Origin of the sequence: Bradyrhizobium betae (genome assembly GCF_050632175.1) — a bacterium.
Classification (GTDB): Bacteria; Pseudomonadota; Alphaproteobacteria; order Rhizobiales; family Xanthobacteraceae; genus Bradyrhizobium; species Bradyrhizobium betae_B.
This window is the reverse complement of the sequence record NZ_CP192576.1, coordinates 2,886,945-2,943,572: the sequence shown is the minus strand read 5'-3', so window position 1 is coordinate 2,943,572 and position 56,628 is coordinate 2,886,945. Positions and strand designations below refer to the sequence as shown.

51 protein-coding genes, 2 tRNA genes and 5 pseudogenes (2 of these 58 running past the window's edge) are annotated in these 56,628 nt (G+C 64.8%); 29 read left to right on the top strand and 29 right to left on the bottom strand.

Going from position 1 to position 56,628, the window contains the following annotated elements:
• The 6 genes from tsaE to trxA form a co-directional block, all read left to right on the top strand.
• Positions 1-401, top strand: the final stretch of a protein-coding gene (gene tsaE / locus ACQ86E_RS14270; RefSeq protein WP_431205905.1) for a tRNA (adenosine(37)-N6)-threonylcarbamoyltransferase complex ATPase subunit type 1 TsaE. Its footprint begins 1,126 nt before the window's first position; only the last 401 of its 1,527 coding nucleotides appear in the window; its start codon lies off the left edge, out of view; it ends in the stop codon at positions 399-401.
• Between the two features lie 76 nt (positions 402-477).
• Positions 478-795, top strand: a complete 318-nt coding sequence (locus ACQ86E_RS14265) for a PilZ domain-containing protein (RefSeq protein ID WP_431205904.1) — start codon at positions 478-480, stop codon at positions 793-795.
• Positions 796-1,008: 213 nt separating this feature from the next.
• Complete coding sequence (locus tag ACQ86E_RS14260; protein ID WP_431205903.1) at positions 1,009-1,731, top strand: nucleotidyltransferase family protein; 723 nt, start codon at positions 1,009-1,011, stop codon at positions 1,729-1,731.
• Between the two features lie 101 nt (positions 1,732-1,832).
• The gene (gene addB, locus ACQ86E_RS14255) at positions 1,833-4,979 is read left to right on the top strand and encodes a double-strand break repair protein AddB (RefSeq protein ID WP_431205902.1); all 3,147 of its coding nucleotides are present in this window, start codon (positions 1,833-1,835) and stop codon (positions 4,977-4,979) included.
• Positions 4,973-8,482, top strand: a complete 3,510-nt coding sequence (addA, locus tag ACQ86E_RS14250) for a double-strand break repair helicase AddA (protein ID WP_431205901.1) — start codon at positions 4,973-4,975, stop codon at positions 8,480-8,482. Before addB ends, addA begins: the two co-directional genes overlap by 7 nt.
• A gap of 67 nt (positions 8,483-8,549) precedes the next feature.
• On the top strand, positions 8,550-8,870 hold the full coding sequence (gene trxA, locus ACQ86E_RS14245) for a thioredoxin (protein WP_092027458.1): 321 nt from the start codon (positions 8,550-8,552) through the stop codon (positions 8,868-8,870).
• 143 nt (positions 8,871-9,013) lie between these two features.
• Here the strand turns inward: trxA and ACQ86E_RS14240 are convergent.
• From ACQ86E_RS14240 to aroA, 12 genes and pseudogenes are all read right to left on the bottom strand, one after another.
• Positions 9,014-9,767: pseudogene (locus ACQ86E_RS14240) on the bottom strand (metallophosphoesterase family protein).
• Between the two features lie 51 nt (positions 9,768-9,818).
• Positions 9,819-11,162: a bifunctional folylpolyglutamate synthase/dihydrofolate synthase gene (locus ACQ86E_RS14235; RefSeq protein WP_431205900.1), complete on the bottom strand. Its 1,344-nt coding sequence runs from the start codon at positions 11,160-11,162 to the stop codon at positions 9,819-9,821.
• A complete protein-coding gene (gene accD / locus ACQ86E_RS14230; protein WP_431205899.1) occupies positions 11,159-12,100 on the bottom strand; it encodes an acetyl-CoA carboxylase, carboxyltransferase subunit beta in 942 nt (313 codons plus the stop codon). Before accD ends, ACQ86E_RS14235 begins: the two co-directional genes overlap by 4 nt.
• Before the next feature lie 172 nt (positions 12,101-12,272).
• The gene (gene trpA, locus ACQ86E_RS14225; RefSeq protein ID WP_431205898.1) at positions 12,273-13,109 is read right to left on the bottom strand and encodes a tryptophan synthase subunit alpha; all 837 of its coding nucleotides are present in this window, start codon (positions 13,107-13,109) and stop codon (positions 12,273-12,275) included.
• Entirely contained in the window at positions 13,106-14,323 is a 1,218-nt protein-coding gene (gene trpB, locus ACQ86E_RS14220) for a tryptophan synthase subunit beta (protein ID WP_431205897.1), read from the bottom strand. Before trpB ends, trpA begins: the two co-directional genes overlap by 4 nt.
• Positions 14,320-14,979 carry a phosphoribosylanthranilate isomerase gene (locus ACQ86E_RS14215; RefSeq protein WP_431205896.1) on the bottom strand — a complete coding sequence of 220 codons (660 nt, stop codon included), beginning with the start codon at positions 14,977-14,979 and terminating at the stop codon, positions 14,320-14,322. The genes trpB and ACQ86E_RS14215 overlap by 4 nt, the downstream gene beginning before the upstream one ends.
• A 66-nt stretch (positions 14,980-15,045) precedes the next feature.
• A complete protein-coding gene (locus ACQ86E_RS14210) occupies positions 15,046-15,438 on the bottom strand; it encodes a DUF1049 domain-containing protein (RefSeq protein ID WP_431205895.1) in 393 nt (130 codons plus the stop codon).
• Between the two features lie 81 nt (positions 15,439-15,519).
• Entirely contained in the window at positions 15,520-15,825 is a 306-nt protein-coding gene (locus tag ACQ86E_RS14205) for an integration host factor subunit beta (protein ID WP_007598410.1), read from the bottom strand.
• Between the two features lie 171 nt (positions 15,826-15,996).
• Positions 15,997-16,977: a signal peptide peptidase SppA gene (gene sppA, locus ACQ86E_RS14200; RefSeq protein WP_431205894.1), complete on the bottom strand. Its 981-nt coding sequence runs from the start codon at positions 16,975-16,977 to the stop codon at positions 15,997-15,999.
• 187 nt (positions 16,978-17,164) lie between these two features.
• Positions 17,165-18,868, bottom strand: a complete 1,704-nt coding sequence (gene rpsA / locus ACQ86E_RS14195) for a 30S ribosomal protein S1 (RefSeq protein WP_431205893.1) — start codon at positions 18,866-18,868, stop codon at positions 17,165-17,167.
• A gap of 262 nt (positions 18,869-19,130) precedes the next feature.
• Positions 19,131-19,769 carry a (d)CMP kinase gene (gene cmk, locus ACQ86E_RS14190; protein ID WP_431205892.1) on the bottom strand — a complete coding sequence of 213 codons (639 nt, stop codon included), beginning with the start codon at positions 19,767-19,769 and terminating at the stop codon, positions 19,131-19,133.
• Positions 19,766-21,103 (bottom strand): 3-phosphoshikimate 1-carboxyvinyltransferase, encoded by a 1,338-nt coding sequence (gene aroA, locus ACQ86E_RS14185; RefSeq protein WP_431205891.1) that lies wholly within the window; start codon positions 21,101-21,103, stop codon positions 19,766-19,768. The genes cmk and aroA overlap by 4 nt, the downstream gene beginning before the upstream one ends.
• 172 nt (positions 21,104-21,275) lie before the next feature.
• Here aroA and ACQ86E_RS14180 point away from each other — a divergent pair, with 172 nt between their 5' ends.
• Positions 21,276-21,680, top strand: a complete 405-nt coding sequence (locus ACQ86E_RS14180) for a TIGR02300 family protein (RefSeq protein ID WP_143842650.1) — start codon at positions 21,276-21,278, stop codon at positions 21,678-21,680.
• A gap of 66 nt (positions 21,681-21,746) precedes the next feature.
• A tRNA-Ala gene (locus tag ACQ86E_RS14175) sits at positions 21,747-21,822 on the top strand.
• Between the two features lie 66 nt (positions 21,823-21,888).
• Here ACQ86E_RS14175 and ACQ86E_RS14170 read toward each other — a convergent pair.
• A complete protein-coding gene (locus ACQ86E_RS14170) occupies positions 21,889-22,347 on the bottom strand; it encodes a MarR family winged helix-turn-helix transcriptional regulator (protein WP_431205890.1) in 459 nt (152 codons plus the stop codon).
• Positions 22,348-22,501: 154 nt separating this feature from the next.
• Between ACQ86E_RS14170 and ACQ86E_RS14165 the strand changes: the two genes are divergently transcribed.
• The 8 genes and pseudogenes from ACQ86E_RS14165 to ACQ86E_RS14130 all read left to right on the top strand — a co-directional run bounded on the left by ACQ86E_RS14165 (position 22,502) and on the right by ACQ86E_RS14130 (position 29,976).
• Complete coding sequence (locus ACQ86E_RS14165; protein WP_061023501.1) at positions 22,502-22,927, top strand: organic hydroperoxide resistance protein; 426 nt, start codon at positions 22,502-22,504, stop codon at positions 22,925-22,927.
• Between the two features lie 177 nt (positions 22,928-23,104).
• The gene (locus tag ACQ86E_RS14160; protein ID WP_431205889.1) at positions 23,105-24,307 is read left to right on the top strand and encodes a CaiB/BaiF CoA transferase family protein; all 1,203 of its coding nucleotides are present in this window, start codon (positions 23,105-23,107) and stop codon (positions 24,305-24,307) included.
• A 394-nt stretch (positions 24,308-24,701) separates the two neighbouring features.
• Positions 24,702-26,018 (top strand): sn-glycerol-3-phosphate ABC transporter substrate-binding protein UgpB, encoded by a 1,317-nt coding sequence (gene ugpB, locus ACQ86E_RS14155; protein WP_431205888.1) that lies wholly within the window; start codon positions 24,702-24,704, stop codon positions 26,016-26,018.
• Between the two features lie 45 nt (positions 26,019-26,063).
• Complete coding sequence (ugpA, locus tag ACQ86E_RS14150) at positions 26,064-26,945, top strand: sn-glycerol-3-phosphate ABC transporter permease UgpA (protein WP_431205887.1); 882 nt, start codon at positions 26,064-26,066, stop codon at positions 26,943-26,945.
• A complete protein-coding gene (gene ugpE, locus ACQ86E_RS14145) occupies positions 26,945-27,793 on the top strand; it encodes a sn-glycerol-3-phosphate ABC transporter permease UgpE (protein WP_014438747.1) in 849 nt (282 codons plus the stop codon). Before ugpA ends, ugpE begins: the two co-directional genes overlap by 1 nt.
• 10 nt (positions 27,794-27,803) lie before the next feature.
• A pseudogene (locus tag ACQ86E_RS14140) lies at positions 27,804-28,890 on the top strand (sn-glycerol-3-phosphate import ATP-binding protein UgpC).
• 336 nt (positions 28,891-29,226) lie between these two features.
• A complete protein-coding gene (locus ACQ86E_RS14135) occupies positions 29,227-29,652 on the top strand; it encodes an Hsp20 family protein (protein ID WP_431205886.1) in 426 nt (141 codons plus the stop codon).
• Positions 29,653-29,703: 51 nt separating this feature from the next.
• Positions 29,704-29,976 carry a DUF1150 family protein gene (locus ACQ86E_RS14130; RefSeq protein WP_431205885.1) on the top strand — a complete coding sequence of 91 codons (273 nt, stop codon included), beginning with the start codon at positions 29,704-29,706 and terminating at the stop codon, positions 29,974-29,976.
• A gap of 269 nt (positions 29,977-30,245) precedes the next feature.
• Here the strand turns inward: ACQ86E_RS14130 and ptsN are convergent, their stop codons facing one another.
• From ptsN to ACQ86E_RS14090, 8 genes and pseudogenes are all read right to left on the bottom strand, one after another.
• Positions 30,246-30,707: a PTS IIA-like nitrogen regulatory protein PtsN gene (gene ptsN / locus ACQ86E_RS14125; RefSeq protein ID WP_431205884.1), complete on the bottom strand. Its 462-nt coding sequence runs from the start codon at positions 30,705-30,707 to the stop codon at positions 30,246-30,248.
• Positions 30,708-30,936: 229 nt separating this feature from the next.
• Positions 30,937-31,549: pseudogene (hpf, locus tag ACQ86E_RS14120) on the bottom strand (ribosome hibernation-promoting factor, HPF/YfiA family).
• A gap of 84 nt (positions 31,550-31,633) precedes the next feature.
• A complete protein-coding gene (gene rpoN / locus ACQ86E_RS14115; protein ID WP_431205883.1) occupies positions 31,634-33,256 on the bottom strand; it encodes an RNA polymerase factor sigma-54 in 1,623 nt (540 codons plus the stop codon).
• Positions 33,257-33,346: 90 nt separating this feature from the next.
• The gene (lptB, locus tag ACQ86E_RS14110) at positions 33,347-34,339 is read right to left on the bottom strand and encodes an LPS export ABC transporter ATP-binding protein (RefSeq protein WP_431205882.1); all 993 of its coding nucleotides are present in this window, start codon (positions 34,337-34,339) and stop codon (positions 33,347-33,349) included.
• Between the two features lie 221 nt (positions 34,340-34,560).
• Positions 34,561-35,263 (bottom strand): annotated as a pseudogene (locus tag ACQ86E_RS14105) (LptA/OstA family protein).
• A gap of 5 nt (positions 35,264-35,268) precedes the next feature.
• Entirely contained in the window at positions 35,269-35,988 is a 720-nt protein-coding gene (lptC, locus tag ACQ86E_RS14100) for an LPS export ABC transporter periplasmic protein LptC (protein WP_431205881.1), read from the bottom strand.
• Positions 35,989-36,130: 142 nt separating this feature from the next.
• The gene (locus ACQ86E_RS14095; protein WP_431205880.1) at positions 36,131-36,745 is read right to left on the bottom strand and encodes a ribonuclease D; all 615 of its coding nucleotides are present in this window, start codon (positions 36,743-36,745) and stop codon (positions 36,131-36,133) included.
• 118 nt (positions 36,746-36,863) lie between these two features.
• On the bottom strand, positions 36,864-38,189 hold the full coding sequence (locus ACQ86E_RS14090) for a UbiA family prenyltransferase (protein ID WP_431205879.1): 1,326 nt from the start codon (positions 38,187-38,189) through the stop codon (positions 36,864-36,866).
• A 308-nt stretch (positions 38,190-38,497) separates the two neighbouring features.
• Between ACQ86E_RS14090 and ACQ86E_RS14085 the strand changes: the two genes are divergently transcribed.
• Both ACQ86E_RS14085 and ACQ86E_RS14080 read left to right on the top strand, forming a co-directional pair.
• Positions 38,498-39,769, top strand: a complete 1,272-nt coding sequence (locus tag ACQ86E_RS14085) for an MFS transporter (RefSeq protein ID WP_431205878.1) — start codon at positions 38,498-38,500, stop codon at positions 39,767-39,769.
• Positions 39,770-39,970: 201 nt separating this feature from the next.
• Positions 39,971-40,432: a lysozyme inhibitor LprI family protein gene (locus ACQ86E_RS14080; protein WP_431205877.1), complete on the top strand. Its 462-nt coding sequence runs from the start codon at positions 39,971-39,973 to the stop codon at positions 40,430-40,432.
• Between the two features lie 81 nt (positions 40,433-40,513).
• Here ACQ86E_RS14080 and ACQ86E_RS14075 read toward each other — a convergent pair.
• Positions 40,514-40,600, bottom strand: a tRNA-Leu gene (locus ACQ86E_RS14075).
• Positions 40,601-40,750: 150 nt separating this feature from the next.
• Between ACQ86E_RS14075 and ACQ86E_RS14070 the strand changes: the two genes are divergently transcribed.
• A complete protein-coding gene (locus tag ACQ86E_RS14070; protein ID WP_431205876.1) occupies positions 40,751-41,716 on the top strand; it encodes a complex I NDUFA9 subunit family protein in 966 nt (321 codons plus the stop codon).
• A gap of 129 nt (positions 41,717-41,845) precedes the next feature.
• Here ACQ86E_RS14070 and ACQ86E_RS14065 read toward each other — a convergent pair whose 3' ends face one another.
• From ACQ86E_RS14065 to ACQ86E_RS14055, 3 genes are all read right to left on the bottom strand, one after another.
• Entirely contained in the window at positions 41,846-42,586 is a 741-nt protein-coding gene (locus tag ACQ86E_RS14065; protein WP_431205875.1) for an SDR family oxidoreductase, read from the bottom strand.
• 3 nt (positions 42,587-42,589) lie between these two features.
• Positions 42,590-43,915: an FAD-binding protein gene (locus tag ACQ86E_RS14060; RefSeq protein ID WP_431205874.1), complete on the bottom strand. Its 1,326-nt coding sequence runs from the start codon at positions 43,913-43,915 to the stop codon at positions 42,590-42,592.
• A gap of 186 nt (positions 43,916-44,101) precedes the next feature.
• Positions 44,102-44,908, bottom strand: a complete 807-nt coding sequence (locus ACQ86E_RS14055; protein ID WP_431205873.1) for an undecaprenyl-diphosphate phosphatase — start codon at positions 44,906-44,908, stop codon at positions 44,102-44,104.
• Positions 44,909-45,076: 168 nt separating this feature from the next.
• On the opposite strand from ACQ86E_RS14055, the gene ACQ86E_RS14050 reads away from it, so the two are divergent.
• The 3 genes from ACQ86E_RS14050 (at position 45,077) to ACQ86E_RS14040 (ending at position 47,819) form a co-directional block, all read left to right on the top strand.
• Positions 45,077-45,769 (top strand): glutathione S-transferase family protein, encoded by a 693-nt coding sequence (locus tag ACQ86E_RS14050; protein ID WP_431205872.1) that lies wholly within the window; start codon positions 45,077-45,079, stop codon positions 45,767-45,769.
• Complete coding sequence (gene queG / locus ACQ86E_RS14045; RefSeq protein ID WP_431205871.1) at positions 45,718-46,908, top strand: tRNA epoxyqueuosine(34) reductase QueG; 1,191 nt, start codon at positions 45,718-45,720, stop codon at positions 46,906-46,908. The genes ACQ86E_RS14050 and queG overlap by 52 nt, the downstream gene beginning before the upstream one ends.
• 110 nt (positions 46,909-47,018) lie before the next feature.
• A complete protein-coding gene (locus tag ACQ86E_RS14040) occupies positions 47,019-47,819 on the top strand; it encodes an acyl-CoA thioesterase domain-containing protein (protein ID WP_431205870.1) in 801 nt (266 codons plus the stop codon).
• A gap of 9 nt (positions 47,820-47,828) precedes the next feature.
• On the opposite strand, the gene ACQ86E_RS14035 is transcribed toward ACQ86E_RS14040, so the two are convergent.
• Positions 47,829-48,296: a nuclear transport factor 2 family protein gene (locus tag ACQ86E_RS14035; protein ID WP_431205869.1), complete on the bottom strand. Its 468-nt coding sequence runs from the start codon at positions 48,294-48,296 to the stop codon at positions 47,829-47,831.
• Positions 48,297-48,478: 182 nt separating this feature from the next.
• Positions 48,479-49,279 (bottom strand): alpha/beta hydrolase, encoded by an 801-nt coding sequence (locus tag ACQ86E_RS14030; protein WP_431206474.1) that lies wholly within the window; start codon positions 49,277-49,279, stop codon positions 48,479-48,481.
• Positions 49,280-49,524: 245 nt separating this feature from the next.
• Here ACQ86E_RS14030 and infC point away from each other — a divergent pair, with 245 nt between their 5' ends.
• The gene (gene infC, locus ACQ86E_RS14025) at positions 49,525-50,064 is read left to right on the top strand and encodes a translation initiation factor IF-3 (RefSeq protein WP_143846126.1); all 540 of its coding nucleotides are present in this window, start codon (positions 49,525-49,527) and stop codon (positions 50,062-50,064) included.
• A 63-nt stretch (positions 50,065-50,127) separates the two neighbouring features.
• On the opposite strand, the gene ACQ86E_RS14020 is transcribed toward infC, so the two are convergent.
• The gene (locus ACQ86E_RS14020; RefSeq protein WP_431205868.1) at positions 50,128-50,532 is read right to left on the bottom strand and encodes a hypothetical protein; all 405 of its coding nucleotides are present in this window, start codon (positions 50,530-50,532) and stop codon (positions 50,128-50,130) included.
• Between the two features lie 274 nt (positions 50,533-50,806).
• Here ACQ86E_RS14020 and rpmI point away from each other — a divergent pair, with 274 nt between their 5' ends.
• Entirely contained in the window at positions 50,807-51,007 is a 201-nt protein-coding gene (gene rpmI / locus ACQ86E_RS14015; RefSeq protein ID WP_008143958.1) for a 50S ribosomal protein L35, read from the top strand.
• 89 nt (positions 51,008-51,096) lie between these two features.
• Positions 51,097-51,456: a 50S ribosomal protein L20 gene (gene rplT / locus ACQ86E_RS14010; protein ID WP_431205867.1), complete on the top strand. Its 360-nt coding sequence runs from the start codon at positions 51,097-51,099 to the stop codon at positions 51,454-51,456.
• 14 nt (positions 51,457-51,470) lie between these two features.
• Here rplT and ACQ86E_RS14005 read toward each other — a convergent pair whose 3' ends face one another.
• Positions 51,471-51,785 (bottom strand): hypothetical protein, encoded by a 315-nt coding sequence (locus ACQ86E_RS14005; protein WP_431205866.1) that lies wholly within the window; start codon positions 51,783-51,785, stop codon positions 51,471-51,473.
• Between the two features lie 227 nt (positions 51,786-52,012).
• Between ACQ86E_RS14005 and pheS the strand changes: the two genes are divergently transcribed.
• The 4 genes and pseudogenes from pheS to ACQ86E_RS13985 all read left to right on the top strand — a co-directional run.
• The gene (gene pheS / locus ACQ86E_RS14000; RefSeq protein ID WP_431205865.1) at positions 52,013-53,095 is read left to right on the top strand and encodes a phenylalanine--tRNA ligase subunit alpha; all 1,083 of its coding nucleotides are present in this window, start codon (positions 52,013-52,015) and stop codon (positions 53,093-53,095) included.
• Positions 53,095-53,601: pseudogene (locus tag ACQ86E_RS13995) on the top strand (endonuclease domain-containing protein); the annotation flags it as partial. The gene pheS and the pseudogene ACQ86E_RS13995, both read left to right, overlap by 1 nt.
• Positions 53,602-53,736: 135 nt before the next feature.
• Positions 53,737-56,145, top strand: a complete 2,409-nt coding sequence (pheT, locus tag ACQ86E_RS13990) for a phenylalanine--tRNA ligase subunit beta (RefSeq protein WP_431206473.1) — start codon at positions 53,737-53,739, stop codon at positions 56,143-56,145.
• Positions 56,142-56,628: the 5' portion of a sulfite exporter TauE/SafE family protein gene (locus tag ACQ86E_RS13985; RefSeq protein ID WP_431205864.1), read on the top strand. Its footprint extends 284 nt past the window's final position; only the first 487 of its 771 coding nucleotides appear in the window; it begins with the start codon at positions 56,142-56,144; its stop codon lies off the right edge, out of view. The genes pheT and ACQ86E_RS13985 overlap by 4 nt, the downstream gene beginning before the upstream one ends.

The window sequence follows — 56,628 nt, the reverse complement described above, 5'->3', positions numbered from 1 at the left end:
ATCGTACCGGCATCGAACGCGTCGGCGTGATCGACTTCCAGGACACTGTGCTCGGGCCGAAATCCTACGACGTCGTCTCGCTGCTCCAGGACGCGCGGATCGACGTGCCCGAAAACATCGAGCTGACGCTGCTGTCGCGCTACATCAAGGCGCGGCGCGCGGATGATGCGAGCTTCGATCCGGCCGGCTTCGCCGAGCTCTACGCCATCATGTCGGCGCAGCGGAACACCCGCCTGCTCGGCACCTTCGCCCGGCTCAACCGCCGCGACGGTAAGCCGCATTATTTGCGCCACCAGCCGCGGATCTGGACCTACCTCCAGCGCTCGCTGGCGCATCCTGCGCTCGCCCATCTGCGCGACTGGTATCTCGCCAACGTCCCGCCGCCCCGGTCCGGAACCTGATTTACCGGCTGTTAGCCATCCCATCGGTATCATCGCCCGAACGCAGCCGGATAAATACGGGGCTGGAGCAAGGCAGATGGCGGTCAAGACGGACCAGCGCGGAACCGGCAGGGTTGTTTTCGAACGCGGGATTCCGGCCCAGATGATGGGGATCGACGGCACCTGGCGGCGCGACTGCACCGTGGAGGACGTCTCCGAGACCGGCGCCAAGCTGACGATCGACGGCTCCGTCGAAGGCCTGCATCTGAAGGAATTCTTTCTCCTGCTGTCGTCCACGGGGCTCGCGTATCGTCGCTGCGAACTGGCCTGGGTCAATGGCGACCAGATCGGCGTCAATTTTCTGAAGGTCGGCGACAAGAAGAAAAAGGCGCGCTCCACAGCGGTCGGCGCGTGACGGCAACCGGCGTCGTACAACCGTCACGGCGGGTGGTTAAGGCGGTTAAGACGCAGTGCGGCCAATTGCGGTCCGTGCTAAAAATTGCTGCGAACGCGAAATCCAGGAGTTAGAGTCGAGGAGTTCGAGTTCAAGAGTTCGAGTCCAGGCGTCCTGAGTCCAAGCGTCCTGAGTCCACGACGCCCAAGAAAGACGAATCCGAGAAGGCAAACGATGTCCGTCAAACCGACCAAAGCCATGGTGCTCGCCGCGGGGTTCGGCCTGCGTATGCGTCCATTGACGGAGAAGATGCCGAAGCCGCTGGTGCCCGTGGCCGGCCAGCCGCTGCTCGACCATGTGCTCGACAAGCTCGGCGAAGCCGGCGTGACCGAGGCCGTCGTCAACGTGCACTATTTGCCGGACCAGATCATCAATCACGTCGCATCCCGCCAGCATCCGCGCGTCACCATCTCCGACGAGCGCGACCAGGTGCTCGGCACCGGCGGCGGCGTGGTCAAGGCATTGCCGCTGCTCGGCGACGCGCCGTTCTTCCACGTCAATTCCGACACGCTGTGGATCGACGGCGTGCGTTCCAATCTGGCGCGGCTTGCGGAAAACTTCGACCCCGCGCGGATGGACATCCTGCTCCTGATGGCGCCGACCGCGACCAGCATCGGCTACAGCGGCCGCGGCGATTACGGCATGCTGCCCGACGGCGCCTTGCGCAAGCGCAAGGAAAAAGAGGTCGTTCCGTTCGTCTATGCCGGCGCGGCGATCCTGTCGCCTTCGATCTTCGAAGGTGCGCCGCAGGGCGAATTCTCGCTGACGAAGATGTTCGACCGCGCGAACGAGCAGGACCGGCTGTTCGGCCTGCGCCTCGACGGCGTCTGGATGCATGTCGGCACGCCCGACGCGGTGCATGCGGCGGAAGAGGCGTTTCTGGAGAGCGTGGCTTAGGGGCTGTGAGGCCGCGAACAGCGGGGACTATCTCCCCTCCACCCATATCCATTTGAGTCCGCCTCCCTATATTGGCGCCTGATCCCTCGAATCAGGCAGCCATGCGCGTTTTCAGCGTTCCCCTCTCGGTTCCGTTCCTGCGCACCGTCGTCACGGCCCTGCTCGACGGCCGGCTGGTCGACGGCTTCGAGGCGCGCAAGGAGCCGGCGCGGCTGGCCGATGCCACGCTGTACCTGCCGACGCGGCGCGCCATGCGGGTCGTCCGCGAGATCTTCCTCGACGAGATGAAGGCCGATGCCGTGGTGCTGCCGCGCATCGTCGCGCTCGGCGACATCGACGAGGACGAGCTCGCTTTCGCCGACGAGGGCGAGCAGTTTTCGGGCGCAACCCCGCTCGACATTCCCCCGCGACTCGGCGAGCTCGACCGGCGGCTGACGCTGGCGCAACTCGTCGCTGCCTGGGCCAGGGGTCCCGTGCTGTCGCCCCTGGTGGTCGGCGGCCCGGCCTCGACGCTGGCGCTAGCCGGCGACCTCGCACGGCTGATCGACGACATGGTCACGCGCGGCGTCGACTGGAGCGCGCTCGACGGCCTCGTGCCTGATATGCTCGATCGCTACTGGCAGCATTCGCTCGAATTTCTGCGCATCGCGCGCATCGCCTGGCCCGGCCACCTCGCCGAGATCAACCGGATCGAGCCTGCGGCGCGGCGCGATCTCCTGATCGCGGCGGAGGCCAGCCGGCTGACCACGCATCCCCACGGTCCCGTGATCGCGGCCGGGTCGACCGGCTCGATGCCGGCCACCGCAAAATTCCTGCATGCGGTCGCTTCGCTGCCGCACGGTGCCGTGGTGCTGCCGGGCCTTGACACCGATCTCGACGACGACGCCTGGCGGACCATCGGCGGCGTACGAGACTCCCTCGGAAAATTCGTGGAGCATCCGGCCTCGAACCATCCGCAATATGCCTTGCACGCACTGCTGGATCGCTTTGGCATCAAGCGCGGCGACGTCGAGATCCTCCAGCCGCCCGCGGACGGCGGCCGCGATCTGCTGGCGTCGGAATCGATGCGGCCGTCCGCGAGGACGGAAGTCTGGTACGACCGGCTCAAGCAGCCTGATGTCGCCGCCAGGATCGCCGGCGGCATGGCAAACCTTGCCGTGGTGGAAGCCCCCAATCCTGAAATGGAAGCACTCGCGATCGCCATTGCGATGCGCGAAGCGCGGCATCTGGACAAATCAGCGGCGCTGGTGACGCCGGACCGCGCACTGGCGCGGCGGGTGATGGCTGCGCTGACCCGATGGGATCTCGCATTCGACGATTCCGGCGGCGACGTGCTGATGGAGACCTCCGCCGGAGTCTTCGCGCGCCTTGCGGCGGAGGCTGCGACCAAGGGCCTGGAGCCGCCGACGCTGCTGGCGTTGCTGAAGCATCCGCTATGCCGGCTCGGCCGCGCGCCCGGCGCGTGGAAGAGCGCGGTCGAAGGGCTGGAGCTAGCGCTCCTGCGCGGGACGCGGCCACCTGCCGGCACGGCCGGCCTGCTGCGGGAGTTCAACCGCTTCCGCGAGGAGCTTGCGAAGCTGGAGCGCAAGGAGGTTTCCGCACTTCATCACGCCGAGCCGCGCGCGCGTCTCAAGGCGCCCGATATCGAGCGCATCCAGGCGCTAATCGACATCCTGCAAAAGGTGCTGGCGCCGATCGAAAGCCTGGCAGCATCAAAACCGCATGACTTCGCCGAGCTCGCGCATCGCCATCGCGAGATCCTGATCGGGCTGTCGCGCGACGAGCAGGGGATTCCGCTCGCCTTCGAGGAGCGCGAAGGACTCGCGCTCGCCAGCGCCTTCGACGATCTCCTGCGCGGCGGCACGACCAGCGGCCTGATGGTGCAGCTGGCCGACTATGCCGACGTCTTTCAAACGGCGTTTGCCGACCGCGCGGTGCGGCGGCGCGACAAGCCGGGTGCGCGGCTGCAGATCTACGGCCCGCTGGAATCGCGCTTGATGCAGGCCGATCGCATCATCGTCGGCGGCCTGATCGAAGGCGTCTGGCCGCCGGCGCCACGCATCGATCCCTGGCTCAGCCGTCCGATGCGGCACGAGCTCGGCCTCGATCTGCCGGAGCGCCGGATCGGCCTCTCCGCGCACGACTTCGCGCAGCTGCTCGGCGGCGGCGAAGTCATTCTCACCCACTCCGCCAAGGCCGGCGGCGCGCCCGCGGTGGCCTCGCGCTTCCTGCATCGGCTTGAGGCCGTCGCAGGTGATGAGCACTGGAAAGCGGCGATTCGTGCCGGCGAAACATACGTGACCTTCGCCGAAGTGCTCGACCAGCCCGACGAGGTCAAGCCGGTCAAGCAGCCTGAGCCGCGGCCACCACGCGCGACACGGCCGATGAGAATGTCGGTTACCGAAATAGAAGACTGGTTGCGTGACCCCTACACGATCTACGCCAAACGCATCCTGAAGCTCGCCGCGCTCGATCCCGTCGACATGCCGCTGTCGGCCGCCGACCGCGGCTCGGCGATCCACGATTCGCTCGGCGAGTTCACGGAAAAATATGCGACGCGTTTGCCCGACGATCCCGCCCGTGTGCTGCGCGCGATCGGCGAGAAGCATTTTGCGCCGCTGATGGAGCGGCCCGAGGCGCGCGCGCTATGGTGGCCCCGCTTCCAGCGCATCGCGCGCTGGTTCGGCGAATGGGAGACGGTGCGGCGCGAGGCGATCGAGGCGATCACGGCGGAGACCCGCGGCGAGATCTCGATCCTGCTCGATCCCGACCGCAGCTTCACCCTGTCCGCCCGCGCCGACCGCATCGAGCGGCGCCAGGGCGGCGGCTACGCCATCCTCGACTACAAGACCGGACAGCCGCCGACCGGCAAGCAGGTCCGCATGGGCCTGTCACCGCAGCTCACGCTGGAGGCCGCGATCCTGCGCGAGGGCGGGTTTCCCGATATCGATGCCGGCTCCTCGGTGAGTCAGCTCGTCTATGTCCGTCTGAGCGGCAACAATCCGCCGGGCGAAGAACGCATCTTGGAGCTGAAGTTCAAGCAAAGCGACGAGCCGCAGCCACCAGACACGGCGGCCGCGGAGGCGCGCGCCAAGCTCGAGGCGCTGATCCGCGCCTTCGACGACGAGAACCAGGCCTACACCTCGCTGAACCTGCCGATGTGGACCAACCGCTACGGCACCTATGACGATCTTGCCCGGATCAAAGAATGGTCCGCGGCCGGCGGCCTGGGGATCGAGGAATGGTGAAGGCGCCCCGTCCCATCCCGGATGAAGTGCGCGCGCGGCAGGCGCGCGCGTCCGATCCGACCGCGTCGGCCTTCGTGTCGGCCAATGCCGGCTCGGGCAAGACGCATGTGCTGGTGCAGCGCGTGATCCGCCTGCTGCTGTCGGGCGTGCCGCCGGAAAAGATCCTCTGCATCACCTTCACCAAAGCTGCCGCGGCCAACATGGCCGAACGTGTGTTCACCACGCTTGGCCATTGGGTGACGCTGAACGACGATGCGCTCACCAGGGCCATCGTTGCGGTCGGGATCCCGTTTCCCACCGCAAAGCTGCGGCGCGAAGCACGAAAGCTGTTCGCCTGCGCGCTGGAGACGCCGGGCGGACTGAAGGTGCAGACCATCCACGCGCTGTGCACCCGCCTGCTCCAGCAATTCCCGTTCGAGGCCAACGTTCCCGCGCGCTTCGCGGTGATCGACGAGCGCGACCAGACCGACATGATGGAGCGCGCCAATCTGAAGGTGCTGCTGGAGGCCGCGCGCGATGCGGAGAGCGTCACCGGCCGCGCGCTGCTGACCGCGATGGCGAGCGCCGCCGACGTCACCTTCAAGGAGGTCGTGCGCGAGGCCTGTCTGAGCCGTGACCATTTCATGGCCTGGACCGACGAGGCCGGCAATGCGGAAGCAGCGGCCGCGCAGATGGCCGCCGCGCTGGGCGTCGATGCCGGCGACCGCATCGAAGACGTCGAGACGGAGATTCTCGACGGCCCGTTCCTGCCGCGATCGCGCTGGGACGACATCGCGTTCGCGCTGGAGGACGGCAGCAAGTCCGACAACGACCAGGCCAGCCGGCTCCGCGAGGCCAAGGTGTTTTCGGGCGCGGCGCAGGTCGATGCCTATCTCGGCGTCTTCCTCACCGACGACAAGGCGCCGCGCAAGGCGGTGCTGACCAAGAAGTTTGGCGAGCAGAGCCCATCCGTCGCGCGTCTGTTCGAGAACGAGGCACAGCGCCTCAGTGGCTTGATCGAGAAGCGCCGTGCGGTGACCATGCGCGACCGCACTGCCGCCCTACTGCATATCGCAACCGCCGCTGCCGCAAACTACCGTCGCGAGAAGCAGGAACGCGGCCTGCTCGACTATGATGACCTCATCGACAAGACGCTGGCGATGCTGGACCGCGTCGCTTCGGGCTGGGTCCACTACAAGCTCGACCGAGGCGTCGATCACGTCTTGATCGACGAGGCCCAGGACACCAGCCCGCGGCAATGGGACATCGTCGCGCACATCATCTCCGAGTTCACGGCCGGCGCAGGCGCGCGCGAGGGGCTGAACCGCACCGTCTTCGCAGTCGGCGACGAGAAGCAGTCGATCTTCTCGTTCCAGGGCGCGGCTCCGCGCGAGTTCGATGCGCGGCGGCGCGAGCTGCACCGCAAATTCACCGCGGCCGGACTGAAATTCGATCCCGTCGCCTTTACCTATTCGTTCCGCTCGGGCGCGGCGATCCTGCACTCGGTCGACCACGTCTTCCGCGAGCCCGCGATCTACAAGAGCATCCATTCAGTCGAGATCGGCCATCCCCTGCATAACGCACTCGCCGATGCAGGCCCGAGCGTGATCGAGCTGTGGGACCTGGCAGAAGCGGACGAGAGGCAGGACATCGAGGGCTGGCGCGCGCCGTTCGATGGCGTCGCCGTCACCAGTCCCGAGGTCAAGCTCGCGCGCCGCATCCAGGCCGAGATCAAGCGGCTGGTCGAGAGCGGCACGCTGACCGGGCACGAAGGCGAGCGGCGTCCGCTGCGCTATGGCGACGTGCTGATCCTGGTGCGCCGGCGCGGCAATGCGTTCGATGCGGTGATCCAGGCGCTGAAGCACGCGGGCGTCCCGGTCGCCGGCGCCGACCGGCTCAAGCTGACCGAGCACATCGGCATCATCGATCTGATGAACCTCGCGGACGCGCTGCTGCTGCCGCAGGACGATCTCGCGCTTGCGGTGGCGCTGAAGAGCCCGTTGTTCGGGCTCGATGACGACGATCTGTTTCAGCTCGCCCATGATCGCAAGGGATCGCTGCGCCGCGCGCTGGGCGAGCATGCGGTTGGAAGCGAGAAGTTCACGACCGCGCTGCGGCGCCTCGAAGCCTGCGAGGCGCGCGCGCGCGATGAGACGCCATTCGCCTTCTATGGCTGGCTGCTCGGCGGCGACGGCGGACGCGCGCGCATGCTGCGACGGCTCGGCCATGAGGCCAACGACGCGCTCGACGAGTTCCTGGAGCTCGCGCTGAACTACGAGCGCAAAGCGCCCGCCTCGCTGCAGGGCTTCATGGCCTGGCTGCGCTCGGCCGACACCGAGGTGAAGCGCGACATGGAGATCTCGCGCGACGAGGTGCGCGTGATGACGGTTCACGGCGCCAAGGGCCTCGAGGCGTCCGTCGTGTTCATGGTCGACACCACGTCATCGCCGGCGGACTCACAGCGGGTCCGGCTGATCCACGTGCCGCGCGGCAATGGCGGAAAGGTCGTGGTCTGGGCGGGGCGCAAGGCGGATGATCCGAAGCCCGTCGCAGACGCACGCAAGGCGATGATCGAGGAGACCGAGGACGAATATCGCCGCCTGCTCTATGTCGCGATGACGCGCGCGGCCGACCGGCTGATCGTCGGCGGCTGCCTGCCCGGCAACATGAAGACGGTGCGCAAGCTGAGCTGGTACGACCTGATCGACACCGGGCTCAAAGGCTCAGGCCTCGACAAGCAGACGATCGAGACGCCGCTCGGCAAGGTAACAAGGTTCGCCCGGCCCGAGGATGTCGTGGCGCTGGGCACGCCCGCCATATCGATGGATCAGGCGGTCACGTTGCCCGGCTGGCTGCGGACGCCGGCGCCGCGCGAGATGCTCGACGACGATCCGGTGCGTCCCTCCGGCCAGTCGGCCGACGAAGGCCGCAGCGTGCGATCAGGCGAATCGGTGCAGTCCCGCGCGCTGGCCCTGCAACGCGGCACGCTGGTGCACCGGCTGCTGCAATCCCTCCCCGACATCGCAGCCGAGCGCCGGCGCGAGGCCGCGCTCGGCTTCATGGCGCGCAACGCCTCGGACTGGCCGGAGGCCGACCGCACAGCGCTGGCCGACAAGGTGCTCGCCCTGATCGCCGAGCCGCGCTTCGCAGCCGTCTTTGCAGCGGGCAGCCGGGCGGAGGTCGCCATCGTCGGCCGGCTGGAGCGACCGGGCCGTGCCCCGGCGCTGGTGTCAGGGCAGATCGACCGGCTCGTCGTTCGTCCGGATGAGGTTTTGATCGTCGATTTCAAGACCAACCAGGCGGCGCCCAAAAGCGCAGCCGAGGCGCCAGCGGCCTATGTCCGGCAGCTCGCGCTGTACCGGGCGGTGCTTGCGCGGCTTTATCCCCAAAAGCCGATCAGGGCCGTCCTGCTCTGGACCGAGGCCCTTGAATATATGGAGATTTCAGCCCCCGCGCTGGACGCGGCGCTGGCATCCCTTCATGTCGGCGTGAGCGTCCTTGACCCGGCAAGGGGCCGTTCATAGGTTGACGGCATGATCCCGGGCGCGATTCCCATGCGCGCCGATTCTTTCAACCGAACGAGGTACTCCCATGGCCGTTGGCAAGGTTTCTGACACCGATTTCGAAGCCGAAGTGCTCAAGGCGGACGGTCCCGTGGTCGTCGATTTCTGGGCCGAGTGGTGCGGCCCCTGCCGCATGATCGCCCCCGCGCTCGACGAAATCGCCGGCGCGATGGGCGACAAGGTCAAGATCGTGAAGCTCAACGTCGACGAGAGCCCAAAGACAGCGTCCAAGTACGGCGTGATGTCGATCCCGACCCTGATGATCTTCAAGGGCGGCGAGATGGCCTCCCGCCAGGTCGGCGCTGCGCCGAAGGCGAAGCTGCAGCAGTGGATCACGTCGGCGGTCTGATCCGCGGCGCGAACGACTGAGATTTCTGCAACGGCCGGCGAAAGCCGGCCGTTTGTTTTGCGTAGCCTGGATGGAGCGAAGCGTAATCCGGGGCCGCTGTCGCTTGTGGCACGATTCCCGGATTGCGCTACGCTCCATCCAGGCTACGACGACGTCGACTTGATCCATCCCGTCGCGAGCGCGTTCGCCAGTTCCGGCTGGTTGTTGCGGCGTGCCAGCGCGGCCATCGTCTCGTGATCATAAGCGACGTTGCGGAACGTCACCTGCCAGGCACCATTGATCAACTCGAGGATCGCATAGCGCGCGTGCGGCGTGCCGGCCTCGACGACATGCGGGAACGGATGCACGTCGCGATAGCCGGGGCTGCCGACGCTGCCGGGATTGACGATCAGCCGGCCGTCGCGCAAGCGCACGGCGCGGGCGAGATGGGTGTGGGCGCAGAGGATCAACGACTGTGTAATGCCTTGCGCGAACTGCTCGATCCGGTCGAGCGGCGATAGCGCCACCGTACCATCAGGATGCACGGTATCGAGCCAATAGACTTCGTCGTTTTCGGGCGTCGCGTGACAGAGAAAGACCTGGTCACGAAACACGCGCGTCGCTCGGCTGCGCGCGCAGCCAGTCGAGCTGCACGGCATCGAGCGCTTCGTAGGCTGGGCGATCCCATGACCCCATCTTCTCTGGGGGACGGTCGAGCAGATAGCGGTCGTGATTGCCGAGCACGTGCACGGCGTCGAGCGTCATCAGTATCTCGATGGTTCGCCGCGCATCGAGCGGGCCGCTCAGCATGTCGCCGAGATTGACGATGTCGGAGATGCCTTGCGCCCGGATATCGGCAAGCACCGCCTCCAGCGCGAGATGGTTTCCATGAACGTCGGCAATCGCGGCAAAACGCATTGGCATTCCCGTAGCTCGAATGGAGCGAAGCGTAATCCGGGCTACGCAACCTTATGCAGGAGGCGTGCCGTTGAGACCCAGCACATGGCCCGCGAGATAGAGCGAGCCTGATATCAGGATGCGCGGCGGCACTTCGTAGGCGAGATTCGACAGTTTGCGCAGCGCGGCCTCGATGCCGGGTGCGATCTCGACGCGCATGCCGAGACTGCGTGCGGCGTCGGCGAGGCGGTCGACCGGCATCGCGCCTTCGATGTCGGGAATCGGCACCGCGATGATGTGCCGGGTGAGGCCGGCGAAATTGGCAAGGAAAGCCTGCGCATCCTTGTTGGCCATCATGCCCGCAATCACCACCAGCGGCCGCGACACCCGCTCTTCGAGGTCGCCCAGCGCCGCCGCGGCGACGCGACCGCCCTCGGCATTGTGCCCGCCGTCGAGCCAGAGCTCCGACCCCTGCGGTCCGAAGGCGAGCAGTTCGCCCGAGGTGACGCGCTGCATCCGCGCCGGCCATTCGGCGCCGACGATGCCGGCCTCGAACGCCGCTTGATCGACTTTGAATGTCGCAATCGCGCGCAGCGTCGCGATCGCGAGGCCGGCATTGTCGAACTGATGGCGGCCGAACAGGCGTGGCGCCGCAAGATCCATCAGGCCGCGCTCGTCGGAATAGACCAGGCGGCCGTGCTCGACATTCACGTGCCAGCTCTCGTTCGCGGCAAACAGCGGCGCGCGCATGACCTTGGCTTGCGCCTCGATCACCGCCATCGCTTCGGCTGTCTGCTCGGCGCAAATCACGGGCACGCCGCGCTTGATGATCGCGGCTTTTTCGCCGGCGATGGAGATCAGCGTCGGCCCAAGGAAGTCCATGTGATCCATGCTGACAGGCGTGATCACACAGGCCGCGGGAACATCAACCACGTTGGTCGAATCGAGCCGGCCGCCGAGGCCGACTTCGAGCAGCACCACGTCGGCCGGGTTCTGCGCGAACAGGTGAAAGGCAGCCGCGGTCTTCAGCTCGAACACGGTCGCGGGCTCGCCGGCATTGACGCGCTCGACCTCTTCCAGCGCCGCGCGCAATTCGTCGTCGCCGACGAGCACGCCGCCGCCGACGCGGCCGAGGCGAAAACATTCATTGATGCGGACGAGATAGGGCGAGGTGTAGGCGTGGACGCGCAGGCCTGCCGCCTCCAGCGTCGCGCGCAGATAAGCGAGCGTCGAGCCCTTGCCGTTGGTGCCGGCGATATGGATCACCGGCGGCAGCTTGCGTTCGGGATGGCCGAGCCGCTCAAGCAGGCGGTGCATCCGCTCGAGCCCGAGATCGATGCGCTTCTGATGCAGGGCCGACAGCCGCCCGATCAATTCGCCGAGCGGCGGCTTTGCGTTGTCCGCGGAAGCGTTCACGCGTGCGGCGCGGCCGGCGCCACGTCGGGTGCCGATACGATCTGTGCCGGGCTGACGACCGGCTGCGCCGATTTGGACGCACTTTCCAGCGCGGGCGCCCTGGTCAGCAGACGGCAGAGCCGCGCCAGGGTCGGGCGCAAATCGTGGCGATGCACGACCATGTCCACCATGCCGTGCTCCTTCAGGTACTCGGCACGCTGGAATCCCTCGGGAAGCTTTTCGCGGATGGTCTGCTCGATCACGCGCGCGCCGGCAAAGCCGATCAGCGCGCCGGGTTCTGCGATCTGGACGTCGCCCAGCATCGCATAGGACGCGGTGACGCCGCCGGTGGTCGGGTTGGTCAGCACGACGATGTAGGGCAGCTTGGCCTCGCGCAGCATCTGCACGCCGACCGTGGTGCGCGGCATCTGCATCAGCGACAGGATGCCCTCCTGCATCCGCGCGCCGCCGGACGCGGCGAAGACGATGAACGGCGACTTCTTCTCGACCGCGAGCTCGAGCCCGCGGACGAGGGCCTCGCCCGCGGCCATGCCGAGCGATCCACCCATGAAATCGAAATCCTGCACGGCGATGACGACGGCCGCGCCTTCGAGCTTGCCGTAACCGACCTTGACCGCGTCGTTCAAATTGGTCCGCGCACGTGCATCCTTGATGCGGTCGGCGTATTTTTTCTCGTCGCGGAACTTGAGCGGATCGGGCGTGACGTCAGGCAAGGCCACGTCGAACCAGGTCTCGTTGTCGAAGATCGACTTCAGACGCGCCACTGCGCCCATGCGCATGTGGTAGTTCGAGCCGGGAATGACGAACTGGTTGGCCTCGACGTCCTTGTAGAACACGAGCTGTCCGGAATCCGGGCACTTGATCCACAGATTCTCCGGCGTCTCCCGCCGCAGCATGTTGCGGATTTTCGGCCGGACCACATTGGTAAGCCAGTTCATGGTTTGCTCCGATCAGAGCGTTTTCGAGCGAAGTGGATACCGGTTCGCGGCAAGAAAACGCGTCAAAACAAGAATGGCGAGCCCGCCCGGGGATCGCCTGAAGGGATATATGGCGGCCGGGCCACCGCCCGGCAAGCCGCCGTGTCGCCCGCCCTGGGAGCGGAATTATGGCCTATTCCGCCGCCTGTTGCGCAGCCCTGACGCCCTTGGCCAGGGCGGCAGTCAGCTCGGCCACGGCGTTAACGGTTTTGGCGGTCGCCCGGCCTTCCGCATCCAGGCTGTTCTTGAGCGCGTCGACCAGCGCGGTGCCGACCACCGAACCATCGGCCTTCTCGGCAATCGCGCGTGCCGCCTCCGGCGTACGAATGCCAAAGCCCACGCAGATCGGCAGCTTGGTATGCCGCTTGATACGCGCGACGGCTTCACCGACGACAGTCGCGTCCGCCGCTGCTGCACCGGTGATGCCGGCGATCGAGACGTAATAGACGAAGCCTGACGTATTCGAGAGCACGGCGGGCAGACGCTTGTCGTCGGTGGTCGGGGTCGCCAGGCGAATGAAGTTCAGGCCTGCCTTCAATGCGGGAATGCAGAGCTCGTCGTCTTCCTCCGGCGGCAAATCGACGATGATCAGGCCGTCAACGCCTGATGTCTTGGCATCAGCCAAGAACTTGTCGACGCCGTAAATGTAGATCGGATTGTAATAGCCCATCAGCACCAGCGGCGTGACATTGTCGTCCTTGCGGAAGCCGCGCACCAGCTCGAGCGTCTTCTTCAAGGTCGTGCCGTTCTTGAGCGCGCGCAGACCTGCTGCCTGAATCGAGGGGCCATCCGCCATCGGATCGGTGAAGGGAATGCCGAGTTCGATGACGTCGGAGCCTGCCTTGGGCAGCGCCTTGACGATCTCCAGCGATGTCGTGAGATCGGGATCGCCGGCCATCACATAGGTGACGAAGGCCGAGCGGCCCTGCTTCTTCAGCTCGGCAAAACGGGTGTCGATACGCGTGGTCACTTGCTCTTGCCCTTCAGGATGTCGCCGACCTGCGGGACGTCCTTGTCGCCGCGGCCGGAGAGATTGACGACCATCAGGTGGTCCTTCGGGCGCTTCGGTGCGAGCTCCATCACCTTGGCGATGGCGTGCGCCGGCTCGAGCGCGGGGATGATGCCTTCCAGCTTCGACAGCAGCTGGAATGCGGCGAGCGCCTCGTCGTCGGTCGCGGAAAGATAATTCACGCGACCGATTTCGTGCAGCCAGGAATGCTCGGGACCGATGCCGGGATAATCGAGGCCGGCCGAGATCGAATGCGCGTCCTGGATCTGGCCATCCGCGTCCATCAGAAGATAAGTGCGGTTACCGTGCAGCACGCCGGGACGGCCACCGGCGATCGAGGCGGCATGCAGCTGCGTGAGCCCATGGCCCGCGGCTTCGACGCCGAAGATCTCGACGGTGGAATCGTCGAGGAACGGATGGAACAGACCCATCGCATTCGAGCCGCCGCCGATGCAGGCGACCAGCGAATCCGGCAGCCGGCCTTCGATCTCCTGCATCTGCGCCTTGGTCTCGTTGCCGATGATCGACTGGAAATCGCGCACCAGCGTCGGATAGGGGTGCGGGCCCGCCACCGTGCCGATGCAGTAGAAGGTGTTGTGCACGTTGGTAACCCAGTCGCGCAGCGCCTCGTTCATGGCGTCCTTCAGCGTGCGCGTGCCCGACTGCACCGGCATCACCGTGGCGCCCAGCATCTCCATGCGGATGACGTTGGGTTGTTGCCGCTCGACATCGACCGCGCCCATGTAGACGATGCATTCGAGCCCAAACCGCGCGCACAGCGTCGCGGTGGCGACGCCGTGCTGGCCGGCGCCGGTCTCGGCGATAATGCGTTTCTTGCCCATGCGCCGCGCCAGCATGATCTGGCCGAGCACGTTGTTCACCTTATGCGAGCCGGTATGATTGAGCTCTTCGCGCTTCAGGTAGATCTTGGCGCCGCCGAGATACTCGGTCAGGCGTTCGGCGAAATACAGCGGCGAGGGCCGACCGACATAATTCTTGAGATAGCCGTTCATTTCGGTCTGAAAGGCCGGATCGGCCTTGGCCTCGGTGTAGGCCTTTTCCAGATCGAGAATCAGCGGCATCAGGGTTTCGGCGACGAAGCGTCCGCCGAAAATGCCGAAATGGCCGCGCTCGTCGGGGCCGCTGCGGTAGGAGTTTGGTTTGGCGATGTTCATCGGACGCTCAATTCTTGCGTGGCGCGGCTGGCGCGAATGAAGGCTTTGATCATCTCCGGATCCTTGACACCGGGAGCGCTCTCGACACCGGAGGAGACATCGACGCCGCCGGCGCGGGTGACGCGAACGGCTTCGGCGACGTTCCCTGCATGCAGGCCGCCCGAAACCATATACGGCAGCACGAGCTCCAGGTTTTGGAGAAGATGCCAATCGAAGGGCGCGCCGAGCCCGCCCGGCCGCGTCGCGTCCTTGGGCGGCCTCGCATCGAACAGGATGCGGTCGGCGACCGCTGCGTAGCCGGGCAGCGCGCCGAGGTCGGACGAGGTCTCGATCGGGAGCGCCTTCATCACCGGGCGACCGAATTTCTGCTTGATGTCGCGCAGCCGCGCGACGCTCTCCTTGCCATGGAGCTGAAAGATGTCCGGCGACAGCGCATCCATGATGTTGTCGAACGTGGCGTCGTCGGCATCGGCCGTGAGCGCGACCTTGAGTGCGCGCCGCTTCACCTGGCGGCCGAGGTCGCGCCCGGCCTCCAGCGACAGGTGCCGCGGCGACGGCGGGAAGAACACGAACCCCACCATGTCGGCGCCCGCATCGAGCGCTGTTTCGAGCGTCTCGCGCGTGGACAGGCCGCATATCTTGACGAGCAGGGACATGGTCTCAAAGCGGGTTGAGGCCGCAGCTTCGCGGCCGGAAAACAGGGTTTTCGGTTGCGGCCGCTTCTACAACGTCGCGCGCTGCTTGTCTCGCCCGACGGGCCCGTAAAGGCCCACCCCGGCGGGAACGGGGAGGCGCTGGGACCCGGGCTTTGCCGCGGCGGCCTCGGCCCGCAGATCGGCCAGTTCGAGCCTGGCAGCCCGCGCATCCGCATCGTTCCGGCGCGCCGCACGCCGCCAGTGCCGCTGGCCGAACCAGACCGCACAGCCGCCAACCAAGACCCCGAGGGCGCCCACCAGGATCAACAGCAGGAACAGCGGCAGCGTGACCGACAGCGACGGATCTTCCGAGATGAAGGGGTCGAAGGAGACGGTGACAAAATGCCGGTTGGCAACGGCGAAGGCCACCAGGATCAGGCCCAGCGGAATCACGATCAGCGCAGTCAGGAACTTTCGCATCGCGATCGCTCGTCTTGAATCAAGCTTGCTGCCGCATCATGCGGCTATCAGGTTAAACCCGGACGACAGTCGACGACGGCCTTAATCCGGCGCGCCGGGATCCGGATGGTCGCGGTTCAGCCGCTCGCGCATTTCCTTGCCGGTCTTGAAGAACGGAACGCTCTTCTGGTCGACAGGGACATGGGCTCCCGTACGGGGATTACGCCCGGCGCGTGCAGGGCGATGCTTGACCGAGAAGGCACCGAAGCCGCGCAACTCGACGCGATCACCGCGCGCGAGGGCCGCTACGATCTCTTCGAGAATCGCATTCACAATGTTCTCGACATCCCGCTGGTACAGATGCGGGTTGTGCTCGGCGATACGCTGAACAAGTTCGGATTTGATCATCGAGAGATAGGACCCGGGAGCGTGCGGATGACCATTTCCGTGAAAATACCGTGATCTGTCAAGACGCTAAATCAAGATTGAGTATCGCGAAAATACGTGACAAATGCCGAAAAAGCGGGCTGACCCGGCACCCGCAAGACGGGAAAAGCCTTTGAGGCTCGCCCGGACCCGTTAGTTTGACGCCGCCGGCTGCCACAGGGCCAGCATTCCATCCATTCCGAACCGGTCCACGGCCTGCACGACACCGGTTTGCCCGATCTGATGCGCAATCGAGCCTAAACCAAGCGCTTCCAGCGTCACGGCAGTGGCAGCCTTGAGGAACGGCAAATCGCCAAAACGAGGCTGAAGCTTGTAATCGCGGACGGTGAGCCCCTTCTTGACGCCCTTCTGCTCGACCAGCCAGGTCACCGCGGTCTTCTCGTCACCGAGCTGGTCAATCAGCTTGAGATCGATCGCCTGGCGCCCGGTGAAGACGCGGCCATCGGCGACTTTTTCAAGCTGCGTGTCATCCATGCCACGCCGCTCCTTCACCAGGCCCTTGAACCAGGCGTAGGAATCCTTCACCAGCGCGTCGAGCGCGGCGCGTGCCTCCGGGCTGGTCGGCTCGAAGCCGTTGGGCGCGGCCTTCAGCGGCGAGGACTTCACCTCCTCGACCTTGACGCCGACGGTCTTCAGCAGCTCCGAGACGTTGGGAAACTGGAACAGCACGCCGATCGAGCCGACCAGCGAGCTCTGCTGGGCGATGATATGGTCGCTCGCGATCGCCGTGATGTAACCGCCGGAGGCGGCAAGGCCTTCGACCACGACGACGAGCGGCTTCTTCGCCTTCAGCCTCACCAGCGAATCGTAAAGCTGCTCGGAGCCGGCGGTGGTGCCGCCCGGCGAATTGATATGGACGATGACGGCCGCGGCCTGCGAATTCTCCAACCGCTCCAGCGCCTGCGTGCGCTCGGAGTCGCTGCGGATCAGGCCCTCGATCTGAACGCGCGCGATCGAGCCCGCGGATGCGAACGTGCCGCGCGCACCCGGGGTTGCGATCAGCGCGAAGGTCGCAATCGCCGCAATCGCGATCAAGGCGGCCACGACGCGCCAGAACGTCAGCTTGCGGCGGATCCTGCGGCGATCGACGATGATGTCCGAATCGAGCGACATCGCAATATCTCCAAAATGAAAGGCCAGGCGCGTTGTGCCGTCACAGCGTGACCATTGGCTTATCTGGATACATCAATTGCGGCTCAATTTGAAGAAAACAAGGCCTGCGGCCGGTGGCCCAGATCAGCGCGCAAAAAAGCCCCGGCTCGCGCCGGGGCTTTGATGTCGGCGAAAACAAGCGTTTCGCTTACTTGTCGCGGTTCTTGAGCGCGGTGCCGAGGATGTCGCCGAGCGTCGCTCCCGAATCGGAGGAGCCGTACTGCGCGATGGCTTCCTTCTCTTCGGCGACTTCGAGCGCCTTGATCGACACCTGGACCTTGCGGGCCTTCTTGTCGAACTGGATCACGCGGGCATCGACCTTCTCGCCGACGGCAAAGCGTTCGGCGCGCTGGTCGTTGCGGTCACGCGCGAGCTCCGAGCGCTTGATGAAGGTCGAGAAGTCGGTCCCGGTGATCTTCACCTCGATGCCGCTTTCCTTCACTTCGAGCACTTCGCAGGTCACGACCGCGCCCTTCTTGACATCGCCCGGCTCGGCGAATGGGTCGCCTTCGAGCTGCTTGATGCCGAGCGAGATGCGCTCCTTCTCGACGTCCACATCGAGCACCACGGCCTTCACCATGTCGCCCTTCTTGTAGTTGTCGATCACCTGCTCGCCCGGAAGCTTCCAGTCGAGGTCGGAGAGATGGACCATGCCGTCGACGTCGCCCTCGAGGCCAAGGAACAGACCGAACTCGGTCTTGTTCTTGACTTCGCCCTCGACCACCGAACCGGTCGGGTGACCTTCGACGAAGACCTCCCAGGGGTTGCGCATGGTCTGCTTGAGGCCGAGCGAGATGCGGCGCTTGACGGAATCGACTTCGAGCACCTGCACTTCGACTTCCTGCGAGGTCGAAACGATCTTGCCGGGGTGCATGTTCTTCTTGGTCCACGACATCTCGGAGACGTGGATCAGGCCTTCGATGCCCGGCTCGAGCTCGACGAACGCACCGTAGTCGGTGATGTTGGTGACGCGGCCGGTGAAGCGGGCACCCAGCGGGTACTTGGCTTCGATGCCCTGCCACGGATCGTCCAGCAGCTGCTTCATGCCCAGCGAGATGCGGTGCGTCTCGTGGTTGATCTTGATGATCTTGACCTTCACGGTCTGGCCGATCGAGAGCACCTCGGTCGGGTGGTTGACGCGGCGCCACGCGATGTCAGTGACGTGCAGCAGGCCGTCGATACCGCCGAGGTCAACGAACGCACCGTAATCGGTGATGTTCTTGACCACGCCGTCGATGACCTGACCCTCTTCGAGGTTCTGCACCAGCTCCTGACGCTGCTCGGCGCGGGTCTCTTCCAGAACCGTGCGGCGGGAGACGACGATGTTGCCGCGGCGGCGGTCCATCTTGAGGATCTGGAACGGCTGCGAGTTGTTCATCAGCGGCGCAACGTCGCGGATCGGACGGATGTCGACCTGCGAGCGCGGCAGGAAGGCCACGGCACCGTCGAGGTCGACGGTGAAGCCGCCCTTGACCTGGTTGAAGATGACGCCGTTGACCTTCTCGTTGTTCTGGAAGGCCTTCTCGAGCTTGCCCCAGCTCTCTTCGCGGCGCGCCTTGTCGCGCGACAGCACGGCTTCGCCGAGGGCGTTCTCGATGCGATCGAGGAACACTTCCACCTCGTCGCCGACCTTGAGCTCGCTGTCACGGCCGGGGCCGGAAAATTCGCGCAGGGCGACGCGGCCCTCGGTCTTCAGGCCGACGTCGATGACGGCCATGTCCTTTTCAATTGCAACAACCTTGCCCTTGATGACGGAGCTCTCCTGCAGGTTGCCACCTGCGAAGGACTCATCGAGCATCGCGGCGAAATCATCGCGCGAGGGGCTATAGGTATCAGCGGAAGTCGAAGCCATTTGTTCTCCAGTTGCGGATGTCGTGCCGGCCGTTGGGTTCAAGGGCGTATCGGGCGCGCAGTGTCGGAAGGTCCACAAAACCTTCGAGCGACCGCTCGTTGCCCCGGTTTGAACCGGAACAGCGGAAGCGGGCCGGCTGAGGCCCGCGCATTCGATACGTGGAAAATCTTTGTCCGGAGCCTGGATCGCGCCGGTCCCGAAGGACCCGACGTATCGACCTCAAAGAGCGGGAGCGGGCGCTTCCTCCAATGACGGCAGCGGCTTAACCCCGCGACCGGCCCGCTCGGACGGCCTCGATAATGTCGATGGCGGCCCGGACGCCGCCTTCTATATCCAGTTGGGAGTTATCTAGCAAGTAAGCATCGACGGCGGGCTTCAGCGGCGCGATCGGCCGGTTCATGTCGCGCTCGTCGCGCTGGATGATGTCGGCAAGCACCGCAGCCTCATCCGCCTCCTCGCCCCTCGCCTTGGCCTCCAGGGTTCGGCGGCGGGCTCGGACCCTGGGGTCGGCGACGACGAAGATCTTCACATCGGCATCCGGGCAGATCACGGTTCCAATGTCGCGGCCATCAAGCACGGCGCCGGGCGGATCGGCGGCGAATTGCCGCTGGAAATTGACCAGGGCCTCGCGAACCCTGGGGATCGCGGAGACGATGGAGGCGCCCTCGCCGGCCTTCTGGGTCTTGAGGGCGGGATTGCCGAACTTTTCGGGATCGAGCTCCATGGCCGCCGCGACCGCCGCCGCCTCGTCGCGGAGATCATGACCCGACTGCATCAGCTCGTAGGCCACCGCGCGATAGATCACGCCGGTATCAAGATGACGATAGCCGTAGTGGTGGGCGAGCCTCTTGCCGAGCGTTCCCTTGCCCGAGGCGGCCGGTCCGTCGATGGCGATGATCATGAAAACTCTGCCCCAAGCGAACGCATCATCGGGATGAAATCCGGGAAACTGGTGGCGATGAAGGCGGTGTCGTCGACGGTGACGGGCTGGTCGGAGGCGCAGCCCATCACCAGCGCGGACATCGCGATGCGATGATCCATGTGCGTGGCGACGGTGCCGCCGCCGGGGACATGGCCGCGCCCCTCGACGATCAGATCGTCGCCGGAGACCTCGACCTTCACGCCGTTGACGCGGAGCATGTCGGCGGTGGCCTCGAGCCGATCGGATTCCTTGACGCGAAGCTCCTGCAAGCCGCGCATGATGGTGGTGCCCTCGGCGAAGGAGGCCGCCACCGCCAGCACGAGATATTCGTCGATCATCGACGGCGCGCGCTCGGGCGGCACTTCGACGCCGCGCAGTTTCGAGGCGCGCACGCGCAATTGCGCCATCGGCTCGCCGGCATCGCCGCGCACGTCGCTTTCCTCGATCGACGCGCCCATTTCGCGCAGCGTGGTGAACAGGCCGGTGCGCAGCGGATTGGTCATGACATCGGGCAGCACGACATCCGAGCCCTCGACGATCAAGGCGGCGACGACAGGGAAGGCCGCGGAGGATGGATCAGCGGGCACGATCACCGTCGCGCCATGCAGCTCGGGCTGGCCCACCAGCGTGATGCGGCGGCCGTGCCGACCTTCCGGCGTCGAGGTGATCTCGGCGCCGAAATGCTTGAGCATCAGCTCGGTATGGTCGCGGCTGGCCTCGCTCTCGATCACCGTCGTGGTTCCCGGCGCGGCGAGGCCCGCCAGCAGTACCGCCGATTTGATCTGGGCCGAGGCGACCGGGGTCTTGTAGGTGATCGGCAACGGATCGCGGGCGCCCTGGACGGTCAGCGGCAGACGGCCGCCATCGCCACCGGAAACGACCTTCGCGCCCATCTTTTCGAGCGGGTCCAGGATCCGGCGCATGGGGCGGCTGCGCAGCGAGGCGTCGCCATCGAACACAGCGGAGATCGGGCAGCCGGCAACGGCGCCCATGACGAGCCGGCAGCCGGTGCCGGAGTTGCCGAAATCGAGCGGCGCCTTGGGCTCGGCAAAGCCGGCGACGCCGACGCCGTTCACCTTCCAGGCGAAATCGCCGGTGCGCTCGACCCTGGCGCCCAGCGCCTGCATGGATTTGGCGGTATTGAGGACGTCCTCGCCCTCCAGCAAGCCCGAAATCCGGGTTTCGCCGACCGCAAGGGCGCCCAGGATGAGGGCGCGGTGGGAAATCGACTTGTCCCCGGGCACCCGCACTTTTCCGGTCAGGGGACCGCTGGCCCGCGACTTCAGCGGCGTCGGCTTGTCGGAATGGGTCAAGATTGTGTCCTTGGATGTACCCCTGGATGCCCCTTTGGGGCTCGCGGGCAGGTACCACAAGGTGTCCTCGCCGTCACCGGCATGTCTTTCTCCCGTAATGCGCTATTGACAGCGGGCCGCCAACTAGCCAAGTGAAACACCGCTTTTCCGACATTCCCAGGATTCCTCTGCCGTGGCCAAGTCCGAACTCGGAACCAAACGTATTTGCCCGACCACGGGCAAGAAGTTCTATGACCTCAACAAGACTCCGGTGATCTCGCCCTATACCGGCGAAGTCGTGCCGATTGCGCCGATTGCGCCGGCCCGCGCGAGCCGCGCCGAACCCCGCCATGCGCCGGCCGCCGACACCGCGCCGGAGCCGGCAGAGGTCGAGGAGGTCTCGCTCGAGGAGGCCGACGCCGAGGAAAACACCGGCAAGGTCAAGGCCGTCGTGCCCGAATCAGAGGACGATATCGAGGTCGACGAGACCATCGAGGACGACGACGATGATGATTCGACCTTCATCGCCGACGACGAAGAGGGCGATGAGGACGTCACCGACATCATTGGTGATGTCGGAGGTGATGAAGAGACTTGAGATAATCCCAGAACTGTGGTTCTGGGTCTTTCCCGACGCGCTGCCCACGGTGCGTCGGTCGGTTAAGGGGCCATAGCTCAGCTGGGAGAGCGCTTGCATGGCATGCAAGAGGTCGGCGGTTCGATCCCGCCTGGCTCCACCAGCCTTCGCGAAGCGAAGGTTGCCACGGCGAAGCCCGCAGGGCGAAGCCGGGCTTTGTCGAAATCCCCTACTCCCCAATCACCGCATTCAGCCGGTCCCTTAACGCGACAATCTCGTCCTTCATCGCCACCAGCTCCGAGACCGAGCAGTCCGTCGCCGCCAGGATCGATTGCGGCACGGCGCGCGCCTTGTCCTTCAGGGCGTGCCCCTGCGGCGTCAGCGCGATCAACACCTGACGCTCGTCCTCGCTCGAGCGCGTGCGCTTGACGAGATGCGCGGCCTCAAGCCGCTTCAGCAGCGGCGTCAGCGTACCCGAATCGAGAAACAGCTTTTCGCCGATGTCCTTGACCGGCACGTCATCGCGCTCCCACAGCACCAGCATCACCAGATATTGCGGATAGGTCAGGCCGAGCCGGTCGAGCAGCGGCTTGTAGACGCGGTTGAAGGCGTGCGCGGCGGAATAGACCGCAAAGCAGATCTGGTTGTCGAGGCGTTGCGGATCCAGGGTCGATAATTTCCGGGGCATAGAGAATCTCTCGAGGCTTCCCCATTCTGGGGCCGGGCGGCGGCACATTCAATTGCGAACAATTAAATGTGAGGCACGCAAATATCCATTGCGCGCAATCTAATTGTTGGCGATATAGAGCTCACTCCCACCGCAAGACCCCGAGGAGACGAAAATGTCCGTGAACGTCCTCTACAAAACCAGCGCAAAAGCCACCGGCGGCCGCGACGGCCATGCTGCGACCCTCGACGGCGCACTCGACGTCAAGCTCACCACGCCGAAGGAGCTCGGCGGCGGAGGTGGTGCCGGCAACAATCCCGAACAGCTGTTTGCGGCCGGCTACGCCGCCTGCTTCATCGGCGCGATGAAATTCGTGGCGTCCCAGGGCGGCCCGAAGGTGCCCGCTGACGCTTCCGTCACCTCGACCGTCGGCATCGGCCCGCGCTCGGAAGGCGGCTTCGGACTCGACATCGATCTTGCCGTCTCGCTGCCGGGCCTTGCCCGTGCCGAAGCCGAGGCGCTGGTCGAGAAGGCCCACCAGGTGTGCCCCTATTCCAATGCCACACGCGGCAATGTCGATGTTCGCCTGACGGTCGTCTGATCCAACGGCGGATTGGCTGGCCCGAGATCCCCCTCGGGCCGGCCGCATCTGTTTCATTTTGCCATGCCGCGGGATTGCACGGCGGCGCTGCATACGCCCCACCGCAACCAAGCCATTGCTGGCATAAAAAACCTCGCTAGGCCTGTGATCAAACGCCGACACAGGGGAAGCGAAGGCATGACTGAAGCCGTTTTGGGCGCAATGACCGGACTGCGCGTGATCGATCTCACGCGCGTGCTTGGCGGTCCCTACTGCACCCAGATCCTCGCCGACCATGGCGCCGATGTGATCAAGGTCGAGCCGCCCGCGGGCGACGAGGTGCGCGACTGGGGTCCTCCCTTCCACGAGGAGGATGCCGCCTATTTCATCGGCATCAACCGCAACAAGCGTTCGATCGGCCTCGACCTCGCCTCCGAAGGCGGCCGCGTCGTGCTGCTGAAGATGCTGGAGACGGCCGACGTCCTGATCGAGAATTTCAAGCCGGGCACGCTGGAGAAATGGGGCATCGGCAACGAGGTGTTGCGCGAGAAATTCCCGCGCCTCGTGCATTGCCGGATCTGCGGCTTCGGCGCCGACGGTCCGCGCGGCGGCAATCCCGGCTATGACGCCATCATCCAGGCGATGACGGGCATGATCGCGGCGACCGGCTCGCCCGAGAGCGGGCCGATGCGGATCGGCGTGCCGCTGGTCGACATCGGCACCGGCCTCTATGCAGCGATCGGCATTTTGATGGCGCTGTCGGAACGGCAGCGTTCGGGCAAAGGGCAGTTCCTCGAGACCACGCTGTACGAGACCGGCCTCGCCATCATGCATCCGCACACCGCGAATTATTTCATGCACGGCAAGCCGCCCGGCCTCACCGGCAACGAGCATCCCAATCTCGTTCCCTACGCGATCTTCCCGACCAAGACCGACAACATCTTCATCGGTGTCGGCAATGACGGCACCTTCCGCAAGCTCGCCAAGGAGATCGGCAAGCCCGAGCTCGGCACCGATCCGCGTTTTGCCCGCAACAAGGACCGCATCGCCAATCGCGAGGCCCTGCGCGCGGAACTCGCCGCCGTGTTCAGCCAGCACGAAGCCGAGCCGCTGTGCAATCGCCTGCTCGCCGCCGGCCTGCCCGCAGGTCCCGTGCAGAAGATCGACCAGGCGCTGACGAACCCGCACACAATTGCCCGCGGCGATGTCATCGAGAAAGACTGGTACAAGGGCGTGGCGTCGCCGATCCGGCTCGATCGCAGCAAGCCGAGCCTGCGCCGCCTGCCGCCGAAATTCAGCCAGCACGCGGCGGAGGTGCTGGGCGAGTTCGGGTATTCCAAGGCCGAGATCGATGCGATGGTCGAAAAGGGTACGGTCTGCGGCCCCGAGCGCAAGCGCTGAGATACGACGAAGATCGAGCCTCAAGGCAGGTGCGCTCCCTCTCCCGCTTGCGGGAGAGGGGTGGGGAGAGGGTGTCTCCGCAATGGGACAATCCCCCAGAGGAGAGAACCCTCACCCGCGCTGCGCGCGACCTCTCCCGCAAGCGGGAGAGGTTTTCGAGTTCGCGGCCCGTTCATCGACTCACACAAGCGATGCCGCACTGCGGCGCGGGCATGCATGTGCACTGCGAACGGAGGAGGCGGGCTGCGCCGCCTTCGCCTATTTGACGACTTCCCATTTGGCAGCGCTTGCTGCTTTCGTTTCTCCCGCTTACACAGTCATGTGAACGTCATATGGCGCTGCTAGCGCAAGCGATCGTTTTGACGGCCAAGAGACGGCCAAGGGAGGTTACTTGATGGCTCTTCGACACTTTGGAGCGGCTGCCGCATTCGCAGTCACGGTTGGCATGTCGGCTTCGCCGGCGCTGGCTGTGACCGAGATCCAGTGGTGGCACGCGATGACCGGCGCCAACAATGACGTCATCGTCAAGCTCGCCACCGACTTCAACGCGTCGCAGACCGATTACAAGGTCATCCCGACCTACAAGGGCAACTACCCCGACACGATGAACGCCGGCATCGCCGCGTTCCGCGCCGGCAACGCCCCGCACATCATGCAGGTGTTCGAAGTCGGCACCGCGACCATGATGGCCGCGACCGGCGCCGTGAAGCCCGTCTACAAGCTGATGGCCGAGGCCGGCGAGAAGTTCGACCCCAAGATCTACCTGCCCGCCATCACCGGCTACTATTCGACCTCGAAGGGCGAGATGCTGTCGTTCCCCTTCAACTCGTCCTCGACCGTGATGTGGGTCAATCTTGACGAGCTCAAGAAGGCGAACGTCGAGATCCCGAAGACCTGGCCGGAAACCTTCGCGGCCGCCAAGAAGCTTCACGACAACGGCCATCCGACCTGCGGCTTCTCCGGTTCCTGGATCACCTGGGTCAATCTCGAGCAGCTCTCCGCCTGGCACAACGTGCCGCTCGCCAGCAAGGCCAACGGCCTCGATGGCTTCGACACCGTGCTCGAATTCAACGGCCCGCTGCAGGTCAAGCATCTCGAGAAGCTGATCGAGCTGCAAAAGGACAAGACCTACGACTATGCCGGCCGCACCAACACCGGCGAAGGCCGCTTCACCTCGGGCGAATGCCCGATCTACCTGACGTCGTCGGCCTTCTTCGGCAACGTCAAGGCGCAGGCCAAGTTCGCCTTCACCGCCGTGCCGATGCCGTATTATCCGGACGTGAAGGGCGCACCGCAGAACTCGATCATCGGCGGCGCTTCGCTGTGGGTGATGGGCGGCAAGTCGGCCGACGAGTACAAGGGCGTCGCGAAGTTCCTGACCTTCCTCTCGGACACTGATCGCCAGGTCTACATCCACAAGGCCTCCGGCTATCTGCCGATCACCAAGGCGGCCTATGACAAGGCCAAGGCCGAGGGCTTCTACAAGGACCAGCCCTACCTCGAGACCCCGCTGCTCGAGCTGACCAACAAGGAGCCGACCGAGAACTCCCGTGGCCTGCGCCTCGGCAACATGGTGCAGCTGCGTGACGTCTGGTCGGAAGAGATCGAGCAGGCGCTCGCCGGCAAGAAGACCGCCAAGCAGGCGCTCGATGCCGCCGTCGAACGCGGCAACACCATGCTGCGTCAGTTCGAAAAGACCGCTGTGAAATAAGGTGAAGACACCGGCAGGCCGCAAGGCCTGCCGGTGTCGTCCATCATGCAGAAGCAAGCCATTTTCCAATCGAAGCTATTGCCTTACGCGCTGGTTGCGCCGCAGCTCGCGATCGTCCTGATTTTCTTTTATTGGCCGGCCTTGCAGGCGGTGATCCAGTCCTTCCTGCTGCAGGACGCCTTTGGACTGTCGACCACCTTCGTCTGGTTCGAGAATTATATCGATCTCTTCAAGGACCCCGCTTATTTCGAGGCGATCGTCCGGACCTTCCTGTTCTCGTTCGCCATCGCCGTCTCGTCGCTGTCCTTTGCGCTGCTGCTCGCCGTGATGGCGGACAAGCCCCTGCGCGGCTCGATGCTCTACCGCACGCTCTTGATCTGGCCTTATGCGGTCGCGCCGCCCGTCGTCGGCGTGCTCTGGATCTTCATGCTGCATCCCTCGCTCGGCGTGCTCTCGCGCTATCTGCGCGCAATGGGCATCGACTGGAATCCGCTGCTCGACGGCGACCAGGCCGCGGCACTGATCATCCTCGCCGCCGCGTGGAAGCAGATCTCCTACAACTTCCTGTTCTTCCTCGCCGGCCTCGCGGCTATTCCCAAGAGCGTGTTCGAAGCCGCCGCGATCGACGGCGCCCGGCCGATGCGCCGGTTCTGGACCGTGACCTTCCCGCTGCTGTCGCCGACCATCTTTTTCCTGCTGGTCGTCAACATCGTCTACGCCTTCTTCGACACCTTCGGCATCATCGACACCATGACGCGCGGCGGTCCCGGCACATCGACGGTCACGCTGGTCTACAAGGTCTATTCCGACGGCCTGCTCGGCGGCAATCTCGGCAGCTCGGCGGCGCAATCGGTGATCCTGATGGTCATGGTGATCGTGCTGACGGGAATCCAGTTCCGCTTCGTCGAACGCAAGGTGACCTACTGATGGTCGAGGAAGAGGGCTTCCGGCGCTACGTCGCCCATTTCATTCTCTGGATCGGGATCGCGGTCGTTGCGTTTCCGGTCTACATCGCGATCATCGCCTCGACGCAGGACAACGCGCTGATCGCCAACGGGCAGATGTCGCTGCTGCCGGGCGGGCATTTCCTCGAGACCTACTACCAGACCATCTTCGTCGGCACGAGCGGCTCGACCCGCGAGCCCGTCGGCAACATGATGCTGAACTCGCTGGTGATGGCGCTGGCGATCGCGATCGGCAAGATCGCGATCTCGATCATCTCGGCCTATGCCATCGTGTATTTCCGCTTTCCGTTCCGGATGCCGATCTTCTGGATCATCTTCATCACGCTGATGCTGCCGGTCGAGGTCCGCATCTATCCGACCTACAAGATCGTCGCCGACCTGCACATGCTCGACAGCTATGCAGGCCTCGCGCTGCCGCTGATCGCGTCGGCGACGGCGACGCTGCTGTTCCGGCAATTCTTCATGACCGTGCCGGATGAACTGCTGGAAGCCTCGCGCATCGACGGCGCCGGTCCGCTGCGTTTCTTCTGGGACACGCTGCTGCCGCTGTCGCGCACCAACATGGCTGCGCTGTTCGTGATTCTCTTCATCCTCGGCTGGAATCAATATCTCTGGCCGCTGCTGATCACCACCCGCGACGACATGCAGACCATCCAGGTCGGCATCCGCAAGATGATCACCACCACCGACGCGCTGACCGAATGGCCGATCGTGATGGCGACTGCCGTGCTGGCGATGCTGCCGCCGGTGTTCGTCGTCGTCGTCATGCAGAAGCTGTTCGTGCGCGGTCTGGTCGAGACCGAGAAGTAAGCGAGTTCGTATGGCCAACGTCACCCTGCGCAACGTGCGCAAGACCTATCCCGGCGGCTTCGAGGCCATCAAGGGCGTCAATGTCGACGTCGCCGACGGCCAGTTCTGCGTGCTGGTCGGCCCCTCCGGCTGCGGCAAGTCGACACTGCTGCGCATGGTCGCGGGGCTCGAGACCGTTACCGGCGGCGAGATCGACATCGGCGGCCGGATCGTCAACCAGATCGAGCCCGCCGACCGCGACATCGCGATGGTGTTCCAGAACTACGCGCTCTATCCGCATATGAGCGTCTTCAACAACATGGCCTACGGCCTGCGCAACCGCGGCATGAAGGAGGCCGAGGTCAAGACCCGCGTCGACGAGGCCGCGCGCGTGCTCGAGCTCACCTCGATGCTGGATCGCAAGCCGCGCCAGCTCTCCGGCGGCCAGCGCCAGCGCGTCGCCATGGGCCGCGCCATCGTGCGCCAGCCCAAGGTGTTCCTGTTCGACGAGCCGCTGTCGAACCTCGATGCAAAGCTGCGCATCGCGATGCGCGTCGAGATCCGCAAATTGCAGCGCCGCCTCAACACGACGTCGATCTACGTCACCCACGACCAGCTCGAGGCCATGACGCTCGCCGATATTCTCGTGGTGATGAACGGCGGCCAGGTCGAGCAGGTCGGCAATCCGCTGGCGATCTACGAGAAGCCGGCGACGACCTTCGTCGCTTCGTTCATCGGCGCGCCGCCGATGAACCTGATGTCGATACGCTCCGACGAGATCAAGTCGCAGCTCGGCGGCAGCGCAAGCGAGGCCGGCATCCTCGGCATCCGTCCGGAGGATTTCGTCATCACCGACCAGACACCTGCCGGCGGCGTCGCGCTTCCGCTCACGATCGAAGCCATCGAGCGCGTCGGCGCCGAAACCTTCATCTACGGCTCGCGCGCCGAGGACGAGCAGCAGAATCGCCGCCACACCCGGCGAGCTTCCGCCCGGCGAGGTCATCGTCCGCGTCCCCGGAACCGAGGCCCCCGCCATCGGCGCGAAAATCCGCGTCGCAGCGGTGCGGGCGAAGCTGCATCTGTTCAGCACGGATGGACGGACGCGGATCGAGGCCTGACGGGTTCCATCAAACGGAAGTGCGAAAACAACCCCATGCACAGTAGAAGGGGGTCTGTTTTCATTCAGAAAATTCGTCATGCCCGGGCTTGTCCCGCCTGCGCGGCCGAAGCCGCTTCGGCGAGGCCAGGGCCCGGGCATCCGCGTCCTTGGCACCGCGAGCAAGGTCGTGGATGGCCGGGCAAGCCCGGCCATGACGGTCGGCGCGGCAACACCGTCCATCCACAGCTCCCGCTACCTGCTTGAACCCACACGGGATATGACCATATTACTGACCAAGGGGTGCCGCTTGCGGGCCCTGATGCACCAAAGTCGCTTCGAGAGGACTTTGTAAACTATGTCTCGTGTTCCCACGCTTTCCAGTCCGTTCCTTCTGGGCTTCGATGAGATCGAGCGCGTGCTCGATCGCGTCGTCAAAGGCGCCGACGGTTACCCGCCCTACAATATCGAGCGGTGCGACCGGTCGGACGGCCAGCCCGAGCGGCTGCGAATCACGCTGGCGGTCGCAGGCTTCACCCGCGACCAACTCGATGTGACCATTGAGGAAAACCAGCTCGTGATCCGCGGGCGTCAGCAGGACGACAAGACCAAGCAATACATCCATCGCGGCATCGCCGCGCGCCACTTCCAGCGCACCTTCGTGCTGGCGGAAGGGATGCTGGTGCTGGGTGCGGATTTGAAGAACGGGCTGCTGTCGGTCGATCTTGCCCGGCCTGAACCGGAGAGGATCGTTAAGACAATCGCTATCAATGAGCACGAATAATGGAACGAGTAGCGGACTCGACCGCTTAGTTTCTGTGAAGGAGTCGAGACCATGAGTGAAGGTCACGTTGCGTTCGAATACGAAGCCGCGAATGTCTCTCCGGAGACGCTGGCAACCCTCGGCGAAGGCCATATCGCCTATGTGAAGCAGATCCGCTCGGAAGACGTGCCGGGCCTGTTTCCCGAAGCGCCGAAAATCGCGCCGGGCCTCAAGCTGTTCGCGCTGCATTCCGCCGATGGCACGCCGATCATGCTGACCGACAGCCGCGAAGCCGCAGTCGCAAATGCCTGGAGCAACGAGCTGCAGGCGGTGAGCGTGCACTGAGCGCACGCACATCGCACGAATAGGAATTCAAGCGGGCATGCCTTCGGACGAAGGCGTGCCCGTTTTATTTTGAGTGATGACCTCTCCGCGTCATTGCGAGCGAAGCGAAGCAATCCAGAATGTTTCCGCGGAGAGACTCTGGATTGCTTCGTCGCTTCGCTCCTCGCAATGACGGATGGTGAGGCTACGGCGAGCTCAGCTCTCGTGTCCCGGACGCGGTGCAGCGCGAAGCGTTGCGGCGCCGGGGTACGCGAGTGAGTTGCAGACGATCAGGCCGCCGTCGCCGGCGGCAGCGCCAGTACCGAATAGATCGCCTGGGCGTCGCGCGAGGCGCGGAGTTTCTTGGCGATGTCCTGGTCGCGCAAGAGGCGGGCGATGCGGGCGAGGGCCTTGAGGTGGTCGGCGCCGGCGCCTTCGGGGGCGAGCAGCAGGAAGACGAGATCGACCGGCTGGCCGTCCATCGCCTCGAAATCGATCGGGCGATCGAGGCGCGCAAACAGGCCGAAGATCTTGTCCAGCTTCGGCAGCTTGCCGTGGGGAATGGCGACACCGTAGCCGACCGCCGTGGTGCCGAGCTTCTCACGCTGCAGCAGCACCTCGAACACCGAGCGTTCGTTCTGTCCGGTCAGCTCGGCAGCCCTGGCCGCCAGCTCCTGGAGCGCCTGCTTCTTGCTGTTGACCTTTAAAGCGGGGAGAATCGCCTCGGGCGCGACCAGATCGGTAATCGGCATGGATGGTTTCCGAGGTGAATTAAACCGTCAGGTTCCGAATTGGCCTGCTCAGTCGAACTGAGCCCGGCCGGCGTCAAGAAGGTGAAGCAGGAGGGGGACTTAGCCCAAGTCCCGTTAGGTCCTGATGTGGGGCGCTTCTACTCCAACGCAATCCCGGTGCCAACTCCTGCGTGCGGTTTGCCCCGGTCATTGTTAAGGGCTGCGGATGGTACGGGGCTGGTGTCCGGGACTAACCGCCCGGCTTTCCGTCCGCTTTGGCTCCGGGCGGGTCGATCCAGCCCACATTGCCGTCGGCCCGGCGGTAGATGATGTTCACCCGGCCGCTGGAGCCATGCTGGAATACCAGGCAGGGTGCCCCGCTGAGGTCGAGTTCCATGACGGCCTCGCTGACCGACAGCTGCTTCAGGGAGGTCGTGGCCTCGGCGATGATCACCGGGCTGTAGCCGGTGATCTCCTCCTCGTCCTCACCCTCGCCTGGGGCTTCCAGCACGTAACTCGTCGCGTCCATGGCGGCGAGCGCCGCGGAGGCGACGTGGGCCTTGCGGGCCGAGCGGTCCTTGAGCCGGCTCTTGTAGCGCTTGAGCCGCTTCTCGATCATCAGCAGCGCCTGGTCGGCGCTGGCATAGGCGTCCGGCGCGTTCGAGATCGGCCTCCAGCGAAATTCCCGAATCGAGATGCAGCGCACAGTCGGTGCGGAAGCCGAAGCCATCCTTGCTGAGCGTGATGTGGCCGGAATAATTGCCGTCGAAATATTTGCGAAGCACCTCGTCGGTGCGATCGGCAACGCGGCCGCGCAGGGCCTCGCCGACGCTGATGCTCTTTCCAGAAATTCTCAGAGTCATGTGATGCCTCGCCTGGTTTAACTGCCCAGCTTGGATCGGTCGCGTTGGGGGAGATGAGAGTAGCGCGATTTCGCGCCAGCGCAATCAGGCCGGCTCGGTGTTGCGGGAGCGATCGGACATTGCGGTGGAGATGACGTTACCAAGAGCGCTCTGCTTGTCGCGGCGGCGTTGCACCGAGGACGGAATGCGCATGGCTTCGCGGTACTTCGCGACCGTGCGGCGGGCAATATCAATGCCCGAGGCGCGCAACCGTTCCACGATGGTGTCATCCGACAGGATCGCGGCGGGCGCTTCCGAATCGATCAGCTGCTTGATGTGGTGACGCACGGCTTCGGCCGAATGCGCCTCGCCGCCGTCGGCCGAGGCGATCGACGCCGTGAAGAAATATTTCAACTCGAATGTGCCGCGATTTGTCGCCATGTATTTGTTGGCGGTGACGCGCGACACCGTGGATTCGTGCATCTGGATGGCGTCGGCGACGGCCTTCAGATTCAGCGGGCGCAGGTGCGCCACGCCGTGCGTGAAGAAGCCATCCTGCTGCCGCACGATCTCGGTTGCGACCTTCAGGATGGTGCGGGCGCGCTGGTCGAGCGCGCGCACCAGCCAGGTCGCGTTCTGCAGCGCGTCGGTGAAATAGGATTTGTCGCCGTCCTTGCCCACCTTCTTCGATAGTTGCGAGTAATAGGTCTGGTTGACCAGCACGCGCGGCAAGGTGTCGCTGTTGAGCTCGACGTGCCAGCCGCCGTCGGGACCCGGGCGGACGTAGACGTCCGGCACCATGGTCTGGAGCCGCGCCGTGCCGAACTTCATGCCGGGCTTGGGATTGAGGCGGCGGATCTCGCCGATCATGTCGGCGATGTCCTCGTCGTCGACGCCGCAGATCTTGCGCAGGCCCGCGATATCGCGCCTGGCAAGCAGATCGAGATGCTCGACCAGCGCCTGCATCGCGGGGTCGTAACGGTCGAGCTCGCGAAGCTGGATCGCGAGGCACTCACTCAAATTGCGTGCGCAGACGCCGGGCGGATCGAATTTTTGCAGCACCGCGAGGACGTCGTCGACGGCCTGCTGCGATGCACCAAGGCGCTCCGCGGCCTGGCCGAGATCGGGCGGCAGGTAGCCAGCGTCGTCGACGAGGTCGATCAGGTACTGGCCGATCATCCGCTGCGCCGGCCCGGCAAAGGCCACCGCGAGCTGCTCGGCGAGATGGTCGCCGAGCGTTGTCTCGGCTGCGACAAAAGCTTCCAGATTGTAGTCTTCGTCACCGGAGGCGCCGCCGCCCCATTCCGTATAGGTGGTCGGCGCGGCGTCCTGGGCGGTGCGGGCTGCGGCCTCGGCCGGCTCCTCGGAGAAGACGTTGTCCAGGCCCGTGTCCAGGGTCTGCTCGATCTCGGCGCGGGTGCCGAGATCCTTGCTCATCCATTCTTCCTGGCCCGGCTCGAATGCATCGCCCGGGCCGCCGCCCGGCTCGTCGCTGTGACCGCCGCCGAAATCGTCGCTATCGCCGTACTGGCCGGCCTCGGCCGGCGCTTCACCCGCGGGGGGCTCGTCGTTGGCCCGTTCCAGCAGCGGGTTCCGTTCGAGTTCCTCTTCCACGAAGGTCGTGAGATCGAGATTGGACAATTGCAGCAGCTTGATCGCCTGCATCAGCTGCGGCGTCATGACCAGCGACTGCGATTGTCGGAACTCTAATCTCTGCGTGAGCGCCATGAAGCAAGAACCGATCCCAAAAAGTTGGTCCGATTTTTGCTTATCCTAGTCCGAGCCCGATGTACACGTCTTGACGAAACGTAAAAAGGGCTAGAGGCGGAATTCCTCGCCAAGGTAAAGGCGGCGAACATCCGGATCAGCGACGATCTCATCCGGGCTGCCCTCGGTCAAGATTTCCCCGGCATAGACGATATAGGCACGGTCGGTGAGGCCAAGGGTCTCGCGCACATTGTGGTCGGTGATCAGCACGCCGATGCCGCGATTGGTGAGATGGCGGACGAGGTCCTGGATGTCGCCGACCGCGATCGGATCGATGCCGGCGAAGGGTTCGTCGAGCAGCATGTAGTTCGGACGCGTCGCCAGCGCGCGCGCGATCTCGACGCGGCGGCGCTCGCCGCCCGACAGCGCGATCGACGGCGATTTCCGCAGCCGCGTGATGTTGAATTCGTCGAGCAGCGAGTCGAGCTGCTGCTCGCGCTTCTTGCGCGAGGGTTCCACGACTTCGAGCACGGCGCGGATGTTCTGCTCGACGGTGAGGCCGCGGAAGATCGAGGCTTCCTGCGGCAGATAGCCGATGCCGAGCCGGGCGCGCTGATACATCGGCAGCCTGGTGACGTCGTGGCCGTCGAGCTCGATCGCACCGCGATCGGGCTTGATCAGGCCGGTGATCATGTAGAACACCGTGGTCTTGCCGGCGCCGTTCGGGCCGAGCAGACCGACCGCTTCACCGCGGCGCACATAGATGCTGACGCCGCGCACCACCTGGCGGCTGCCGAAACTCTTTTCCACGCTATGCACAGCCAGGAAACCCGGCCGCTTCAGCAGCTGCGGCCCGCCGGCGCCGTTGGGCTTGGCAGGGGCGTTGGGCGGTTGAGCCACCGGCCGCGGACGCGGCGGAGCCTCGAGGCCATAGGGGTCCGCGGCCGGAATCGGCTGGTCACGGGCCATCGGGGGCGCGTCCCGCACCGGGCTCGGCACGAGACCGCCGACGCTGTCACCCAGCGCGGTGATGTCCTGACGCGCAAACCCTGGCCGGCCGCGTTTGGCAGGGCGCCGACGGAACATGCTGAAGAGATCGACCATCCCCGCCTTCTACCGTGATCCTGCGCGACATTCGCGCGATCGGCCGCGCCGGATTCGCCGACGCAGCATGAATGAAGGGATGTCTCATGCCCAGTGAAACACGCCCGAAAAGCGGCGAACCCCGCTTCGAAAGCCCTGCGCGCTAAATACTGTCTCGGCGGGCAAGCTTCAACCTCGGATCGGGAGCAACCAACCCAAGGCGTTGAATTCGCGACTGGAATTCACTTTTGCCTGGCTCCGCCAGGCAATTGCAGCGGCGGGCCTGCAGCGGGTTTGCCCGGAGCGCCAGACCCGCAATCGCTGCCTCCCCTGCGGCAGCAGCGCCTGCACCCTGCCGCTGTCGGATTCCACCCGCGAGACACCTGTCGTCATGTCGACCATCAGCCGGTCGCCGCGCAGCACGTTCTTGCATTGCGTCAGAACCACGCCGCCGAGCATGGTGATGAGATTGGTCCTGGTGTCGAACACGGCGGTCTCGCCGGTCACCACCTGGTCCTTCTGGGTGACGACGACGTTACCGCGCGCTTCCAGCCGCTTGATCGAGGAACTGCCGCCCGGGCCCGGCTGCGCCGACTGCATCGGAGCGGACTTGGCGCCCTTCGCGGGGGCGGGTTGCGGCGCCGCGGATTTGTCACCTCCACCGGACTCGTAGAACACCACCAGCGTCTTCGACGTCATGGTGGTGTCGCCCTGGATGACCTTCACGTTGCCGGAGAAGGTCGCCTCCTTCTTCTTGTCGCGCATCTCGAGCGAGGCGGCCTCGATCTGGATCGGCTGATCGCGGTTCTGCGAAAAGCCCTGCATCGCATTGGGCACGCCCTGCATGGAGCCTTGCGCGCGCACAGCGCCCGTTGCGAGCAGCACGAGGCTGACGGTGAACGCGACATGGCCGATACCAGCGCCGCGCGGAAAAGACTTCATCATCAAAATCATCTTGAATTGGCGGACTTGTTCTGTGGCGTGCGCGTCTTCGCCGGCTGTGCGGGCTCGACGGGCGCTGCCGCGGGTTCATCCAGCTTGTCCAGATGCATCACCACGTTGCCCTCGAAGCGGATGACGTCGCCGCCTTCCGTAATGCGCAACCGGTCGGCGGTCAGCGTGCCGTTGGTCAGCTTGACGTCGACATGTTCATCCGATGAAACCGTGCCCTTGCCCATGTCGACGAAAGCCGAGTTCAGCCGCGCCTCGTAGCCGGACGAGGTGCGCAGGAAGATGTCCTTGTGCAGGTCGAGCTGCTGCTGCTTGTTGTCGAAGCGGCCGGTGCGAGCATCGAGCAGCAGAGTGGATTTGTCTTCCATCAACACCTTCGAGCGCAGGTCGGAGAGATCGACGTGATCGGGGTCGGTGATGTCCTGCGTCGCAGTCTTGGCCCAGAGCTCGTAGGGCCGCTGATCGGGTGTGAAGCCGGACATGTGCGGCGATTCCATCGTGATCTTGGTGCCTGTCACCACGAGGTTTCCGGCATCGAGCTTCACGGGGATCTGGAAGGGATTGAGGAAGGTCGAGACGACAACGATCGCGGCCATGGACGCAGCCACCGTCACTGGCACCGCAACGCGCAGAATCCGGACCAGGCGGCTGTGGCGCGCCGCGCTGGCGAACTTCGCCGCAAGCGCGGCGTCGTAGGTTGGAAACTGGGCCGAATTCACCGCTGCTCCAGGGTGTCGCTCGCCTTTGCGAGGCGATGGTGCCTCATTGTACCCGCGACCTGCGCAATATGCAGCCGCGACAGGCCGTTACGAAAGTGACCGAAACGGGGCGGCCGGCCCACCCTATCCGCCGGACGAGGGCTCAGGAATGCGCGAAAATGTCCTCTTCCTCCCAGCCCTGCAGGTCGAGCAGGCAGCGGGTCGGCAGGAAGTCGAAACAGGCCTTGGCCAGCGCGGTGCGGCCTTCCCGGACCAGCATGGCATCGAGCCGCTCGCGCAGGGCGTGCAGGTGCAGCACGTCGGAGGCGGCGTAGGCGAGCTGCGGCTCGGTCAGGCTGTCGGAACCCCAGTCGCTTGATTGCTGCTGCTTGGAGAGGTCGACGTTGAGCACCTCGCGGACGAGGTCCTTGAGGCCATGGCGGTCGGTATAGGTGCGGACGAGGCGCGAGGCGATCTTGGTGCAGTAGATCGGCCCGGTCATGACGCCGAAGGTCTGGTACAGCACCGCGACGTCGAATCGCGCGAAGTGGAAGATCTTGGTGGTCGCAGGATTGGCCAGCAGCGCCTTCAGGTTCGGCGCGTCGGTGTGGCCCTTGGGGATCTGCACCACGTCGGCGCTGCCGTCGCCCGGAGAGAGCTGCACCACGCAGAGCCGGTCGCGGTGCGGGTTCAGCCCCATGGTCTCGGTGTCGATCGCCACCGCGCCGGTGTAGCGGGACAGGTCGGGCAAATCGCCGCGATGCAGGCGTACGGTCATGGCGTGTCAAAACCTCGGGTGGAATGGGTCTGTCGGCATCATAGGCTAACCGGATTGCTCGCGATGTAGCCACTGGCGGCGGCCCGCGCAAGCGCCGGCTGTTCTCCGCCGGGCGCGGTCAGATCGCCGCCAGCATGATGCAGATCATCGCGGCGACCGTGATCCGGCTGGCGCCGTCGCGGAAGGTGTACAGGATCGGATCGTCGGGCATCTCGCGGCGATGCGCCATCATCAGGGCGCGGCCGAACCAGTAGAGCAGCAGCGGGTTGAGCAGCCACAGCATCCAGGGCCGGCTGTAGAGCGGCGTCACCGCCGACGACGAGACATAGAGCGAGAACACGGTGACCGCGTTCATGGCGCTCGCCGCCGCCATCGCACCGATGATGTGCAAATCGGTGACGCGATAGTCGCGGTTGGAGGGATCGGCTAGGCCGGCGCTCTCGCGCATGCTGAGCTCGCTGAAGCGCTTGATCAGGGCGAGCGAGGTGAACACGAACAGCGAGAAGATCAGCAGCCATTCCGACAGCACGACGCCGACGCCGACGGCGCCGGCGATGATGCGCAGCGTGTAGAGGCCGGCAAGCGTCACGACGTCGACCAGCATCTTGCGCTTCAGCACGAGCGAATAGGCGATGGTGGTGGCGAGATAGCCGCCGAGCACGGCGAGGAACAACGGCGAGATGCAGAGCGAGGCTGCGACTGCGAACAGCCACAGCGCAGGGATCGCCAGCAGCGCGGACGAGATCGGCAAATCGCCGGCCGCGAGCGCGCGATGGCGCTTGGTCGGATGCTGCCGGTCGGCGGCGAGATCCAGGAGATCGTTCATCAGATAGGCGCCGGACGCACAGGCCGAGAACGCCATGAACGCCAGCAGCGCATAGCCGAGCGTCGCGAGATTGAGCTGATGCGCGGTGATGACAGGCACGAACACCAGCGTGTTCTTGGCGTATTGATAGACCCGCAGCGCCTTCGCCCAGGTCTTCAGGCGGGCGCCATGGCTGGCGTGCGTCTCGATGCGCTCGATCGAGGCACGATCGAACGGCAGGTTGTCGCCGGCGACGAGGTCGCCCGGCGTAACGACACCATCAAATCCGAGATGTGCGGCGATGCCCGTGGCATGACCGGCAAAGCGACCGGCGACGAGATAGATCTTCTCGCCCCGCGCCCGCGCCGCCAGCGCCCGGTTCAGCACGTCGGAATCATAGGGTAGATAGGCGTAGTCGATGTCGGCCAGCGCCAGGATATCGGTGAGCGCCGCCATGCCCGGGCGTCCGCCCGCACCGAAGCGGGCGAGCATGCGGGCGGGGCTGCTGAACAGCGCTTCCATCAGCAGTTCCGAACGCAGCAATCCGCCTTCGAGGTCGATGACAAGCGTGCGGGCAGCCGCCGCCGTTGCCGACGGTGTGAGCGCGCCAGAATCGGTTTGCCAGGCCGGCTGCTCCATCCGAAAACGCTCTGACTTGCCGCAACACGACCGGCCCAACGACTGGGGAGACCGGGAGCAGGGAAATGGACGGCCGCGAGCCTAGGGAGTATTCGCTAAGGGCGGCTTATTCGACCGGCGAAGGCCGGCGGCCTCCGCAAGAAGCCTGGATCCAGTCGATACGTCCCGCTGTTGCCCGGATCCCACAACCCGGCCCAAGCTTCGTGGTTCGGCAAAGCTGGTGCCGTGCGGCCCGTGAAAATCGTCCCGGCCGACCCCATCTGTTGCAGTTCTCGCATTCCCCGCCCCGCCCACATGAATCAGGTGTCATGACCGAACAGACGCTCGCTGCGCCGATCGACGATCAACCGGACCGCCAACGCGGTTTTTCACGCTACCAGGTGCTCCTCGTCGCGCTGCTCGCGTTCGCACAGTTCACCATCATTCTCGACTTCATCATCATGTCGCCGCTCGGCGCCATCCTGATGCCCTCGCTCGACATCACCGCCGGGCAATTCGGCGTCGCGGTGTCGGCCTACGCGTTCAGCGCGGGACTATCGGGCATCCTGGCCGCCGGCTTCGCCGACCGCTTCGATCGCAAGCGCCTGCTGCTGTTCTTCTATGTCGGCTTCACGCTCGGGACCGCGCTGTGTGCCGCGGCGCAGACCTATCATGTGCTGCTGCTCGCCAGGATCGTCACCGGCTTGTTCGGCGGCGTGATCGGCTCGGTCGTGCTTGCCATCGTCACCGATCTGTTTCCGTTGCAAATGCGCGGCCGCGTGATGGGCTTCGTGCAGACCGCGTTCGCCGCGAGCCAGGTGCTGGGCGTTCCGGCCGGATTGTATCTCGCCAATCACTGGAGCTGGCACGTCTGCTTCATTGCCATTGTCGGCCTGTCGATCGTGACGATTGCCATCATCGCCTTCGCGATGGAGCCGGTCGACGCGCATCTGAAGCTGAAGCAGGACCGGAACCCGTTCCATCATCTGATCGCGACGGTCGGTGAGCCGCGCTACACGCTGGCTTTCGCGGTCACGACGTTGCTCGCGACCGGCGGCTACATGATCATGCCGTATTCCAGCGCCTTCACCGTGAACAATGTCGGCATCGACATGGCGCATCTGCCGATCATCTATCTCGTCTCCGGCCTGTTCAGCATCGTCACCGGGCCGCTGGTCGGCCGCGCCAGCGACGCGTTCGGCAAGTACCCGACCTTCGTGTTCGGCTGCGTGATGACCATCGTCATGGTGCTGATCTACACCCATCTCGGCCACGTCTCGCTCGCGACCGCGATCGCCGTCAATGTGCTGATGTTCGTCGGCATCTTCTCGCGCATGATCCCGTCGCAGGCGCTGATCTCGGCGATCCCCGATCCGAGCCAGCGCGGATCGTTCAGCGCGGTCAGCGCCTCGCTCCAGCAACTCTCCGGCGGCCTCGGCTCGGTGCTCGCCGCGGCGATCATCTCGCAACAACCGGACGGCTCGCTGCTGCATTTCGAGCGGATCGGCTACGTCGTCGTCGCGACGACGATCATCACGCTGGTGATGATGTATTTCGTGCAGAAGGCGGTGGCGGAGCGGGCGGGGAAAAGCGTGGTGTGAGAGGCTCCATGGCCGCAAGCCCCAAGGTACGAGCCGAGACCGTGAAGGATAACCAGCGCCTCGGCGTTGCTTCTATTCCACATTCAGGTGAACCAACGCTGGGCCTTCGATGACCAAGGTTGCATGTATTACCTATCGGTCGAAAATCTCGTTCGATGCATCGAACGGAGATCTCCAATGAGGCTCAAACTTGCCGCCGCGATGCTCGCCGCGAGCCTCCCGCTCGCATCGACGGCTTTCGCCCAAGGCACCGCGCCAGCCGACCTTGCGGTGATCGATGCCTGCCTGAAGACCGCGGAGAAAACCGGCAGTTTCGGCGGCGCGTGCGTCAGGCTCGTCGCCGACCCCTGCATCAAGGCGGCAAAGGGCGCGAATGACGACGTCGCCAAATGGAAAGCCTGCGCGGCGCGCGAACTCGCCATTTGGACGCAGAAAACCAGTGAGGCGCTCAAGAAGGTTCAGGCCGGCGGGTTCGCCGACGCGATCAAGGCGGTCAATGACTCGCAGAAAACTTTCGCCGCGTCGCGTGATCGCTTCTGCGCGGTCTTCGACAAGATCGAGCCCGGCATGTACCCCGGCGACGCGAGCTACTGCCGCCTGCGCGAGACCGCGAACCGCGCGCTGAGCCTGATCAAGCTCGGCGCTGCGGTCAACGAGCACTGAGACCTCTGAGGCGCCCGGTTTGTGGACCGGTCAGCGGCTCAAATCACCTGCAATGAGCGATATCAAGCGCTTGGATAGGGGTGGTGCCCAGGAAAGGACTCGAACCTTCACGGCCGTTAAGCCACTGGCACCTGAAGCCAGCGCGTCTACCAATTCCACCACCTGGGCATGCCGTTTGGGGCACGGAGGCGGTTACTAAGGTTCGGTGACGCGGTTGTCAAATCATGAGTAGGGATGCGGATTGCGCATCGCAAACCGGCCCGATACAAGCCTGATAACACGCGCTCTTCCCCAGGAATGGACCCAGGATCAGATCCCATGGCATCGAATTCGGAAACTCTCGTCACGGTTTTCGGCGGATCGGGGTTTTTGGGCCGGAATGTCGTCCGCGCGCTGTGCCGGCGGGATTACCGGGTCCGTGCTGCAGTGCGGCGGCCGGAATTGGCCGGATACCTCCAGCCCTCGGGCAAGGTCGGGCAGGTCCACACCGTGCAGGCCAATTTGCGCTATCCGGCCTCGGTCGAGGCGGCCGTGCGTGATTCGGATGTGGTGATCAATCTGGTGGGCATCCTCGCCGAGGGTGGCGCGCAGAGCTTCGACGCCGTCCAGGCCAAGGGCGCCGAAACCGTCGCCAAGGCGGCCGCGGCCGTCGGCGCCCGGATGGTGCATGTCTCGGCGATCGGCGCCGATGCGGACTCGCCCTCGCGCTACGCCAAGGCCAAGGCGGCCGGCGAGGCGGCAGTGCTGGCGGCAGTGCCGTCCGCCACGATCTTCCGTCCTTCGGTCGTATTCGGCCCCGAGGACCAGTTCACCAACCGCTTCGCTGCGCTGGCCCGGATGTCGCCGGTGATGCCGCTGATCGGCGGCGAGACCAAGATGCAGCCGGTCTATGTCGGCGACGTCGCCACCGCGATCGCGGATGCCGTCGACGGCAAGGCCAGGGCGGGCGCCACCTACGAGCTCGGTGGGCCCGAGGTGCTGACGATGCGCGAGATCATCGAGGCCATCCTCGAGATCACCGATCGTAAGCCGATGCTGGTGCCGCTGCCGTTCGGCCTCGCCCGCTTCAAGGCCGCCTTCCTGCAATTCGCGCCGGGCATGCTGAAGCTGACGCCGGACCAGGTCACGCTGCTCGCGCGCGACAATGTCGTGTCGGATGCGGCGAAGGCCGCCGGCCTGACGTTTGAAGGACTCGGCATCGCCGCCGATTCGCTGGAAGCGATCGCACCGCAATATCTCTGGCGCTTCCGCCCCCAGGGCCAGTTCCAGCGCAAGAGCGCGTAGAGCTTTCTCTCTCCGTCGTCATGGCCGGGCCTGCCCCGGCCATCCACGTCTTTCTCCGCGACCGCCAAGAACGTGGATGCCCGGCACAAGGCCGGGCATGACGAAACTGTGGTGCGTGCCGTAACGGCGTCAAAACTTCAGCTTCTTGAACACCGCTTCCGGCAGCGTCTTGATGATCAGCATCACGAGGCGCCATTTGCCACTGACGTAGACGACGTCGGTCTTGTTCTCGACGGCGCTGAGGATGGCGTCGCCCACGACAGGCGCATCCACGGTGAGCGGGCCGATCAGCTTCATGCCCTCGGTCATCCTGGTGCGGACGAAGCCCGGCTTCACCGTGACGACGTGAACGCCGCCGCGGCTCGCGCGCGCGCGCAGGCCCGAGAGAAACGCGGAGAAGCCTGCTTTCGCCGAGCCATAGACATAGTTCGAGGCGCGGCCGCGATCGCCGGCAACCGACGACACGCCGACGATCGTGCCGGTGCCGCGGACCAGGAATTTTTCGGCGAACAGGCCCAGGATCAGCGACGGACCTTCGTAGTTCGAACGCATGATGGTGGTGGCGTGGGCGAGATCGCTCTCGGCGTTCTCCTGCACACCCAGCAGGCCGACGATCGAGATGACGACGTCAGGCAACGCGGCAAGCCCGTTCACGAATCCCTCGAACGAGGCGGTGTCGAGCACATCGAATTTCCAGATGCTGGCCTCGACATTGTAACGCGCGCGCAGATCAGCGGCCTCAGGCTCCAGCGCAACGACATCGCGCCCCGCAAGCCCGACGTCATATCCCGCCTTGGCGAAGGCGCGCGCGGCGGCGCGGCCGATGTCGGAGGAGCCACCGAGCACAATTACGGTCTTGCGTGATGTCACGGCTTAAACCTCATCGAACAGGCGTTGTGAAAGTTTCGAGCGAATGTTTCCGGCGGGATCGAGAGATCTGCGAATCGCGTTGAAGCGTTGCAGGGCCGGATAGCCGGCCTCGAACGTCGCGCGCGACTGGCGCGCGTCCTTGGCGAGATAGAGCCTTCCGCCGGCGGCGACGACGAGGTGGTCGATCTCGTTGAGGAAATTCATGATGTCGCCCTTCACCGGAAAATCCAGCGCCAGCGTATAGCCGGGCAGCGGAAACGACAGGAGGCCGTCGCCCTCGCCGAGCTTCTTGAGCACCGCCAGGAAGGACGCATCGCCGCGCGCTGCGACGCGACCCAGGATCTCGCCGAGCACGGCGCGCGCGCCAGCTTGCGGAATCACGCATTGATGCTGGAGGAAACCGCGCTTGCCGTAGATGCGATTCCAGTCCGTGATGCTGTCGAGCGGAAAGAAATAGGGGTAGAGCGAGACCACATGGCTGCCGCCGGCGCGCCGCGCGCCCATGCGGTAGTAGAGCTCGTTGAAGGCGCGGATGCTATGGCGGTTCAGCGCCACCGACGGCAGGTCGACCGGCACGGCGAGTCCGGGATTTTTGCCGCCCGGAAATGCCGCGGCGCCGCCGGCGAGGTCGCCCGCCGCCGCATGCTCGCCGAGATAGATCAGCGAGCGGCCGAGATCTCGCCCTTTCGCCGCGCAATCGATCCACGCCACCGAATAGGTCGATGAGTCGCCGGCGTCGAGCGCGCGCATCGCCGCATCGAGATCGGATGCGGAGATCACCCGCTCGCGAATCCAGCCGGTCTCGACCGTGCGCAGCCGCATTGTCGCTTCGAGAATGATTCCGGTGAGGCCCATGCCGCCGATGGTCGCGAAAAACGCATCGGAATTCTGTTCGCGCGAGGCCTCGATGGTCTCGCCCTGCCCGGTGCGCAGCAGGATGCTCTCGACGTAACGGCCGAAGCCGCCCTCGCAATGATGGTTCTTGCCATGGACGTCGGCGGCAATTGCACCGCCGACGGTCACGAAACGCGTGCCGGGAACGACGAACGGGAAAAAGCCGCGCGGACCAAACGTGTCGATCAAATCCGACAGCAGCACGCCGGCTTCGAGGCGAATGCGCCCGGTCGCGGAATCGAACCACCTGACCCGGTCGAAGCCGGTCATCGCGACGGTTCTGACGGCGCCGATCGCGGCATCGCCATAGGCGCGGCCGTTGCCTCTCGCCACCGAGCCGGTCACCACGGCTTCGCCCACGGCCCCGAACGACCGCGGCCGCAGGAGTTCACTATCGACGACCGGGAAACGTCCCCAGCCGCTGACGAGGGTCATGGTTCAGCTCCTGTGCAGGGCGCGCGCCCTGCGTTGGAAACTGCCTACCGGTCAAAAGCTTATATTGCGTTGAAGGCTTGGTAGAAAAGCGTAGCCCGGATGGAGCGCAGCGTAATCCGGGAATCGTGCCACATGCGACGGCGGCCCCGGATTGCGCTGCGCTCCATCCGGGCTACGGCCTGAAGCTTAACGTCCCAGCGCCAGCGCGATCAGGCCGAGGGTGCCGACGATGACGCGCCACCAGGCAAACACCACGAAGCCGTGGCGGGTGACGTAGGACAGGAACGTCTTGACCACGATGATCGCGGTGATGAACGATACCACGAAGCCGATCGCGACGACGCCCATGTGGTCCATCGTCATCTCGGAGCGGTTCTTGTAGAAGTCGTAGGCGAACGCGCCGATCATGGTGGGAATGGCGAGGAAGAACGAGAACTCCGCCGCCGCGCGCTTGTCGGCCCCCAGGAACATCGCCGCGACGATGCTGGCACCGGAGCGCGACACGCCCGGGATCATCGCGACGCACTGCGCGATGCCGATATAGAGATACATCAGCAGCGGAAACCGGGTGGCGTCATGCTCGCGCGCCTTGAGATCGAGCCGGTCGACCCACAACAGGATGGCGCCGCCAACGATCAGCGAGAAACACACGACCCACGGATTGAACAGCAGGCTCTTGATGTACTTGCCGGCGACGAGGCCGACGACGACCGCGGGCAGGAATGCGACCAGCACGCCGATCACGAAGCGGCGCGCGTCGGCATCGCCGGTGAACATGCCGATCGCGACGTCCCACAATTTCTTGAAGTACAGCACGACGATCGCAAGGATCGCGCCGAGCTGGATCAGAACCGTAAACGAATCCCAGAACGCGCCTTCGCCGAGATGGAAGAAACGCTCCGCAAGCAGCAGGTGGCCGGTCGAGGAAACGGGAAGGAACTCGGTCACACCCTCGATGATGCCGAGGATCACTGCCCGTATTGCGTCTGACATATTTACGGTCCATTTCCGCTGGAAAAGCGGGTTCTTCTCGCCTATTCCCCCCAATGCTGCAATCGCAAAATGCGCCGTCCCGCCCTTGCTTCGCGGTTTTGAAGGACTAGTGTGGCGCCGCACAAACATTGATGGATTCTTAAGCACCATCACATAGTCAAAGGCTTCATGTTTACGCTGTATCATCATCCGTTCTGTCCGCATTCGCGCTTCGTCCGCCTGGTCGCGGGGGAATACGGACTCGAGTTGCGTCTCGTCGAGGAACGCAGCTGGGAACGGCGCGAGGCATTTCTGCTGCTCAATGCGGCGGGGACGACGCCGGTCCTGGTAGACGAGGAGCAGCCGCCGATCCCGGGCGCGGCCATCATCGCCGAATATGTCGACGAGGCCTATGGTCACGAGATGGGGCCCAAGCGTCTGATGCCGGACAGCGTCGCCGAGCGCGTCGAGGTGCGCCGGCTGATGGCCTGGTTCAACGAAAAATTCTTCGAGGAAGTGTCTCATCCACTCGTCACCGAGCGCATCTACAAGCGCTTCATGAGCGAGGACAGCGGCGGCGGCGCGCCCTCGGCCGACGTGATGCGCGCGGCCAAGGCAAATGTGCGCTATCATCTGGCCTATATCGGCTGGTTGGCGCAGACGCGTAATTTCCTCGCCGGCGACCGGCTCACTTACGCGGATCTCGCCGCCGCGGCGCATCTCTCGGCGATCGACTATCTGGGCGACGTGCCATGGAGCGAGGACGACGCGGCAAAGGCGTGGTACGCGCGGGTGAAATCCCGCCCGTCGTTCCGTCCGCTGCTGAGCGAATGGCTGGCGGGCGTGCCGGCGTCGCGGACCTACGTGGACCTGGATTTCTGAACTCCGATCCGGCTGAACTGAAGACGGCGCTTGCGCACGAGGCGCGCGCGCTCGGCTTCGACTGTATCGGCGTCACGGTGCCGGGGACGATCGAGAACGCGGGACGGCATTTTCTCGAGTTCATCGCCTCAGGCGGCCATGGCGACATGGACTGGCTGGCCGCGCAGCCGGAGCGCCGCGTCGATCCGCGCGGGCTGTGGGCCGACGTGCGCAGCGTCATCATGCTCGGCGTCAATTACGGTCCCGACGCCGATCCGCTCGCAATCCTGAAGGAACGCACGCGCGCGGCGATCTCGGTCTATGCGCAAGGCGACGACTATCACGACCTCATCAAGAAGCGCCTGAAGGCGCTGGCGCGCTGGCTGGTCGCGACCGCCTCTTGTCAGCTGGAGCCCTGCGACGTGAAGGTGTTCGTCGACACCGCGGCGGTGATGGAGAAGCCGCTGGCGCAGACCGCGGGTCTCGGCTGGCAGGGCAAGCACACCAATCTCGTCTCGCGCGAGTTCGGCTCGTGGCTGTTTCTCGGTGCGATCTACACCACGCTCGAGCTGCCGCGCGACGGCGCGGAGATTGATCATTGCGGCTCGTGCCAGGCCTGCCTCGAGATCTGCCCGACGTCGGCGTTTCCCGCGCCCTACAAGCTCGATGCGCGGCGCTGCATCTCGTATCTCACCATCGAGAACAAGGGACCGATCCCGCGCGAGTTTCGCAAAGCCATCGGCAATCGCATCTATGGCTGCGACGATTGTCTCGCGGCGTGTCCCTGGAACAAGTTCGCGCAAGAGGGACGCGAGGCAAAGCTCGCCGCGCGCGAGGAATTGCGGGCGCCTGGTCTTGGCGAGCTCGCGCGTCTCGACGATTCCGCATTTCGCGCGCTGTTTACGAAGTCGCCGATCAAGCGCATCGGCCGCGATCGGTTCTTGCGGAATGTGCTGATTGCGATCGGCAACTCCGGAGAGGTGGCGCTGGCGGAGGAGGCGCGACGATTGCTCGATGATGCGAGCCCGCTGGTGCGCGGGGCGGCGGTTTGGGCACTCGGGCAATTGATGTCGCGTTGCGAGTTTGATGCGATGAAGAGCATTGCTGCGAGCAACGAGGACGACGACAGCGTGCGTGCGGAGTGGCAGACCGCCTCCTAGCCCACCGCTGTGTCATTTCGCGAAGGCGGGGAATGACACCGTTGTTGTGGCGACCGCTCACGCTCTCGCCACCCTTGATTTCCCCACAGCTTCCTTCAATCTCGCGCATCATGACAAACATGCCTTTCTTCACCCGCGACGGCGACTCATTCCACCCGACGGAAGTCGCCAATGGTCCGTGGGATCCGAAATCGCTGCACGGCCGCGTCATCGTCGGTCTGCTCGGCTTTGCCATCGAGGAGCGCCATTCCGGGCCTGAATTCGTGCCGGCACGGCTCACGGTCGACATGTTCCGGCTGCCGACGATCGATAAGCCGATCGAGGTGACGACGCGCCTGGTGCGCGACGGGCTGCGCATCCGTGTGGTCGAGGCGGAATTCGTCTCCGGCGGCGTCAGCATGGCGCGCGCGTCCTGCCAGTTGCTGCGGCGGACGCAAAACCCTGATGGCAACGTCTGGTCGCCGCCGAACTGGGACGTGCCGAAGCCCTCAGAGATTCCCAAGCCCACCGATCCCCGGCTCGGCATGAACGGCAAATGGACGACGCGGCCGATCGTCGGCCACATGGGCTCGCTCGGCCCGCGAAAGCTCTGGATGAGCGAGGTGCGCGAGCTGGTTGCGGGCGTGCCGATGACGCCGTTCGTCCATGTTGCCGTCGGCGCCGATTTTGCCAGCCCGTTTGCCAATGCCGGCGACAAGGGCCTCGGCTACATCAACAGCGACGTGACGATCTATCTGCACCGGCTGCCGGTGACGAACTGGATCGGCTTCGACGTGGTGAATCACCAGGCCACCGACGGCGTCGCGATCGGCGAGTGCTGGCTCTATGACGAGCAGGGCCCGATCGGCACCGCCACGGTCGCAGCGCTGGCGCAGCGCAAGCCGATGGCGAAGCTGTCACCGCCGCCGTAGGGCGAGTCGTCAAACCAAATGCCGCTGCATCTCCGGCCGCGCCTTCAGTTCCGCGCCCTGCTTGGCGACGATCTTGGCAATACGCTCCGGCGCGAACTTCAGATCGATGAAGGCCGGCGCGGTGTTGGCGACCTCGTGATAACAGGCGATCTTGCCGTCCTTCAGCGTCATGATCGCCACGCCCTCGAACATCGCCCGCGCGCCGTTCGCTTCCGGCAGGATTGATTTGTAGCTGAAGGTGTAGCGCGCATAGAGCGTGGTGCCGTCGGTGACGGGGTCATGCATGTCCCAGCGAAAATCGGTCGCCGTGCGATAGAACCAGTCATCGACCATCGCTGCGATCTTTGTCCGGCCTTCGAAGGCACCGTAGAAGACGTCATGATAGACACCGTCTTCGGTGAACAGCTCGGCGAACGCTTTGCCGTTACGCTGTTCAACAGCGTCGCAAAAGGCGCGCAGCATGGCGGTGGTGGTCATCGGCTTTCTCCCGGTGCTTGTTGTTGTGCCCTCGCCCCTTGTGGGAGAGGGCAGCTCCGCTCGTTGACACGCATTCACTTGGGTGAGGGGTCTGTCTCCGCAAACTCTCATCGAGAGCGCGGAGAGAAACCCTCATCCGGCGCTTCGCGCCACCTTCCCCCACAAGGGGGAAGGAAACAAGATCACCCGATCTCGGCCACCGCGGCAAGAATGCGCGCGATGTCCTGCGGGCGGGACAGGCGGTGATCACCGTCCTGGATCATGGTCAGCACGACATCGTCGGCGGGCAGACGGTGGGTCAGCGCGAACGCGTGTTGCCAGGGCACATCTGGGTCCTGCGCGCCCTGCAGGATGCGGACGGGACAACCGAGATCGATCGCGCTGCCGAGCACGAGGTGGTTGCGCCCCTCCTCGATCAGGTTTCGCGTGATCGGATATGGCGAGCCGTCGCCATAATCCGACGGCCGCAGCCAGAAACCCTTGGTCTCGATCTCCTTTTTCACCTCGGGCGAGAAATTCTTCCACATCAGCTCTTCGGTGAAGTCGGGCGCCGGCGCGATCAGCACGAGCCCCGCCAGCGATGCCTTGGCTTGCTGTTTCTCTTGCCGCTTCCTGATTTCGCGGGCGAGCAGCAGCGCCATCCAGCCGCCCATGGAGGAGCCGATCAGGATTTGCGGGCCGTCGCAGAATCGCTCGACCACCGCGACGCTGTCCTCGAGCCAGCGTCCGATGGTTCCGTCAGCGAAATCACCGCTGGATTCGCCATGGCCGGAATAGTCGAACCGGACCACGGCGCGGCCATGGTCTTTGGCCCAGCCGTCCAGTGCCACGGCCTTGCCGCCCAGCATATCCGATTTGAATCCACCCAGCCAGACCAGCCCGGGGCCCTTTCCGGGACGGCTGCGCACCGCGACCCTGCGCGCGGACGGGCCCTGGCCCACATCGATGAAGTCGGGCACGGCGTCGGAAATGGCATCGGTCATGGAACGTTTACTCCGGCTGTGCAGTTTGAGCTGTCCGGGCATGTTCTGCGGTGCGGCCCGGGATTGGCCCTTTGGGACGCTTGCGGAACAGAAGCAAGGTGTCTATGTCCGTCAGCGTGCCGACGGGCGTGACCGAAATGCCTCGCATTTGAGGCTATTTCGCCTCCCGCCCGAGCGAATTGCTTGCCGGCAAACCTATCTTCCTGCACAGTAGCCGCCTCTTTCACAACTTTGGAGAACCACCCATTCGCCGTCCCAATAAAGCCCCGCCCGTTGCCAGCAAAGACGGGCCGCGCATCAATGATGATATTCGCAATGCGCAGATCCAGCTGATCGATCAGACCGGTGACAACAAAGGCACGGTCGAGACCGTCATGGCCATCCGCATGGCTCAGGAAGCCGGTATGGATCTGGTCGAGATCTCGCCAAACGTCAGCCCTCCCGTCTGCAAGATCATGGACTACGGGAAGTATAAGTATTCCGCCCAGAAAAAAGCCGCCGAAGCCCGCAAGCGGCAGAAGATCGTCGAAATCAAGGAGATCAAGCTCCGCCCGATGATCGACGACCACGATTACGAAGTTAAGATGCGCGCGATGCAGCGCTTCTTCGAAGAGGGCGACAAGGTCAAGATCACGCTGCGCTATCGCGGCCGCGAAATGGCGCACCAGGAGATCGGCACCAAGCTGCTCGACAAGATCAAGACCGACGTTGCCGAGCTCGCCAAGGTCGAGCAGGACGCACGGTTCGAAGGCCGCCAGGTCGTCATGGTGCTGGCGCCGCGCTGACGCAGGCTCTTTAAGGTTGAGAATTCAACGGCCCGTCCGGCTCTCCGGCGGGCCGTTTTGTTGTCAGGTCCTTGTCGCTTGCCAGGTGCCGCTGCAGCGGTCGCCGGAAATGATGCCCTTCCAGGAGCCGGCGCCGGCCACACCGGCGAGCCGGCCGCCGCCGCTGGCGTGGGACGCCCCGACCGAGACCTGAACCGCGACGGCGCCGCCGCGTCGGACCGTGCCGGAAACGCGGCCGCCACCGGCCGACGAGACCCGGCTGCCGGTCACCGTGAACGGGACGCTGTAGCCGGAGCTGCAATTGCCACGCGTGGTGGCGAAAGTGACATTCCAGATGCCGTCATAACCGCCGACACGGGCATCGGCGGTCGTGGGCAGCAAGGCGGCCGCAACCACGGCAAGCAGCGCCAGGCGGCGTGGGCGGGCGAGAGTGGCGAAAGACGAAATCAACTGCCAGAAATGAGCCATTTTGGTCCTGCTTCAAGCGACACGACTGGGACAAGGATGGTAGCAATGCCGAATAGTCGGTCGCCAGGTTTCACCGGTTCATCGTTGCCAATTCGCCCGTTCTCTGTCATAAGCCCGGCCTTCATCGCCCGGCTGATTAAGGGCTGCCGTGGCGGTGTTTCGTGCGGGTTTCGCGCTTGTTCGTAGAAACCTGAGCACAATCAACGCTCTAACGAGCATTTTGACGGCCAAGCCGCCTTCGCGGGCGCGTTTCGTTGGCCATTAGGAGAGCCAAATGCCCAAGCTGAAGACCAAATCGGGCGCCAAAAAGCGCTTCAAGGTGACTGCCACCGGCAAAGTGATGTTCGCCCATCGCGGCAAGCGTCACGGCATGATCAAGCGGACGAAGAAGCAGATCCGTCAGCTCCGCGGCACCGCCGTGCTGTTCAAGACCGACGGCGACAACGTCAAGAAGTACTTCTTGCCGAACGCCTGATCGCGTCCGCGATCTCCAAGATCATTGCCATCCGCGCCGCGTTGTTCGCGGCGATCCGAAAAACCAAGTCATCTCTGAAGGATTTTGTCATGTCTCGCGTCAAACGCGGTGTGACCGCCCACGCCAAGCACAAGAAAGTCTACAAGGCCGCCAAGGGTTTCCGCGGCCGCCGCAAGAACACGATCCGCACCGCCAAGCCGGCCGTCGAGAAGGCCCAGCAGTACGCCTTCCGCGATCGCAAGCGCAAGAAGCGGACGTTCCGCGCGCTCTGGATCCAGCGCCTCAACGCTGCCGTCCGTCCGTTCGGCCTGACCTACAGCCGATTTATCGACGGCCTCGCCAAGTCGGGCATCACCGTGGACCGCAAGGTGCTGTCGGATCTCGCGATCAACGAGCCTGCGTCGTTCCAGCTAATCGCCGAGAAGGCGAAGGCCGCGCTAGCCGCCTGAGCCAGGCTTGCGTGCTAACGGCCGGCTTGGCCGGCCTTCAGCGCGCGCCGCGAGTAACGCTGGGCGACCTCCGCCCGGCAGAAGGCTGTTGCCGAAATATACATGGTGCCGGACTTATTCCGGTATTTCCGGTCGCAGACCCGTAACTCGCGCTGATAGCTGAGCTTCTGCGGCGTTTTCAGCCGGCCGAGAAAATCCGCCTCGCACTTTTTCTCGACGACCTCCCCGAACTGAACGTCGCCACTGGCGCCGTATGCGCAGGCCTCGAACAGCGTCATGGCGCGGTCGCAGCCCGGCGCCGCGTTGAGGGCCGACTTGATGTCGTCCATCGCATTGGATTTGGCCGGACATTCCTCGGCGGCGTGAGCCACGCTTGCCATGAGAACCAGGGCCATACCGGCCAGGCAGGATCGTAGACGCATCCTCGGCTCCTTCGTCGGGGTAGATGCCGGCCATGCCGATACGGCTCAAATGCCCTGCATTTGCGCCGGCTATTCGGCTTGACGTTCCGACCCGGCTGCGGCCACAACCGGCAGCCTTTTGAAAGGATCCGACCTTGTCCGACCTCGCCAGTCTCGTCCCATCCATCCTCGCACAGATCGCCGCCGCCGGCGACGAAGCAGCCCTCGAAGCCGTCCGCGTCGCCGCGCTTGGCAAGAAGGGCTCCATCTCCGCGCTTCTGGCAACGCTTGGCAAGATGTCGCCCGAGGAGCGCAAGACGCAAGGCGCCGCGATCAACCAGGCCAAGGATGAGGTCACCCAGGCACTCGCGGCAAAGCGCGACGTGCTGAAGTCGGCGGCGCTCGATGCGCGGCTTGCATCGGAGACCGTCGACGTCACGCTGCCGCTGCGCGACACACCGACTGATGCCGGCCGCATCCATCCGCTGAGCCAGGTCTGGGACGAACTGACGACCATCTTCGCCGACATGGGATTCTCGGTCGCGGAAGGCCCCGACATCGAGACCGACGACTACAATTTCACCAAGCTGAACTTCCCGGAAGGCCATCCCGCGCGCGAGATGCACGACACGTTCTTCTTCCATCCGAAGGAAGACGGCTCACGCATGCTGCTGCGAACCCACACCTCGCCGGTGCAGGTGCGCACCATGCTGAGCCAGAAGCCGCCGATCCGCGTGATCTGCCCGGGCCGCACCTATCGCATCGATTCGGACGCGACCCACACGCCGCAATTCCACCAGGTCGAAGGTCTCGTCATCGACAAGCACTCGCATCTTGGCCACCTCAAATGGATTTTGCACGAGTTCTGCAAGGCGTTCTTCGAGGTCGACAACATCAACATGCGCTTCCGTCCCTCGTTCTTCCCGTTCACGGAGCCGTCGCTGGAAGTCGACATCCAGTGCCGCCGCGACAAGGGCGAGATCCGCTTCGGCGAGGGTGAGGACTGGCTCGAGATTCTCGGCTGCGGCATGGTGCATCCGAACGTGCTGCGCGCCTGCGGCATCGATCCCGACGAGTACCAGGGTTTTGCCTGGGGCATGGGCATCGACCGCATCGCCATGCTGAAATACGGCATCGCCGACCTGCGCCAGCTGTTCGACAGCGACGTCCGCTGGCTGTCCCATTACGGCTTCAAGCCGCTCGAGGTGCCGACGCTGGCGGGAGGGCTGAGCTCGTGATGCTCTGGACCGGACACGCGAGAACTCTCTCCGTTTCCGTTGCGGAGACAACCCTCCCCGCAAGCGGGGGAGGGGATGGATGGAAAGCGGGCGTGGCTTTCAATTCGTGGGGACGTATTCTCCTTCGGCTCGACAGGTCGAGCCCCTCCCCCGCTTGCGGGGAGGGTTGGGGAGAGGGTTTCTCCGCAATGGGGTTACCGATGGTTGATCCCAAGCATCCGGACTGGAAAGTGGCGGCCGGGCTGCGTGCCAATGCACGCGCGCTCAGGCAGAATTCGACCGACGCCGAGCGCATCCTCTGGTCGGAGCTGCGCGCTGGTCGATTGAATGGCGCGGTCTTTCGCCGCCAAGTCCCGGTCGAGAATTACGTCGCCGACTTCATCTGCCACGCCGCGAAGCTCGTCATAGAGCTCGATGGCGGCCAGCACTTCTCGGACGAAGGAGAGCGCGCTGATGCGCGTCGCTCTACCACAATCGAAGCGACGGGCTTCAAAGTCCTTCGCTTCAGCAATCTCGACGTCATGAGCAATCGTGCCGGCGTTCTCGAAATAATCGTCACTGCCATTGCGGAGAGAACCCTCTCCCCAACCCTCCCCGCAAGCGGGGAGGGAGCAGACCGTCACTGCGGAGAAAAAGCAGCCATGAAATTCACCCTCTCCTGGCTGAAAGACCATCTCGACACCGACGAGCCCTTGGAAAAGCTCGCCGACAAGCTCACGATGATCGGGCTCGAAGTCGAGAACATCGAGGACAAGGCGAAGGCGCTGAAGCCTTTCACCATTGCCAAGGTAATCTCGGCCGAGCAGCATCCGAATGCGGATCGCTTACGCGTCTGCATGGTTGATACCGGTAACGGTGCTGCCCCAGTGCAGGTCGTGTGCGGTGCGCCGAATGCGCGCGCCGGGCTCGTCAGCGTGTTCTCGCCGCCCGGAACCTACATTCCAGGCAAGGACATCACGCTCGGCGTCGGCACCATTCGCGGCGTCGAGAGCCGCGGCATGCTGTGCTCGGCCGCCGAACTGCAGATCTCCAACGACCATGACGGCATCATGGAATTGCCCGCGGACGCACCTGTTGGCGCCGGATATGCCGAATGGGCCGCGCTCGGTGATCCCGTGGTCGAGATCAATTTGACGCCGAACCGGCAGGACTGCACCGGCGTACACGGCATCGCGCGCGACCTTGCCGCCGCCGACATGGGCAAATTCAAGGACCCCACCATCAAGCCGATCAAGGGCGAATTCCCGTGCCCGGTGAAGGTCACGGTCGAGGATGCCGCGCTGTGCCCGGGCTTCGCGCTGCGGCTGGTGCGCGGCGTCAAGAACGGCCCGTCGCCGGAATGGCTGCAGAAGCGGCTGACCGCGATCGGGCTCCGTCCGATCAACGCCCTAGTCGACATCACCAACTTCATGACCTACGACCGCGCGCGTCCGCTTCACGTGTTCGACGCGAAGAAGGTCAAGGGCAACCTCGTCGTGCGCCGCGCCCGCGACGGCGAGACGCTGCTCGCGCTCGACGGCCGCACCTACAATCTCGATCCCGCGATCTGCGTGATCGCGGATGAGCATGGCGTCGAATCGCTCGCCGGCATCATGGGCGGCGAGGCCTCGGGCTGCGACGAAGACACCACCGACGTGCTGATCGAATCGGCGCTGTGGAACGAGATCAACATCGCCCAGACCGGTCGCAAGCTCGGCATCAACTCGGACGCTCGCTATCGCTTCGAACGCGGCGTCGATCCGGCCTTCATGGTCCCCGGGCTCGAGCTCGCGACCAGGCTGGTGATGGAGATGTGCGGCGGCACGCCGTCCGAGAACGTCGTTGTCGGCAAGGCCTTTGGCGACGACCGCGTGATCGATTTTCCGGTCACCGAGGTGAAGCGTCTCTCCGGCATCGAGGTGCCGCAGCCGGAGATGAAGCGCATCCTCAGCCATCTCGGCTTCATGATGGCGGGCCCCGGCCCCGTGGTGAAGGTCGCCGTGCCGTCCTGGCGCACCGACGTGCACGGCAAGGCCGACATCGTCGAGGAGGTCGTTCGTATCTATGGCGTCGACAAGGTGCCGATGACGCCGTTCGAGCGCGGCGCCGATGCGCGAAAGCCCGTGCTGACGCCGCTGCAGCTGCGCACCCGCCGCGCCCGGCGCGCGCTTGCGAGCCGCGGCATCATCGAAGCCGTCACCTGGTCCTTCATCACCAAGCCCGCGGCAGAATTGTTCGGCGGCGGCCAGCGCGAGCTGGAAGTGGCCAACCCGATCGCATCGGATCTGTCCGACATGCGCCCGACCCTTCTCGCCGGCCTGATCGCGGCGGCGCAGGCCAATGCCGATCGCGGCATTGGCGATGTCGCACTGTTCGAAGTCGGCCAGATGTTCAAGGGCGATCGGCCGCAGGATCAGTTCATGGCGGCAAGCGGCGTGCGCCGCGGCTTTGCATCCTCGGAAGGTCTCGGCCGCCACTGGTCGGGTTCGGCGCAGGCCGACGTGTTCGACGCCAAGGCCGATGCGCTGGCGGTGCTGGCCGCCGCCGGTGCGCCGATGCAGGCCTTGCAGATCGTGGCCGGCGGACCCGCCTGGCTGCACCCCGGGCGTTCCGGCACGATCCAGATCGGACCGCAGAACGTGCTCGGCCATTTCGGCGAAATGCATCCGCGCGCGCTCGAGGCGCTCGGGGCCGACGGCCCGCTGATGGTGTTCGAGGTGATTCTCGACCGCGTTCCCGAGGCTAAGAGGAAGCCGACCCGCGCCAAGCCTGTGATCGAGCTGTCGGCCTTCCAGCCGGTGTCGCGCGATTTCGCGTTCATCGTCGACCGCAGCGTGAAGGGCGGCGATATCGTTCGTGCCGCGCAGGGCGTCGACAAGAAGCTGATCACCGCCGTGAACGTCTTCGACGTCTACGAGGGCAAGGGCATCGACGACGGCAAGAAGTCGGTCGCGATCGCGGTGACGATCCAGCCGCGCGAGAAGACCTTGACCGATCAGGAGATCGAGGCCGTCGCCGCCAAGATCGTCGCAGAGGTGACGAAGAAGACCGGCGGCACTCTGCGGGGATGACATTTACTGACCTTCTCCCAAAGGACGTCAGCCTCACCATCGCGATGGCGCTCTGCGCCGTCGCTTTCGTCTCAGGTACCGCGCGCGGCTTCTCGGGCTTCGGCTCGGCGCTGATCTTCATGCCGCTGGCGAGCAGCATCGCTGCGCCCCGGCTGGTCGCCGCGCTTCTCCTCGTCATCGACTTCATCGCGGCAGCACCCCTGCTGCCCGACGCGTGGCGGAAGGCCGACCGCAAGGCCACCGCCGTGATCGTGCTGGGCGCGTTGGTCGGCGTGCCCATCGGCACCTATTTCCTCAGCGTGCTCGAACCCGTGACCACGCGCTGGATCATCTCGGGCTTCGTCGCCGCGCTCCTGCTTCTGCTGTTGTCGGGCTGGCGCTACCGCGGCAAGGACCATGCCTGGCTCTCGGTCGGCATCGGCGGCCTGTCGGGCTTCTGCAGCGGCCTCGCGCAAACCGGCGGCCCGCCGATCGTCGGCTACT

Coding starts and splice junctions, on each gene's coding strand:
- ACQ86E_RS14265 (WP_431205904.1), top strand. CDS start 478: ATGGCGGTCAAGACGGACCAGCGCGGAACCGGCAGGGTTGTTTTCGAA.
- ACQ86E_RS14260 (WP_431205903.1), top strand. CDS start 1,009: ATGTCCGTCAAACCGACCAAAGCCATGGTGCTCGCCGCGGGGTTCGGC.
- addB (WP_431205902.1), top strand. CDS start 1,833: ATGCGCGTTTTCAGCGTTCCCCTCTCGGTTCCGTTCCTGCGCACCGTC.
- addA (WP_431205901.1), top strand. CDS start 4,973: ATGGTGAAGGCGCCCCGTCCCATCCCGGATGAAGTGCGCGCGCGGCAG.
- trxA (WP_092027458.1), top strand. CDS start 8,550: ATGGCCGTTGGCAAGGTTTCTGACACCGATTTCGAAGCCGAAGTGCTC.
- accD (WP_431205899.1), bottom strand. CDS start 12,100: ATGAACTGGCTTACCAATGTGGTCCGGCCGAAAATCCGCAACATGCTG.
- trpB (WP_431205897.1), bottom strand. CDS start 14,323: ATGAACATCGCCAAACCAAACTCCTACCGCAGCGGCCCCGACGAGCGC.
- ACQ86E_RS14215 (WP_431205896.1), bottom strand. CDS start 14,979: ATGTCCCTGCTCGTCAAGATATGCGGCCTGTCCACGCGCGAGACGCTC.
- ACQ86E_RS14210 (WP_431205895.1), bottom strand. CDS start 15,438: ATGCGAAAGTTCCTGACTGCGCTGATCGTGATTCCGCTGGGCCTGATC.
- ACQ86E_RS14205 (WP_007598410.1), bottom strand. CDS start 15,825: ATGATCAAATCCGAACTTGTTCAGCGTATCGCCGAGCACAACCCGCAT.
- sppA (WP_431205894.1), bottom strand. CDS start 16,977: ATGTCGCTCGATTCGGACATCATCGTCGATCGCCGCAGGATCCGCCGC.
- rpsA (WP_431205893.1), bottom strand. CDS start 18,868: ATGGCTTCGACTTCCGCTGATACCTATAGCCCCTCGCGCGATGATTTC.
- cmk (WP_431205892.1), bottom strand. CDS start 19,769: ATGATCATCGCCATCGACGGACCGGCCGCCTCGGGCAAGGGAACGCTC.
- ACQ86E_RS14170 (WP_431205890.1), bottom strand. CDS start 22,347: ATGCCCCGGAAATTATCGACCCTGGATCCGCAACGCCTCGACAACCAG.
- ACQ86E_RS14165 (WP_061023501.1), top strand. CDS start 22,502: ATGTCCGTGAACGTCCTCTACAAAACCAGCGCAAAAGCCACCGGCGGC.
- ACQ86E_RS14160 (WP_431205889.1), top strand. CDS start 23,105: ATGACTGAAGCCGTTTTGGGCGCAATGACCGGACTGCGCGTGATCGAT.
- ugpB (WP_431205888.1), top strand. CDS start 24,702: ATGGCTCTTCGACACTTTGGAGCGGCTGCCGCATTCGCAGTCACGGTT.
- ugpA (WP_431205887.1), top strand. CDS start 26,064: ATGCAGAAGCAAGCCATTTTCCAATCGAAGCTATTGCCTTACGCGCTG.
- ugpE (WP_014438747.1), top strand. CDS start 26,945: ATGGTCGAGGAAGAGGGCTTCCGGCGCTACGTCGCCCATTTCATTCTC.
- ACQ86E_RS14135 (WP_431205886.1), top strand. CDS start 29,227: ATGTCTCGTGTTCCCACGCTTTCCAGTCCGTTCCTTCTGGGCTTCGAT.
- ACQ86E_RS14130 (WP_431205885.1), top strand. CDS start 29,704: ATGAGTGAAGGTCACGTTGCGTTCGAATACGAAGCCGCGAATGTCTCT.
- ptsN (WP_431205884.1), bottom strand. CDS start 30,707: ATGCCGATTACCGATCTGGTCGCGCCCGAGGCGATTCTCCCCGCTTTA.
- rpoN (WP_431205883.1), bottom strand. CDS start 33,256: ATGGCGCTCACGCAGAGATTAGAGTTCCGACAATCGCAGTCGCTGGTC.
- lptB (WP_431205882.1), bottom strand. CDS start 34,339: ATGGTCGATCTCTTCAGCATGTTCCGTCGGCGCCCTGCCAAACGCGGC.
- ACQ86E_RS14095 (WP_431205880.1), bottom strand. CDS start 36,745: ATGACCGTACGCCTGCATCGCGGCGATTTGCCCGACCTGTCCCGCTAC.
- ACQ86E_RS14090 (WP_431205879.1), bottom strand. CDS start 38,189: ATGGAGCAGCCGGCCTGGCAAACCGATTCTGGCGCGCTCACACCGTCG.
- ACQ86E_RS14085 (WP_431205878.1), top strand. CDS start 38,498: ATGACCGAACAGACGCTCGCTGCGCCGATCGACGATCAACCGGACCGC.
- ACQ86E_RS14080 (WP_431205877.1), top strand. CDS start 39,971: ATGCTCGCCGCGAGCCTCCCGCTCGCATCGACGGCTTTCGCCCAAGGC.
- ACQ86E_RS14070 (WP_431205876.1), top strand. CDS start 40,751: ATGGCATCGAATTCGGAAACTCTCGTCACGGTTTTCGGCGGATCGGGG.
- ACQ86E_RS14060 (WP_431205874.1), bottom strand. CDS start 43,915: ATGACCCTCGTCAGCGGCTGGGGACGTTTCCCGGTCGTCGATAGTGAA.
- ACQ86E_RS14055 (WP_431205873.1), bottom strand. CDS start 44,908: ATGTCAGACGCAATACGGGCAGTGATCCTCGGCATCATCGAGGGTGTG.
- ACQ86E_RS14050 (WP_431205872.1), top strand. CDS start 45,077: ATGTTTACGCTGTATCATCATCCGTTCTGTCCGCATTCGCGCTTCGTC.
- queG (WP_431205871.1), top strand. CDS start 45,718: ATGGCTGGCGGGCGTGCCGGCGTCGCGGACCTACGTGGACCTGGATTT.
- ACQ86E_RS14040 (WP_431205870.1), top strand. CDS start 47,019: ATGACAAACATGCCTTTCTTCACCCGCGACGGCGACTCATTCCACCCG.
- ACQ86E_RS14035 (WP_431205869.1), bottom strand. CDS start 48,296: ATGACCACCACCGCCATGCTGCGCGCCTTTTGCGACGCTGTTGAACAG.
- ACQ86E_RS14030 (WP_431206474.1), bottom strand. CDS start 49,279: ATGACCGATGCCATTTCCGACGCCGTGCCCGACTTCATCGATGTGGGC.
- ACQ86E_RS14020 (WP_431205868.1), bottom strand. CDS start 50,532: ATGGCTCATTTCTGGCAGTTGATTTCGTCTTTCGCCACTCTCGCCCGC.
- rpmI (WP_008143958.1), top strand. CDS start 50,807: ATGCCCAAGCTGAAGACCAAATCGGGCGCCAAAAAGCGCTTCAAGGTG.
- rplT (WP_431205867.1), top strand. CDS start 51,097: ATGTCTCGCGTCAAACGCGGTGTGACCGCCCACGCCAAGCACAAGAAA.
- ACQ86E_RS14005 (WP_431205866.1), bottom strand. CDS start 51,785: ATGGACGACATCAAGTCGGCCCTCAACGCGGCGCCGGGCTGCGACCGC.
- pheT (WP_431206473.1), top strand. CDS start 53,737: ATGAAATTCACCCTCTCCTGGCTGAAAGACCATCTCGACACCGACGAG.